This window comes from Pseudomonas cannabina, assembly GCF_900100365.1.
Classification (GTDB): Bacteria; Pseudomonadota; Gammaproteobacteria; order Pseudomonadales; family Pseudomonadaceae; genus Aquipseudomonas; species Aquipseudomonas cannabina.
Genome location: NZ_FNKU01000001.1, coordinates 285471 through 342331 on the forward strand (window position 1 = coordinate 285471; position 56861 = coordinate 342331).

At 58.8% G+C, this 56861-nt stretch carries 53 protein-coding genes and 2 pseudogenes (2 of these 55 cut by a window edge); 21 read left to right on the forward strand and 34 right to left on the reverse strand.

Features of this window, described 5'->3' with window-relative positions; translation table 11 throughout:
• Positions 1-813, reverse strand: the 5' portion of a protein-coding gene (locus BLT55_RS01360) for a chemotaxis protein (protein WP_054999617.1). Its footprint begins 84 nt before the window's first position; 813 of the gene's 897 nt are visible here — the first part of the coding sequence; the start codon lies at positions 811-813; its stop codon lies off the left edge, out of view.
• Positions 814-1423: 610 nt separating this feature from the next.
• Between BLT55_RS01360 and BLT55_RS01365 the strand changes: the two genes are divergently transcribed.
• From BLT55_RS01365 to BLT55_RS01400, 7 genes are all read left to right on the forward strand, one after another.
• A complete protein-coding gene (locus tag BLT55_RS01365; RefSeq protein ID WP_007248411.1) occupies positions 1424-1933 on the forward strand; it encodes a disulfide bond formation protein B in 510 nt (169 codons plus the stop codon).
• 464 nt (positions 1934-2397) lie between these two features.
• Entirely contained in the window at positions 2398-3339 is a 942-nt protein-coding gene (gene cyoA / locus BLT55_RS01375; protein WP_007248412.1) for a ubiquinol oxidase subunit II, read from the forward strand.
• 3 nt (positions 3340-3342) lie between these two features.
• Entirely contained in the window at positions 3343-5355 is a 2013-nt protein-coding gene (cyoB, locus tag BLT55_RS01380; protein ID WP_054999616.1) for a cytochrome o ubiquinol oxidase subunit I, read from the forward strand.
• A gap of 2 nt (positions 5356-5357) precedes the next feature.
• Complete coding sequence (locus tag BLT55_RS01385) at positions 5358-5990, forward strand: cytochrome o ubiquinol oxidase subunit III (RefSeq protein WP_024675373.1); 633 nt, start codon at positions 5358-5360, stop codon at positions 5988-5990.
• On the forward strand, positions 5990-6322 hold the full coding sequence (gene cyoD / locus BLT55_RS01390; RefSeq protein ID WP_003375849.1) for a cytochrome o ubiquinol oxidase subunit IV: 333 nt from the start codon (positions 5990-5992) through the stop codon (positions 6320-6322). Before BLT55_RS01385 ends, cyoD begins: the two co-directional genes overlap by 1 nt.
• Positions 6323-6332: 10 nt before the next feature.
• Positions 6333-7220, forward strand: coding sequence for a heme o synthase (gene cyoE / locus BLT55_RS01395; RefSeq protein ID WP_007248415.1), 888 nt, complete (start codon positions 6333-6335; stop codon positions 7218-7220).
• Between the two features lie 218 nt (positions 7221-7438).
• Positions 7439-8458: a branched-chain amino acid aminotransferase gene (locus BLT55_RS01400; RefSeq protein ID WP_054999615.1), complete on the forward strand. Its 1020-nt coding sequence runs from the start codon at positions 7439-7441 to the stop codon at positions 8456-8458.
• 58 nt (positions 8459-8516) lie between these two features.
• Here BLT55_RS01400 and BLT55_RS01405 read toward each other — a convergent pair whose 3' ends face one another.
• The 4 genes and pseudogenes from BLT55_RS01405 to BLT55_RS01415 all read right to left on the reverse strand — a co-directional run bounded on the left by BLT55_RS01405 (position 8517) and on the right by BLT55_RS01415 (position 12234).
• Positions 8517-9524, reverse strand: coding sequence for a hypothetical protein (locus BLT55_RS01405; protein WP_054999614.1), 1008 nt, complete (start codon positions 9522-9524; stop codon positions 8517-8519).
• A gap of 153 nt (positions 9525-9677) precedes the next feature.
• Complete coding sequence (locus tag BLT55_RS34620) at positions 9678-10745, reverse strand: methyl-accepting chemotaxis protein (RefSeq protein ID WP_412778950.1); 1068 nt, start codon at positions 10743-10745, stop codon at positions 9678-9680.
• A 36-nt stretch (positions 10746-10781) separates the two neighbouring features.
• Positions 10782-11330 (reverse strand): annotated as a pseudogene (locus BLT55_RS34625) (MCP four helix bundle domain-containing protein); the annotation flags it as partial.
• A 106-nt stretch (positions 11331-11436) separates the two neighbouring features.
• The gene (locus BLT55_RS01415) at positions 11437-12234 is read right to left on the reverse strand and encodes a transporter substrate-binding domain-containing protein (RefSeq protein ID WP_054999613.1); all 798 of its coding nucleotides are present in this window, start codon (positions 12232-12234) and stop codon (positions 11437-11439) included.
• Positions 12235-12377: 143 nt separating this feature from the next.
• On the opposite strand from BLT55_RS01415, the gene BLT55_RS01420 reads away from it, so the two are divergent.
• The 3 genes from BLT55_RS01420 (at position 12378) to sodC (ending at position 14524) form a co-directional block, all read left to right on the forward strand.
• On the forward strand, positions 12378-12686 hold the full coding sequence (locus BLT55_RS01420) for an ArsR/SmtB family transcription factor (protein WP_074799869.1): 309 nt from the start codon (positions 12378-12380) through the stop codon (positions 12684-12686).
• Between the two features lie 56 nt (positions 12687-12742).
• The gene (locus tag BLT55_RS01425; protein WP_054999611.1) at positions 12743-13753 is read left to right on the forward strand and encodes a zinc-dependent alcohol dehydrogenase family protein; all 1011 of its coding nucleotides are present in this window, start codon (positions 12743-12745) and stop codon (positions 13751-13753) included.
• A 246-nt stretch (positions 13754-13999) separates the two neighbouring features.
• Entirely contained in the window at positions 14000-14524 is a 525-nt protein-coding gene (gene sodC / locus BLT55_RS01430; RefSeq protein WP_054999610.1) for a superoxide dismutase family protein, read from the forward strand.
• A 184-nt stretch (positions 14525-14708) separates the two neighbouring features.
• Here sodC and BLT55_RS01435 read toward each other — a convergent pair whose 3' ends face one another.
• Together BLT55_RS01435 and BLT55_RS01440 are read right to left on the reverse strand one after the other, a co-directional pair.
• On the reverse strand, positions 14709-15428 hold the full coding sequence (locus BLT55_RS01435; RefSeq protein WP_042912296.1) for a carbonic anhydrase: 720 nt from the start codon (positions 15426-15428) through the stop codon (positions 14709-14711).
• Between the two features lie 185 nt (positions 15429-15613).
• Entirely contained in the window at positions 15614-15823 is a 210-nt protein-coding gene (locus BLT55_RS01440) for a hypervirulence associated TUDOR domain-containing protein (RefSeq protein ID WP_007248424.1), read from the reverse strand.
• Between the two features lie 267 nt (positions 15824-16090).
• Between BLT55_RS01440 and BLT55_RS01445 the strand changes: the two genes are divergently transcribed.
• From BLT55_RS01445 to BLT55_RS01455, 3 genes are all read left to right on the forward strand, one after another.
• Positions 16091-17830 (forward strand): dipeptidase, encoded by a 1740-nt coding sequence (locus BLT55_RS01445; protein ID WP_054999609.1) that lies wholly within the window; start codon positions 16091-16093, stop codon positions 17828-17830.
• 106 nt (positions 17831-17936) lie between these two features.
• Positions 17937-18506: a cupin domain-containing protein gene (locus BLT55_RS01450; protein WP_054999608.1), complete on the forward strand. Its 570-nt coding sequence runs from the start codon at positions 17937-17939 to the stop codon at positions 18504-18506.
• Positions 18507-18521: 15 nt separating this feature from the next.
• Positions 18522-19538: an SMP-30/gluconolactonase/LRE family protein gene (locus BLT55_RS01455; protein WP_054999607.1), complete on the forward strand. Its 1017-nt coding sequence runs from the start codon at positions 18522-18524 to the stop codon at positions 19536-19538.
• 50 nt (positions 19539-19588) lie between these two features.
• On the opposite strand, the pseudogene BLT55_RS01460 reads toward BLT55_RS01455, so the two are convergent.
• A pseudogene (locus BLT55_RS01460) lies at positions 19589-20847 on the reverse strand (sensor domain-containing diguanylate cyclase).
• A 359-nt stretch (positions 20848-21206) separates the two neighbouring features.
• On the opposite strand from BLT55_RS01460, the gene BLT55_RS01465 reads away from it, so the two are divergent.
• Positions 21207-22577, forward strand: a complete 1371-nt coding sequence (locus BLT55_RS01465) for a GntT/GntP/DsdX family permease (protein WP_054999606.1) — start codon at positions 21207-21209, stop codon at positions 22575-22577.
• A gap of 15 nt (positions 22578-22592) precedes the next feature.
• Here the strand turns inward: BLT55_RS01465 and BLT55_RS01470 are convergent, their stop codons facing one another.
• The 13 genes from BLT55_RS01470 to BLT55_RS01530 all read right to left on the reverse strand — a co-directional run bounded on the left by BLT55_RS01470 (position 22593) and on the right by BLT55_RS01530 (position 36794).
• Positions 22593-24839 (reverse strand): putative bifunctional diguanylate cyclase/phosphodiesterase, encoded by a 2247-nt coding sequence (locus BLT55_RS01470; RefSeq protein ID WP_054999605.1) that lies wholly within the window; start codon positions 24837-24839, stop codon positions 22593-22595.
• Positions 24840-25644: 805 nt separating this feature from the next.
• Positions 25645-26331 (reverse strand): GntR family transcriptional regulator, encoded by a 687-nt coding sequence (locus BLT55_RS01475; RefSeq protein WP_054999489.1) that lies wholly within the window; start codon positions 26329-26331, stop codon positions 25645-25647.
• Positions 26328-26723 (reverse strand): oxalurate catabolism protein HpxZ, encoded by a 396-nt coding sequence (hpxZ, locus tag BLT55_RS01480; RefSeq protein WP_054087476.1) that lies wholly within the window; start codon positions 26721-26723, stop codon positions 26328-26330. The genes BLT55_RS01475 and hpxZ overlap by 4 nt, the downstream gene beginning before the upstream one ends.
• Positions 26723-27400, reverse strand: coding sequence for a cysteine hydrolase family protein (locus BLT55_RS01485; RefSeq protein ID WP_007248437.1), 678 nt, complete (start codon positions 27398-27400; stop codon positions 26723-26725). Before BLT55_RS01485 ends, hpxZ begins: the two co-directional genes overlap by 1 nt.
• The gene (locus tag BLT55_RS01490) at positions 27397-28932 is read right to left on the reverse strand and encodes an ABC transporter ATP-binding protein (protein ID WP_054999488.1); all 1536 of its coding nucleotides are present in this window, start codon (positions 28930-28932) and stop codon (positions 27397-27399) included. The genes BLT55_RS01485 and BLT55_RS01490 overlap by 4 nt, the downstream gene beginning before the upstream one ends.
• Before the next feature lie 2 nt (positions 28933-28934).
• Positions 28935-29621 (reverse strand): biuret amidohydrolase, encoded by a 687-nt coding sequence (gene biuH, locus BLT55_RS01495; RefSeq protein ID WP_054999487.1) that lies wholly within the window; start codon positions 29619-29621, stop codon positions 28935-28937.
• A gap of 5 nt (positions 29622-29626) precedes the next feature.
• Positions 29627-30643 carry a formamidase gene (locus BLT55_RS01500; protein WP_054999486.1) on the reverse strand — a complete coding sequence of 339 codons (1017 nt, stop codon included), beginning with the start codon at positions 30641-30643 and terminating at the stop codon, positions 29627-29629.
• 25 nt (positions 30644-30668) lie between these two features.
• The gene (locus BLT55_RS01505) at positions 30669-31589 is read right to left on the reverse strand and encodes an ABC transporter permease (RefSeq protein ID WP_054999485.1); all 921 of its coding nucleotides are present in this window, start codon (positions 31587-31589) and stop codon (positions 30669-30671) included.
• Positions 31582-32694 (reverse strand): ABC transporter permease, encoded by a 1113-nt coding sequence (locus BLT55_RS01510; RefSeq protein WP_054999484.1) that lies wholly within the window; start codon positions 32692-32694, stop codon positions 31582-31584. The genes BLT55_RS01505 and BLT55_RS01510 overlap by 8 nt, the downstream gene beginning before the upstream one ends.
• Before the next feature lie 9 nt (positions 32695-32703).
• Positions 32704-33813, reverse strand: coding sequence for a BMP family ABC transporter substrate-binding protein (locus BLT55_RS01515; protein ID WP_054999483.1), 1110 nt, complete (start codon positions 33811-33813; stop codon positions 32704-32706).
• Positions 33814-33827: 14 nt separating this feature from the next.
• A complete protein-coding gene (gene atzF / locus BLT55_RS01520) occupies positions 33828-35633 on the reverse strand; it encodes an allophanate hydrolase (RefSeq protein WP_054999482.1) in 1806 nt (601 codons plus the stop codon).
• Between the two features lie 250 nt (positions 35634-35883).
• Entirely contained in the window at positions 35884-36264 is a 381-nt protein-coding gene (locus BLT55_RS01525; protein WP_054999481.1) for a glyoxalase superfamily protein, read from the reverse strand.
• 47 nt (positions 36265-36311) lie between these two features.
• Entirely contained in the window at positions 36312-36794 is a 483-nt protein-coding gene (locus tag BLT55_RS01530; RefSeq protein ID WP_054999480.1) for an Lrp/AsnC family transcriptional regulator, read from the reverse strand.
• Positions 36795-36972: 178 nt separating this feature from the next.
• Here BLT55_RS01530 and BLT55_RS01535 point away from each other — a divergent pair, with 178 nt between their 5' ends.
• Positions 36973-37593, forward strand: a complete 621-nt coding sequence (locus BLT55_RS01535) for a LysE family translocator (protein ID WP_054999479.1) — start codon at positions 36973-36975, stop codon at positions 37591-37593.
• A gap of 49 nt (positions 37594-37642) precedes the next feature.
• On the opposite strand, the gene BLT55_RS01540 is transcribed toward BLT55_RS01535, so the two are convergent.
• Complete coding sequence (locus tag BLT55_RS01540; RefSeq protein ID WP_054999490.1) at positions 37643-39064, reverse strand: sugar porter family MFS transporter; 1422 nt, start codon at positions 39062-39064, stop codon at positions 37643-37645.
• A 417-nt stretch (positions 39065-39481) separates the two neighbouring features.
• On the opposite strand from BLT55_RS01540, the gene hmpA reads away from it, so the two are divergent.
• The 3 genes from hmpA (at position 39482) to BLT55_RS01555 (ending at position 42237) form a co-directional block, all read left to right on the forward strand.
• Complete coding sequence (gene hmpA / locus BLT55_RS01545; protein WP_054998907.1) at positions 39482-40675, forward strand: NO-inducible flavohemoprotein; 1194 nt, start codon at positions 39482-39484, stop codon at positions 40673-40675.
• A gap of 209 nt (positions 40676-40884) precedes the next feature.
• Entirely contained in the window at positions 40885-41511 is a 627-nt protein-coding gene (locus BLT55_RS01550) for a glutathione S-transferase family protein (protein ID WP_054998908.1), read from the forward strand.
• Between the two features lie 279 nt (positions 41512-41790).
• Entirely contained in the window at positions 41791-42237 is a 447-nt protein-coding gene (locus BLT55_RS01555; RefSeq protein ID WP_054998909.1) for a GNAT family N-acetyltransferase, read from the forward strand.
• Positions 42238-42253: 16 nt separating this feature from the next.
• Here the strand turns inward: BLT55_RS01555 and BLT55_RS01560 are convergent, their stop codons facing one another.
• On the reverse strand, positions 42254-43357 hold the full coding sequence (locus BLT55_RS01560) for an IS5-like element ISPsy19 family transposase (RefSeq protein ID WP_004663854.1): 1104 nt from the start codon (positions 43355-43357) through the stop codon (positions 42254-42256).
• 330 nt (positions 43358-43687) lie between these two features.
• Here BLT55_RS01560 and BLT55_RS33350 point away from each other — a divergent pair, with 330 nt between their 5' ends.
• Positions 43688-43930: a hypothetical protein gene (locus BLT55_RS33350; RefSeq protein WP_055001426.1), complete on the forward strand. Its 243-nt coding sequence runs from the start codon at positions 43688-43690 to the stop codon at positions 43928-43930.
• 154 nt (positions 43931-44084) lie between these two features.
• On the opposite strand, the gene BLT55_RS01570 is transcribed toward BLT55_RS33350, so the two are convergent.
• The 9 genes from BLT55_RS01570 to BLT55_RS01610 form a co-directional block, all read right to left on the reverse strand.
• Complete coding sequence (locus BLT55_RS01570; RefSeq protein WP_074799877.1) at positions 44085-44249, reverse strand: DUF2986 domain-containing protein; 165 nt, start codon at positions 44247-44249, stop codon at positions 44085-44087.
• A 159-nt stretch (positions 44250-44408) separates the two neighbouring features.
• Positions 44409-45467 (reverse strand): sensor histidine kinase, encoded by a 1059-nt coding sequence (locus BLT55_RS01575; RefSeq protein WP_054999373.1) that lies wholly within the window; start codon positions 45465-45467, stop codon positions 44409-44411.
• On the reverse strand, positions 45464-46951 hold the full coding sequence (locus tag BLT55_RS01580) for an ATPase domain-containing protein (protein WP_054999374.1): 1488 nt from the start codon (positions 46949-46951) through the stop codon (positions 45464-45466). The genes BLT55_RS01575 and BLT55_RS01580 overlap by 4 nt, the downstream gene beginning before the upstream one ends.
• Entirely contained in the window at positions 46948-47379 is a 432-nt protein-coding gene (locus tag BLT55_RS01585; RefSeq protein ID WP_054999375.1) for a hypothetical protein, read from the reverse strand. Before BLT55_RS01585 ends, BLT55_RS01580 begins: the two co-directional genes overlap by 4 nt.
• Before the next feature lie 183 nt (positions 47380-47562).
• A complete protein-coding gene (locus BLT55_RS01590) occupies positions 47563-48513 on the reverse strand; it encodes an alpha/beta hydrolase (RefSeq protein WP_054999376.1) in 951 nt (316 codons plus the stop codon).
• Positions 48514-48561: 48 nt separating this feature from the next.
• A complete protein-coding gene (locus BLT55_RS01595; protein ID WP_054999377.1) occupies positions 48562-49584 on the reverse strand; it encodes a transketolase family protein in 1023 nt (340 codons plus the stop codon).
• On the reverse strand, positions 49581-50429 hold the full coding sequence (locus BLT55_RS01600) for a transketolase (protein ID WP_054999378.1): 849 nt from the start codon (positions 50427-50429) through the stop codon (positions 49581-49583). Before BLT55_RS01600 ends, BLT55_RS01595 begins: the two co-directional genes overlap by 4 nt.
• Positions 50430-50447: 18 nt before the next feature.
• Positions 50448-51749: an MFS transporter gene (locus tag BLT55_RS01605; RefSeq protein ID WP_007248458.1), complete on the reverse strand. Its 1302-nt coding sequence runs from the start codon at positions 51747-51749 to the stop codon at positions 50448-50450.
• A gap of 100 nt (positions 51750-51849) precedes the next feature.
• Positions 51850-52599: an SDR family NAD(P)-dependent oxidoreductase gene (locus BLT55_RS01610; RefSeq protein ID WP_007248459.1), complete on the reverse strand. Its 750-nt coding sequence runs from the start codon at positions 52597-52599 to the stop codon at positions 51850-51852.
• Between the two features lie 186 nt (positions 52600-52785).
• Here BLT55_RS01610 and BLT55_RS01615 point away from each other — a divergent pair, with 186 nt between their 5' ends.
• Complete coding sequence (locus tag BLT55_RS01615; protein ID WP_054999418.1) at positions 52786-53703, forward strand: LysR substrate-binding domain-containing protein; 918 nt, start codon at positions 52786-52788, stop codon at positions 53701-53703.
• A gap of 46 nt (positions 53704-53749) precedes the next feature.
• Here the strand turns inward: BLT55_RS01615 and BLT55_RS01620 are convergent, their stop codons facing one another.
• Positions 53750-54697: a bestrophin family protein gene (locus BLT55_RS01620; RefSeq protein ID WP_054999379.1), complete on the reverse strand. Its 948-nt coding sequence runs from the start codon at positions 54695-54697 to the stop codon at positions 53750-53752.
• 374 nt (positions 54698-55071) lie between these two features.
• On the opposite strand from BLT55_RS01620, the gene BLT55_RS01625 reads away from it, so the two are divergent.
• The gene (locus BLT55_RS01625; RefSeq protein WP_054999380.1) at positions 55072-56526 is read left to right on the forward strand and encodes a hypothetical protein; all 1455 of its coding nucleotides are present in this window, start codon (positions 55072-55074) and stop codon (positions 56524-56526) included.
• A 100-nt stretch (positions 56527-56626) separates the two neighbouring features.
• Here BLT55_RS01625 and BLT55_RS01630 read toward each other — a convergent pair whose 3' ends face one another.
• On the reverse strand, positions 56627-56861 hold the end of the coding sequence (locus tag BLT55_RS01630; RefSeq protein WP_054999381.1) for a pectate lyase. 1052 nt of this gene lie beyond the right edge of the window; only the last 235 of its 1287 coding nucleotides appear in the window; the start codon falls outside the window, past its right edge; the stop codon is at positions 56627-56629.

A 56861-nucleotide genomic window follows, 5' to 3' on the forward strand; every position in this document is an offset into this window, starting at 1 on the left:
GTCGGCCCCGGCGATCTGGGACTTCTCACTGTTCATCGCGCTGTCGAGCGAAGTATGCAGCAGGATATACAAGTCCTGGAAGTCAGGCGTGTCGCGAAGCGTCCGGGTCAGCGCGTAGCCGTCCATCTCGGACATCTCGATGTCTGAAACCACCACGTTGATCTGTCTCGCCGTGCCCTGCAAATCCAGCAGTACATCGATGGCTTCCTTGGCGCTGCGAGCCGTATGGCATTCGATGCCCAGGTTACGCAGGGTGATGATCGACTGCTGAAGCGCGACCTGGCTGTCGTCGACTACCAGAATGCGAGCCTTGCTCAGCACCTCCGCGTCTTCCTTGGCCAGCTCTGTCGATTGCACGGTAATCCTCGCCGGGGCAATGCCGTGAATCACTTTCTCGATATCCAGCACCTGCACCAGTACGCCATCGACCTGGGTCACCCCGGTGATGAACGACTTGCTGCTGGAGCCGTAGGGCGGTGGACGAATGTCTGTGGTCAGGCAGTGCACAATCTTGCTGACCGCCTGAACGTGCAGGCCCTGCTTGGAGCGACTGACGTCGGTGACGATCAGGCAGCCACCATCGGGGTCGGCCAGTGGACGCTCGCCAATGGCGCGGCTGAGGTCGATGACCGACAGCGATGAACCGCGCAGTGTGGCGATCCCTTTCACGTGCGGGTGCGACTCCGGCAAATGGGTGAGGGGAGGGCAGGGAATAATCTCGCTGACCTTCAACAGGTTGATCGCCATCAGCTTGCCGCTGCGCAACGTGAAGAGGAGCAGCGAGAGAGAATCTGCTCGGACGTTCTTGGACATATTAACCTTCTGGCTTTAGGTGTTTCGTCGCCTGTAGGCGGCAAACAGCTTTCGATGACAGGGTATCGACCTGCGGCGGACAGGCTTGAGGATTTTTAACGTGACGTTATGCGCGTTGCACACGGCTCGAATGCAGGGGCGGCAGTCGGTCGATGCATCACCGGTCGCTCACATGCATTGCCAAGACAGATCAGGATGATGGCATTGTGATTTCTTTACGGTCAAATGGTTCTGCGTGCGATAAAAGGGGTGCGGCCAATCGTCGCAGGTGGTGCAGGTGTTACGGATCTGTTTGAGGCCGGATATTGACCAATGTGCAGGCTGGGTCAAAATGCCGCAGCTATATATAAAGGAAGCGCTGCGGCAAATTGACGCAGCCTTCTATATATAGAAGGATTCTGATCCGGCATTTTTGCGAGGTGGTCTTGTGGAACGCAGGACCATCCGGCTGCCAAATGTGCCCGTATGGCTGTCGGGCGCTTGAGTTGCCGAGGCGGGCAGATGATCATGCCGCACGCTGAGCGACGCAGGCCAGACGCCGCGGCCTGAGCCCTTTGAGCCCGCCGTGTAACGCCGGTAAATCACCCGACCATTTCGATAAGGCCTGTAAATGAGTGACAACACGTTGTACCTAAGACGCGAAAAGCGCTTTCTGGTTCTGCTGGGGATAATCTGTCTGTCCCTGATCGGCGGCGCCTTGTACATGCAGATCGTGCTGGGCGAGGCACCTTGTCCGCTGTGCATCCTGCAGCGATATGCCTTGCTGTTCATCGCCATCTTCGCGTTCCTTGGCGCTGCAATGCCGGGACGCCGCAGCATCACGGCATTCGAGGCGTTGGTTACCCTGAGCGCACTGGGTGGTATCGTGGCTGCAGGGCGTCATGTCTGGATCCTGGCCAATCCGTCCGCCAGCTGCGGTATCGATACCTTGCAACCCATTGTCGACGGTCTGCCATTGGCTACACTGTTTCCTATGGGCTTTCAGGTCAGCGGATTCTGCACAACGCCATATCCGCCAGTTCTTGGATTGTCACTCGCCCAATGGGCATTGGTGGCATTCGTCCTGACGGCAGTACTGGTTCCGGCGTGCATCATTCGCAATCGCCGCAAACCTTACTAAAAACAGGGGCTTTTGAAAAAAATGCCTCGTGATTACGGGGCTTTTTTTCGACTGGATCACGTCTTTCGAGAGCGATTGTTGCAGTCTAAGAGATTAACTGTTACAAAATTAGGCATAGTCATTAAAAATTTACATATCTACAATCCCCAGCACTTGTCGTCCAGCCTGGCTGAACGATCAGAATTTTGAGGCTAGGAGCGTCCCCTGTGCACTCTGAACAGGCAGCGCAACGCTTGCCTCCGAGGGCGTATAATGGCCGCGCTGAAAGCGTCTGTCCTGAACTCTGGGCAGTTCCAGCAACTCAAAAAACAAGAATCCATCGCTAAACCCGGATTTGTCGATATGCCGAAACGCGTACTGGCAGGCCCTTGTTCAATTCAAAAAAATTAGCCGGCACTGGCAGGGCGAAGTGTTGGCGGTCGAAACCCAACTGCACCGCGCAAGCTGCTTTTAGAGGTCGTGAAATGAGTAAAAAAAGGTACCCCAGGTTTTTTGGCTTCTTGGCCCTTTTCTGTATGCTTTTGCTCAGTGGATGCGATGGCGTACCTCTGCTCGATCCGAAAGGGCAGGTGGGTATCGAGCAGCGTAACCTGATCATCATTGCTACATTGCTGATGCTGATTGTGGTGATCCCGGTCATTCTGATGACCCTGATCTTCGCCTGGAAATATCGCGCTTCGAACAAGGCTGCCAAGTACACTCCGGACTGGTCGCACTCCACCAAGATCGAGATCGCAGTCTGGGGCGTACCCATGCTGCTGCTGGTCTTTCTGGGCTACATCACCTACGTCTCGACTCACGAGCTGGACCCTTACCGTCCGCTGGAATCCGACGTCAAGCCGGTCACCATTCAGGCGATCTCGGTCGACTGGAAGTGGGTATTCATCTACCCGGACTACGGCATCGCCACGGTCAACAAAATCGTTTTCCCGGCCAAGACACCGATCAATTTCCAGGTCACGTCGGACAGTGTGATGAACTCGTTCTTCATCCCGGGTCTGGGTGGTCAGATCTACGCGATGGCAGGCATGCACACCAAGTTGCACCTGATTGCCAACGAGAATCACGAATTCAACGGTATTTCGGCCAACTACAGCGGCGCGGGCTTTACCGGTATGAAGTTCAAGGCTATCGCTACCAGTCAGGCTGATTTCGACGCCTGGGTCAGCGAAGTGAAGAGCTCGCCTAAAAAGCTTGGCAAAGACGAGTATGCCGAACTGATCAAGCCGAGCGAACGTAACCCTGTCGAACTCTTTTCCTCGGTCACTCCGAACCTGTTCCAGATCGTCATCGACAAGTATGAAGGTATGAATCCAGGCAAGAAGCACGTCGCTGGTGAGAAGGAAGTGGCCGGTAACGCCGATGCGGAAAAAGGCAAAAATTCAGCTGCTGGGGCAGAGGAGTAAACGATGTTTGGCAAATTAAGTCTGGAAGCGGTACCGTTCCACGAGCCGATAGTCATGGTGACACTTGCCATGATCGCGCTCGGCGGTATTGCGATTGTCGGGTTGATCACCTATTTCCGCAAGTGGACGTACTTGTGGTCTGAGTGGCTGACCTCTGTCGACCACAAGAAAATCGGTGTGATGTACATCATCGTTGCCATGGTCATGCTGCTGCGCGGCTTTGCCGACGCCATCATGATGCGTACCCAACTGGCAATGGCCCAGAACGGTTCCGAAGGGTTCCTTCCGCCTGAGCACTATGACCAGATCTTCACCGCGCACGGTGTGATCATGATCATCTTCATGGCGATGCCGTTCTTCACGGGTCTGATGAACATCGTTCTGCCTCTGCAGATCGGCGCTCGCGACGTGGCGTTCCCGTTCCTGAACTCCCTGAGCTTCTGGCTGCTGGTCGCAGGCATGCTGCTGATCAACCTGTCTCTGGGTGTCGGCGAGTTCGCCAAAACCGGCTGGGTCGCGTATCCGCCTCTTTCCGGGCTGCAATACAGTCCTGGCGTGGGGGTCGACTACTACATCTGGGCGCTACAGCTATCCGGGTTAGGTACGACGCTGACGGGGGTCAACTTCCTCGTGACCGTGCTGAAAATGCGTACCCCTGGCATGAAGCTGATGGACATGCCGATCTTCACCTGGACCTGCACCTGGGCAAACATCCTGATCGTGGCTTCGTTCCCGATCCTGACCGCTACCTTGGCGCTGCTGACCCTTGACCGCTACATGGACTTCCACATTTTCACGAACGAAATGGGCGGTAACCCCATGATGTACGTGAACCTGTTCTGGGCGTGGGGTCACCCTGAGGTGTACATCCTGATCCTGCCGGCCTTCGGTGTGTTCTCGGAAGTCATCTCGACGTTCTCCGGCAAGCGTCTGTTCGGCCACAAGTCGATGATCTTCGCTTCCGGAGCGATCTGTATCCTGGGCTTCATGGTCTGGCTGCACCACTTCTTCACCATGGGTGCGGGTGCCAACGTCAACGCCTTCTTCGGTCTGGCGACGATGCTTATTGCGATCCCGACGGGTGTGAAGCTGTTCAACTGGCTGTTCACCATGTATCAGGGCCGTCTGCGCTTCACCGCGCCAGTGCTCTGGACTCTCGGCTTCATGGTCACCTTCTCGATCGGCGGCATGACCGGCGTTCTGTTGGCGATCCCGGGTGCCGACTTCGTACTGCACAACAGCCTGTTCGTAATCGCTCACTTCCACAACGTCATCATCGGCGGTGCGGTATTCGGTTACATCGCCGGCTTCGCGTTCTGGTTCCCTAAAGCGTTCGGTTTCACCCTGAACGAGAAGTGGGGCAAGGCAGCGTTCTGGTTCTGGATCGTCGGTTTCTTCGTCGCATTCATGCCGCTTTACGCGCTGGGCTTCCTGGGCATGACCCGTCGCCTGAACGCAACCGACATGCCGGAGTGGAACATCTACCTGAACGTCGCGCTGTTCGGTGCCGTGCTGATTGCCATGGGTATCGCTTCGCAGCTGATCCAGTTGTTCGTCAGTATCCGTGACCGCGACAGCAACCGCGATCTGACCGGTGACCCATGGAATGGCCATACCCTGGAATGGTCCACTTCTTCGCCACCACCGTTCTACAACTTTGCCGAGCTGCCAAAGGCTGACGACGTAGACCCGTTCACCGACGCAAAACGTGCGGGCACCGCTTATCAGGTTCCTGCTCGCTACACGTCGATCCACATGCCTAACAACACGCCTACCGGCTTGTACATGGGCCTGCTGTTGACGGTGTTCGGCTTCGCATTCATCTGGCACATCTGGTGGCTGGTTGGCGCAAGCCTGGTGGCAACCATCGCGGTCTTCGTCGCTCACGCTGTGCGTGATGATCAGGGCTACATGGTGCCGGCTGAAGAAGTAGCGCGTATTGAAGGTGAGCATCACAAGGTCCTGGCGGCCAACGGTGCATACACTCCTGTCAAGTCCTCGCTGGAACAGGTTTAAACATGTCGAATATTGCTATCAACTCCGGAGCCCACGATCACGGTCACGACCATGATCACGGGCATGACGATCACCACGACAGCGGTGGCATGACGGTTTACGGCTTCTGGCTGTACCTGATGACCGACTGCGTGCTGTTCGCCTCGTTCTTCGCGGTGTACGCCGTGATGGTCAACAGTGTCGCGGGCGGCCCGTCGGGCCAGGACATTTTCCTGCTGCCATTCGTGGCCGTGGAAACCGCGTTCCTGTTGGTCAGTAGTATCACTTACGGCTTTGCCATGCTGGCGCTGTACAAGGGCAAGAAAAGCCAGGTACTGGGCTGGCTGGCACTGACCTTCCTGTGCGGTGCTGCCTTTATCGGCATGGAAATCTATGAGTTCCATCACCTGATCGAAGAGGGCTTCGGCCCTAGCCGCAGCGGCTTCCTGTCGGCGTTCTTTGCACTGGTCGGCCTGCACGGCGTCCACGTGACAAGCGGCCTGATCTGGATGGCGATCATGATGTTCCAGGTTCAGAAAAAGGGCCTTACCAACACTAACAAGACGCGCCTGAGCTGCCTGAGCCTGTTCTGGCACTTCCTGGACGTTGTCTGGATCGGCGTGTTCACCGTTGTCTATCTGATGGGAGCTTTGTAATGTCAAATTCGCATCACTCCGCTGAAGACAATAGTCACGGCTCCGTCAAGTCGTACATCATCGGCTTCGTACTGTCGGTCATTCTGACCGCCATTCCGTTTGCCTTGGTGATGTCGCCCATGCTGCCGAAAGACATGACGATTGCGATCGTTCTGGTCTTCGCGATCATCCAGATCCTGGTGCACTTGCATTACTTCCTGCACCTGGACTTCACGAGCGTGCAGCGCAACAACGTGATGGCCTTCGCCTTTACCACGATGGTTATCGTTCTGCTGGTCGGCCTGTCGCTGTGGATCATTTTCAGCGTCCACCGCGAAATGATGGCGCATTGAGGAATACCAGATGTCACTGAAGCACTTTATCCAAATCACCAAGCCGGGGATCATTTTCGGTAACGTGCTTTCGGTGGCAGGTGGCTTTTTTCTGGCTTCCAAGGGGAATATCGACTTCGGCGTGTTTCTGGCCGCAATCATCGGTACTTCCCTGGTCGTTGCGTCGGGTTGTGTGTTCAATAACTGCATCGATCGTGATATCGATCAGCGAATGGAAAGGACCCGTAACCGGGTTCTGGTGCAGGGCCTTGTCTCGTTGAGGCTGGCCCTGTTCTACGCAACCATTCTGGGTGTTGCAGGCGTTGCCTTGCTGTACACCGAGGCCAATCCACTGGCGGCATTGTTTGCAGTGATCGGGTTCGTTATCTACGTCGGCTTCTACAGCCTGTACCTGAAACGCAGATCCGTTCACGGCACGCTGGTTGGTAGTCTGTCGGGGGCCATGCCTCCGGTCATTGGCTACTGCGCAGTGAGCAACAGCTTCGATTTTGCGGCCCTGACGCTGCTGGTGATGTTCAGCCTGTGGCAGATGCCGCATTCGTATGCCATCGCGATTTTCCGTTTCAACGACTACAGTGCGGCGAAGATCCCGGTTCTGCCGGTCAAGCGCGGCATTCTGGTTACCAAACGCCACATCCTGCTCTACATCCTGGCCTTCCTCGTGGCGACCCTGATGTTGACGGTAGGCGGTTACGCGGGCCTGAATTATCTCGCTGTCGCGGCGGGCATGGGCATGTACTGGCTGTACATGGCCTGGAAAGGCTACAAGGCCGTTGACGATACGGTCTGGGCTCGCAAGCTGTTCGTGTTCTCCATCTTCACCATCACCGCATTGAGCGTGATGATGTCGGTGGACTTTCAGGTGACCAAAGAGCTGCTGGTAACCTACGCGTTCTGACCGCACCTGAGTTGAAACACCCCAACCCCGTTCCGCAAGGAACGGGGTTTTTTATTACTGCGCTGGCAACGAGGCGTGGACAGAAGTCTGCCGGTAGGCCTGCTTCAGAAACGCCATGTCAGTTTGCAATTATTTCAAGCCTCAGGCCCCGAATGATCTGGCAGAATAAGGCATTGGCCTGACTCGTCCAGGCAGTCGCTAAAATGATAGAGGGCGTTATGAGTCAAGAAAGCATCAACTGGGACACTCTGGGTTTCGACTACATCAAGACCGACAAGCGTTACCTCTCTCACTGGCGCGACGGTGCCTGGGATCAGGGTTCGCTGACCGAAGACAACACGCTGCACATCAGCGAGGGGTCTACCGCGTTGCATTACGGTCAGCAGTGCTTCGAGGGCCTGAAAGCCTATCGCTGCAAAGATGGCTCGATCAACCTGTTCCGTCCTGATCAGAATGCCCTGCGCATGCAGCGCAGCTGTTCTCGCCTGTTGATGCCGCATGTGCCCACTGACGTGTTCATCGAGGCCTGCAAGCAGGTCGTCAAGGCCAATGAACGCTTCATCCCGCCGTATGGCTCCGGCGGTGCGCTTTACCTGCGTCCGTTCGTGATCGGTGTCGGCGATAATATCGGTGTGCGGACCGCGCCCGAGTTTATCTTCTCGATCTTCTGCATTCCGGTCGGTGCCTATTTCAAAGGCGGCCTGAAGCCGAACAACTTCGTGATTTCCGGTTATGACCGTGCTGCACCAAATGGCACGGGCGCCGCCAAGGTCGGTGGCAACTACGCTGCCAGCCTGATGCCGGGTTCCGAGGCCAAGAAACACAGCTTCGCGGATTGCATCTACCTTGATCCGCAAACCCATTCGAAGATCGAGGAAGTGGGTTCAGCCAACTTCTTTGCCATCACCCATGACGATGTGTTCCTGACGCCCAAGTCGCCCTCCGTGCTGCCGGGCATCACCCGTCTGTCGTTGATCGAGCTGGCAAAATCCCGTCTGGGCCTGACGGTCGAAGAGGGCGACGTGTTCATCGACCAGCTCGACACATTCAAGGAAGCGGGCGCTTGCGGCACTGCGGCCGTGATTACTCCGATTGGCGGGATTTCCTACAAGGATAACCTGCATGTGTTCTACAGCCAGACCGAAGTCGGCCCGGTGACTCAGCGCCTGTACAAGGAACTGACCGGTGTCCAGGCCGGTGATATCGAGCCGCCAGCCGGGTGGATCGTCAAGGTCTGACCGGCTGAGTACCTGACAAGAAGTAACGCGCGTGCCAATACTCGCATTGGTACGCCGCTCAGGACGCAGTCGCCGTCTCTTCCTCAACCGGCTCTTTCGCTGGGCCCAGCACGATTGCCAAGTGCCGCAAGTCGTCGACTTCCAGGCTGTAGCTCTTGCCCGACGGGCTTTGAGTGAGGTTGCCCAGTGCATAAACGGTGAAAAACTTCACCGCGTCGGCGTGGCTCAACAGTTCACTGATGTAACGGCTGGAACGATAAGCCTGCATGTGTGCAGGTGATACATAGAGCGTCACCAGCTTGCCTTCCAGGCGGTCGAAGAACTTGAATTTGAATCCGGGCCCGTAGCGCTGCTCGACCAGCCCTCCGCCATACAGGACGCGGCCGTTGTCACCCGGTTTTGCGTATTTCATGTGACGAAAGTACGAACGCAGGGAAATTTCACCCTGGCCGGGCACCTTGAGTTTCAGCAGCTTGAAATCTTCCAGCGACAGTTCGGCTTTGGCCTGGCGATAGCTGTCCACCAGCCGCTCGAGATTGTTGGTCCGCGTCTCGCTGTAACGGGGTGACTTCGGTGCAGCAGGTTCTGTTGGCGGGTCGGCGACGGGCGGACGTTGCTCCGTAGCGCCAGCCTTTTCCGGGCCGGACGCATCTTTGGCTGGCTGCTTGATGGCTGGCTGTTTCAAGGTCGGGTCGAAAACGTCGATGTAGTCATCCAGCTTGCGTTTCGCCTTGCGCACGCGCGTCTGTGCATCGGTCTCCTCATTCGGCTCCTCAGCCTCCTCCTCAGCGTTCGCGTCCACCCATTCACAGCCCGGATGGTGATCGTAGTGCGGATTGGCCCGAAAATGTGCGGCGACGAAGGTCGGGTTGTCTTGGGGTTTTACGTCGTAGCGTACCCCGGTCACCTTGGCCCCCAGCGTCCGGCAGGCTTCGTTCGAGCAGAGAAACTCGAATCGCGCGCGGGGTGGCTCCTGGGAGAAGTATTCGCGTCGGGCAGCAGCAATCGACAGCTCCTGCTGCAATTCGACGCAAAATGCGCGGGTGATGGGCTTGCTGGGCTTCATGCGAATCGTCCGTGTTCATCCAGGACAACACGCTATTTCAGGCGCAAAGCGCTTGCAACAAAATATGTGCAATGCGCTGAAAAGCGGCGGGCAGGGTGGGACCCGTTACTCGGCTGTACCCCTCGCGCTGTGACGCAAGGGGTACGAATGGCATCAGGACAGGCGGAAACGTCCCACGATGTTGTTCAGGTCCAGCGCCAGCGTCGACAGCTCGCGGCTTGCGCTGGCGGTCTGTTGTGCGCCCGATGATGACTGTGCCGAGAGGTCGCGGATGTTCATGAGGTTGCGGTCCACTTCGCGAGCTACGTGGGCCTGCTGCTGGGCAGCGCTGGCGATCACCAGATTCAGATCGTTGATCTCGCTCACCGCAGCGCTGATGACGGTCAGCGATTCATTGGCGCCTTCGGCAATGCCAAGCGTTTCGCTGGCCAGCTCGGTATTACCGCGCATGGAGCCTACGGCGCGTTCGGTGCCGTTCTGGATATTGGTCACCAGACGTTCGATTTCGCTGGTCGATTGCTGAGTGCGATGAGCCAGGGCACGGACCTCATCCGCCACGACCGCGAACCCGCGCCCGGCCTCGCCCGCGCGCGCAGCTTCGATCGCGGCGTTGAGCGCGAGCAGATTGGTCTGCTCGGCAAGGCCTCGAATAACATCCAGCACCTTGCCGATGTCGCGCGACTGACCGGCCAGTTCGCCGATCAGGGTCGCGGTTTTCTGCACATCCGTGCTCATGGTATTGATTGAGGTCACGGTCTTTTTGACCAACCCCAGACCGTCTTGCGCAGCGCTGGTCGCATTGCTCGACGAGCGCGCCGTATGCTCGGCGTTGCGCGCCACTTCTTCCACTGCGCTGGTCATTTCATTGACCGCAGTGGCGGCTTGATCGATCTCGTTGTTCTGACGCTGGATACCCTGCACACCGTCTTCAGTGATGGCCGTCATCTCTTCGGCAGCGGCGGCCAGCTGGGTCGCAGAGCTTGAAATCTGTTGCAGAGTTTCGCGCAGCTGGGTCTGCATCGCGAACACCGCAGCCGCGACGCTGGACGTGTCATTGGCGCTGATAGTGATCGGGCTGCTCAAGTCGCCGCGGGCGATGGTGCGGGTGAGCGTCGCGACGTTGCTTGGCTCGCCATCAATCGCTGAAAGGATGCTGCGTATGGTCATGAGGGTCACGATCACGCCCAATATCGCAATCGCCAGCGTAGCGCCGATGGACAGGTTGGTGGCCTGGGTGGCGCTGGATTCCTGATCGGCGAAACGTTCGCCTGCGTGTTGCTTGCCTTGTTCGCGCAGCGTTTGCAGGGTCTTGAACACCTGCTCGGCAAAAGGTTTGACCTCGGTCCGGTTAATAGTGGTCGCCGCGGCGATATCACCCGTCTGGATCACGGTGGTCTGGTGTCGCATGCCGTCACGTAACTTGACGTAGTCGCGCTGCAACTGTTGGGTCAGGTTCACATCGAGGGTTTCTGCGGTGTTCTTGCTCAGCTGGACGGTCAGCTCGTCGAGTCTGGCGAAAGCAGCCTCGTTTTCATTCTTCCAGCCCGCCGTCTGTTCCGGGTTGCCGATGGCGATCATGCGCAAGATATTGATGTCCACCCGGGTGAGCGCACCGTCGATATTGTTAACCGCTTCGGTGGCCAGAAAATCCTTGCTGTAGAGCGCATCGACATTTTCAGTGGATGTCTTGAGCGTGTGGATCATGAACACCGACAGCGCGATAAACGCAGCGATGATGGCGAATGTAGATGCCATCAATCGCTGTTTTACGGTCAGGCCGTCAGCAGGCGTTTGAGTCTGGATCATGGGATTTCCCTATGAAAGCTATCGAGGGCCTGGTCATTTGCACCGGGGATCAAGTAGCTATCGGCGTCGAAAATCCCGACTTTAGGTAATGGCTAAATAATATCTATCAGGGGGTGGCGGGTACCGCCAGCCACTCACTCAGCGCTTGTTGATACTCGCCGGTGGCCTTGCTCAGGTGCAGCCACTGGTCGACATAGGCTTTCCAGGCAACATCGTCGCGTGGCAACAGATAGGCTTTTTCGCCGTATTGCAGGGAGCGGGTCGGATTCACGGCGCACAGGCCCGGCATGCGTTTCTGTTGATAAAGCGCTTCGGAGGCATCGGTGATCATCACGTCGGCCTTCTTGTCCAGCAACTCCTGAAAGATGGTCTTGTTGTCGTGAAAGGCCAGCGAGGCCTTCGGCAGATGGGCACGGGCGAATGCCTCGTTGGTGCCACCGGCAGGCTCGATCAGGCGCACTGAAGGCTGATTGAGCTGTTCGACGGTCTGGTACAACGCCTGATCCTCGCAACGCACCAGCGGGATCTTGCCGTCGATATCCAGGGTGTTGCTGAAGAAGGCTTTCTTCTGCCGTTCCAGGCTGACCGAAATGCCGCCCATGCCGATGTCGCATTTTCCACCGACTATGTCAGGCATCAGGTTTTTCCAGGTCGTTGGTACCCACTGCACCGTGACGCCCAGACTCTTGGCCAGCGAGCGGGCCAGGGTGATGTCGATGCCCTCGTATTCGCCGTCTTCGCGCAACAGGGTATAGGGCTTGTAATCGCCCGTGGTGCAGACCGCCAGCTGGCCCGTCTGAATGACCTTGTCCAGATGCGAGTTTGATTCCTGAGCCTGTGCCGGAGCCATAGCTGTCATGCCCGACAACAGAACGGTCAGTGCGCTGTATTTCAGATTGATCATGGGGCGGGGTGCTCGCGACTGTGCGTTTGATTATATAAATGTGACAGAGTGCTTTATTTGGCATGCCGATGTGAAGCAGCAATCAGGTTATGCATTCTCTGCATTTTTCAAATCAGGGGTTGAACATTTCGTAAAAAAGCGTAATGTTGCGCCCCATGATTCTTGAGCAAATCAAAGCGGTCGGTAACGACACTCGCATGTTGATCATGGAGTGGCTGAAAGACCCGCGAGCCCATTTCCCTCCCCAGGACCACGGTGATCCGGCGATAGGCGTGTGCGTGTCGCACATTCAGGCCAAGGCCAATCTGTCGGCGTCCACGGCGTCTGCGCACCTGGCTATCCTGCAACGTGCCGGACTGGTTCAGGCCACGCGGATTGGCAAATGGACTTACTTCCGCCGTGACGAACTGGCCATCGACCGGTTTGCCGATCGGCTCAAGAAAGAACTTTAAGTTTTGTTTATACATTTCGTCATTTTGCGTAATGTTGAATTGATAGGAGATTGACCATGAGTAACACCACTATCTACGTGCAGGCCGGCGGCGGCTACGATCAGGTCAGCGTTGGCGACAGCGAAGTGCTGGCACCGAAAGCCGGTGAAATCACCGTGCGTCTGCACGCCAACTCGCTCAACTATCACGATTTCGCCGTCGTCACCGGCATGTGGGCGCCGACTGAAAAGCGTATTCCCATGGCCGATGGCGCGGGTGTGGTCACAGCGGTAGGCGAGGGCGTCAGCGAGTTCAAGGTTGGCGATTCAGTCGTCAGCACGTTCTTCCCGGAGTGGATCAGCGGCGAGCCTCTGGTTGAAGGGTTTGTCACGGTGCCGGGCGATGGCGTCGACGGCTACGCTCGCCACCAGGTCACGGCCCGTGCCACCTCGTTCACGCGCGCGCCGTTGGGCTACAGCCATGCTGAAGCTTCAACGCTGACCACTGCCGGCCTCACCGCCTGGCGTGCGCTGATGGTCGATGATTCGCTGAAAGCCGGTGATACCGTGCTGGTGCAAGGCACTGGCGGCGTGTCGATCTTCGCCTTGCAGTTTGCCAAGATGGTCGGTGCAACGGTGATCGCGACGTCTTCCAGCGATGAAAAACTGGAGCGTTTGCAGGCCATGGGCGCCGACCACCTGATCAACTATCGCAAAGACAGCAACTGGGGCGAGACGGCCCGCAAGCTGACCGGTGGGCGCGGTGTAGACCACATTATCGACGTCGGCGGGCCATCGACTCTGCAGCACTCGATGAACGCTGCGCGAGTGGGCGGCCATATTTCGGTCATCGGCATTCTGAGCGGTGTCGCCGGTCAGCTGGAATTCGTTCCGGCGCTGGTCAAACAACTGCGCATGCAGGGCGTGCTGGTCGGCAGCCGCACCCAGCAACAGGACATGATTCGCGCCATCGACGCCAACGGCATGCGTCCGGTCATGGACCGTTCGTTCCCGCTGACCGACATTGTCGAAGCGTTCAAGTATCAGGAAACCAACCAGCATTTCGGCAAGATCTGCCTGGATATCTGATTCTCTGCTCTGCGTAGATTCTGATGCGCAGGCCCTTGCTGCCGGGAGGTCGACAGGCACGTCGACCTGCTGGCAGTGACGTTTTGCATCAATTCCTCCGGCGACCCGTTCGCATTCTTTTGCATCAAACTCCGCCTGGCTGTGGTCACAGCTTCTGTGACATCACGGACGTTGTGCGGCATGCACAAGCACGCTGCTCAGGACGACGTCCAATCTGATTACCAGAACAGGGATGCATTGAAACCTATGAAAACTCATCTATGGCTGGGCCTGCTTGGCGCTTTTTCCCTCAGTGCCCAGGCGGCATCGCTGGACGTTCCGATCAATATGGTCAGTGCCGACGGCGCGCCCAAACCCATCGGCAGCGTGACGGTCAGCGAAACCGACTACGGTTTGCTGTTCACCCCGAAACTCACCGGTCTGCCTGCGGGCATCCACGGTTTTCACGTGCATGAAAACGCTAGCTGCGAGGCGGGTACCAAAGACGGTGCCAAGGTAGCAGCGCTGGCAGCAGGCGGGCACTTTGACCCGGCCAAGACCGGCAAGCACCTTGGCCCTTACGCTGACGGTCATCTCGGTGACCTGCCTGCGTTGTACGTGACAGCCGACGGCAAAGCGGATTACCCGGTACTGGCGCCGCGCTTGAAGAAATTGTCTGAAATCAAAGGTCACGCGTTGATGGTCCACGCGGGCGGCGACAACCATGCCGATATGCCCAAACCATTGGGCGGTGGCGGTGATCGGGCTGCTTGTGGTGTGATCGTGGGGTGATTATGTGCCTTGTGCCTGTGCCCGATGGGGTGCAGGCACGCCCTGAACAGGTTTCTGCTCAAGGCAGGCTGAACCGCATCGATAGAGTTTTATTAGCTGGCGACAGTGCCGCACAAAAGGTCTGTTGTGCGCAACGATCAGCGCAGTCCGTGCGCTGAATGAGGTGCGTTAAAACCCGCGTGGCTCAGACGTCGAAGAAATCGACCTTGCCGTTTTCCAGGCTGTAGTAAGCGCCAACCACCTTGACCTTGCCGTCCTTGATCGGATTCATCAGGGTCGGCTCGGACGCCGTGCGCAAGCGTGCAACGGTGCGCTGAACGTTGGCCTTGACCGAGTCTTCCAGCAGGCTTGCACCTTTTCTGGCCTTGGCAGTCAACACCGCTGGCAGAATAGGTTCGATCATCTGGCCTATCGCGCCCGGATAAACCGTGCTGTCTTCGACCACTGATACGGCAGCAGCCACCGCGCCGCACTTCTCGTGACCCATTACCACCACCAGCGGCACACCCAGTTGGCTGACACCGTATTCAATCGAGCCCAGTGCTGCGGTATCCACGGTGTTGCCTGCGTTGCGCACGATGAACAGTTCACCCAGGCCACGGCCAAACAGCAGTTCCGGCGGTACGCGTGAGTCCGAGCAGGAGATCAGGATGCAGAACGGCGTCTGACCTTTGGCAATTTCCAGACGCCGGTCACGGTCGCTCTCGACCTTGATGACCTTGTCCGTCATGAACGCATTATTACCATCACGCAGCGCTTTGAGCGCCTGGTCGGCGGTCATGACGGTACGTGGAGACGTCGGCGCAGCAGCCTGGGCCATAGACGGGAATTCCATCAGCGCTGCGGCGACAGGAAGACAACACGCACACTGAAGAACTTTGCGGCGGGACAGGGACGAATTCATAAGAAGCCTCGGGCTTGTTAACTGTCAAAGAGCGATTGGATCCCGCCCAGGCGGCGCTGGATGCGGGACCTGTCCACTTCATACAGCCACTGGAATTTCATTTCCAATTGTATTTATTTCGATACGTGTCGCGGATGCCGAGATGACCAGCTCACTCGACGTGCCTGACCGCGCACACTGCACAATCAAGCAGGTTTTAGCGCGTCTTCATGATGCAACGCCGAGTGGCCGGTCTTGTCGCTTTTCACCTCATACTGCGGCGCATCTTTCGAGGCCGGCCGGTGCTTACCCATGAACTCCACATCCTTGACATGCACTTTAGTGATCTTGCCCTGTATTTCACCTGCTTCTGAATTCCAGCGCACAGCGTCGCCAACCTTGAATGAAGTGCTCATGGGCTTTCCTCTCTCGGTAATTTTTCTGGCGTTTTGCCAGTCACTAATGGGAGTCGGCGGCGGCGGGGGAATTCCATTGGCGTGGATAGATGACAGTGCTCGTTCTCGGCTCAACAGGTCCAGTTGAATGCGTAACCAAGAGAGAGCACCCCGCCCTCCATATTTCAACCCGGGGTTCCCGCATCATTGTGTCGTGGTGTAACGTTGAAAGCTTTCTGATCGAGCGATCAGGATTTTCAGAACTTTCGCCACGGAATGCCCACGACAATGAACTTTGCCCTTAAAAAACTGGCTGCTGCGACGCTGATGCTGGCCAGTCTTTCAATGTTTGCCAGCGCTGCACACGCCAACATCACCGAGCAACAGAGCGCGGCCATTCTCAAGACGTCCAGTGAGGCATCGCTGACCGATTTCAGGCAGTTCCTGTCAGGCCTGAGTAAAAGCGATGTCGCCAGGAGCGCCAATCTGGAACCGGCCATCAGTGCGTTTCTCGCTAACGGTAAACTGTCCGAAACGCAGCAGAACGATGTCTATCGTTTGCTCGGTCTTTACACCCGTTTGAAATACGGCAGTGCAGCCACCGAAACCCTGCGCGAATTGGTAGCGATTCCCACTGTTCGGGTCGACGGCGTTGCGCAGCATGACAACCCGGCATTCATCAAGATCGCCGACACGATCAAGCGCCTTGCCGAAAGCTTCAACCTGAAGTTTCGCAACGTCGATAACCGTGTCTACGAAATCTCGCTCGATGGCGCCGGTGATGAGGTCGTCGGCATTCATGTTCATGCCGATGTGGTGCCGGTCACGCCGGAAAACTGGGTGCTGCCGGACGGTACCAGGCTGGACCCGTTCAACGTCACGCTGATCGGTGATCGCATGTACGGGCGCGGCACCGAGGATGACAAGAATGGCATCGTGGTGTCGTTGTATGCCATGAAGGTGATCAAGGAAGAGAAGCTGCCGCTGACCAGAAACTTCAAGTTGTTGATCGACACGACTGAAGAAACGACTGGCGACGCCATCCCTTATTACTTTGAACGCAACCCGACGCCTGATTACAACCTGGCGCTGGATGGCAGCTATCCGGTGGTCATTGCCGAAAAAGGCTACGGCACGGTCATGGCCGGTTTTACCCGCAGAGCGGCGCAAGGCGAGGGCGCGGAAATTACCTCGGTGACCGGCGGCATGGCCACTAACCAGATTCCGTCGAAGTCGGTCGCCACATTGACAACTGACACGCCTGCGGAGCTTGCAGCCAGCCTGCAACAGGCGGGCGCTGATTACATCAAGCGCAACGGCGGCAACTTCGAAGTGGCCGCGAAGGTCGAGGGCAAAGACGTCAAGCTGACGATCACCGGCGTATCCGCACACTCATCCGACCCTGAGTCCGGCGTCAATCCGGTTGCACGGATGCTGGACTTCATCAACAGCCTGGAAGGTAACGTTGCGCTCAAGCACAACCACATCACGGACGCTGCGCGATATGCGGCTGACAATTGGGGGCTGGATTATCTGGGCAACAAGCTGGGCATCGGTTTCTCCGATGAGTTCATGGGCCCGCTGACCGCTTCTCTGACCTATGTTGCGATGGATGAAAAGGTCTTCAAACTCGCAGTCAACCTGCGCGTGCCCAAGGGCAAGTCTGCGGACGTGCTCAAGGCAGAAATCGCCGACAAGCTTGCGGCCTGGAGCAAGAAAACCGATATCAAACCTGCGTTCGATTATTCGATTGCCAAGCCGATGTATCGCAACCCGGAGGGTGAATGGGTCAAGACACTGTTGGCCGTCGCCAGCGAGAATCTGGGGATGGAGCATAAGTTCGGTACGTCTGCCGGTGCGACATCGGTCCATGATTTGCCGAACGGTGTGCAATTCGGCCTGGCCAGGCCCGACGTCAAGTACACCGGCCACACGGACAGCGAGTTCAAGACCACCGGGCAGTTCCTGCTGGACCTGCAAATAGTGACCGAAATGATGAGTCGTCTCGGTCAGTTGCCGAAGCTGTAATGCCATACGTGGGTCTGTCTCGCGGCGGGCCCTTTTCTCTGAAACATCCAAGCCAGGAAGAAACCGACGCTTTACCATTCGGTTTCGTGTGCATAAGGATTTACCTGTGAAAACACTCTTCACCCTCGCACTCGTCAGTCTTGTCGCCTGCACGGCAAGCAGCGCCATAGCCGCAGTCACCGCCGTGCCAGGCAACTCATCGGACAGCACCACCAGCAATGGCAAGCTTCAGCCGCCTGTCAAATACGCCACCGTGTGGGCGGACGAAAAGGGCGCGACTCATGTCGATCATTGCCGGATCGAGGGGCTTGAATTCAAAAGCTATGCGCCGCCGGCCGAGCCTCAATGGATTGGCGTATCGCCCGATGAGGTCGAGAGCATTGCCTACGCCGTTCTGCCGCCAGGTTACGTCGGCAGTTGGCATCACGCCCCCGGCCCGCAGTGGGTCATTACCCTGCAGGGTCAATGGTCGGTGGAAACGACCGATGGCACGGTGTTGGTTCAGGGGCCGGGCGAGATGCAGTTCAATGCCGACAGCACCGCCAAAGCGCGTCCTGATGACGATCGGGTCGGGCATCTGAGCCGCACTGTGGGTGATCAGCCCAACGTGCAGTTGATCGTGAAACTCAAGCCTAAAGCTGCTGCCAAACGTACTCGTGGCGCATGCGCGTATTGATATCAGGACATCTGTATGAATCGAGTCTTTGGCCGACCAGGCAAAAAAACCTTCGCTCTGCTGCTGGGTAGCGCATTTCTGATGGCCAATGCAGCGCTGGCGTCAGACCCGGCCTCGCCGATATCGGTGGTGGACAACGATGCCCGCTTCACCCGGCTGATTGCACCCGGTGCCAAAGCGCAGGTACTTACCGCCGATGCACAGTGGGCGGAAGGTCCACTCTGTCTCGCTGACGGGCGACTGATCTGGAGCGATGTAAAGGCGAACAAGGTCATGAGCTGGAAAGAGGGTGAGGGCGTTACCCCCTGGCTCGACCCTGCCCATTACCAGAATGGTCATGCACGGGATGCCGAAGGGCGCGTCATTGCCGCGTCCCATGGCGAACGGGCAATTGTGCGTCGGGAGGCAGACGGTCAGTGGCGCACGCTGGTCGACACGTACCAGGGCAAGCGCCTGAACAGTCCGAACGATGTTGTCGTCGATGACAGCGGCAACATCTGGTTCAGTGATCCGACCTTCGGCGTGCTGAACAAGGCGGAGAGTTACGGAGGCAAGCCAGAGCAGGGCGGTGAGTACCTTTATCGCTACGACCCGAAGCGTAACGAACTGACCAGGCTCGAGACGCCCAGGCTTCATTCTCCGAATGGCCTGGCCTTTTCGCCCGATCAGCGTCTGTTGTACGTCGCCGATTCGCAACTGGCCCATGACTTCAAGAACCCCAAGCTGGCGCATCGCATCATGGTCTATCAGGTGAACAATGGCGCGTTGAGCAACGGGCGGACGTTTGTCGAGGTCTCGCCGGGCATCGCAGATGGCGTCAAGGTCGATGAGCAGGGCAATGTCTGGAGCAGCAGCAAAGAGGGCATTCAGGTGTTTTCTGCCAAGGGTGAGCTGTTGGGCAAGCTGCTGATTGCTGCGAAAGACACCGGCAACCTGACGTTCTGTTCGACAGGTTCGCAGCCGTGGGTGTACATCACGGCGGCGAACAAAGTGCTGAGAATACCGGCACTGGTCAAAGGCGCCCGGCCCTGATCACGGCACGCGGGAGGTTGGCGAGGCGATGCGGCGCGCCAGCCGGGTGATCAGCTCGCACGTTCTACCCGGTTGCGCCCCAGGCGCTTGGCTTGATAAAGCGCCTTGTCCGCGCGCTGAATGAGGCTGGCGGCGGTCTCCCCTGACTCAAGTTCCGCGACGCCCAGAGAGATGGTGATGGAGCCGGTTTCGGTCAGTTCCAGACTGGCAACACCCCTGCGCAAACGTTCGGCCAGTTCGGCAGCCTGATTCAACGAGCTGTCGGCCACCAGTACCAGAAACTCTTCGCCTCCCCAGCGGGCTGGGACATCGAACATTCGGACCTGGTGTTTAAGGATGTCGGCGACGCTTTTCAACACGCTGTCGCCGGCGGGGTGTCCGTAGAGGTCATTGACCTGCTTGAAATGGTCGATGTCGCAAATGATCAGGCTGAAGGGCGTCCCGACACCCGCGTCGTGTTGATCAGACGCTCCAGCGTATGTTCGGCCGCGCGGCGATTGTCCAGGCCGGTCAGCGGGTCGCTGTGGGCAAACTCCAGCAGTTGCTGTTCGCGTCCCATGCGGGTGGTGACGTCCGGGCTGATGCTCACGTAATGAGTGATTTTCCCTTCCAGATCACGGAGCGGAGAGATGCTGTGTTCTGCGTAGAAAAGAGAGCCGTCCTTGCGCTTGTTGATGAACGTGGTGCGAAACGGCTCGCCGCTCGCCAGCGTCTCGTTGAACTGCGCGTAGAAGGCCTCATCGTGTTTGCCCGAGCGCAGCATCCCCGGGTTTTGGCCGACAATCTCGGTCGCGCTGTACCCGGTAATGTTCTGGAAGGCTTCGTTGACAAATACGGTGACGGAATTGCGGTCGGTGATGATGATCGGATCGAGCGCCGCGTTCAGTGCCTGGGCCAGCAGGTACTGTTCGCGTTCGGCGCGAATGCGCGGGCTGATGTTCTGCTGGACGGAAACGAAATTGCACACGACGCCCGCTTCATCGCGCACTGGGGAAATCTTCCACTCGACGACATACGGGCTTCCGTCTGCGCGGTAATTGATCGTCGACCCTTCGAAGAAAAGACGTTCGCTCAGGCAGCGGCGCATTCGCTCGATGATCTGCGGGTCGGTCTCCGGCCCCTGCAGAATCCTTGGCGATACGCCAATCAGATCCTCTGCGGCATAACCGGTCATCGCGCAAAACGCCGGATTGACGTAGACAATGAACGGCCCGCCCCCGGTCATTTCGGCATCGGTGATCAATACGGCATTGAATGACTGCTCGACAACTGCTTCAAGCAAGGCCAGACGCTGACTGGATGAGGTCATCTGATTTCCCGTCGAGTGATCCTGTGATTGACCGCAGCTCTGATCAGACAGTGTATGACGCAATGCCTTGATAATAGCGGGGGCTGCCGTTTGGACCGCGTGCCCTGAACACTCGTTGCCTTCGCACTATACCCACATAGCCTATGCGGTGCATCTTCACCGAACGGGCCGTGATTGCGGCCTGAACGGGCGTTTCAGTTTGAAAATCCGGGCGGCAAAACCTGCGTTGAATCCATATTTATTCGCGACGTCATGGCGCATTCCGGTATCGTCTGAAAATATTGAAACCAATTATTTCTATTTCCAGGCCGGTGCTCGCGATGGGCGCCCGCACTTAACCATACGACAGGGGACCTGAATTGGATTTATCGTCTGCTGCCTGGGTGTTTCACGACACCCGGCTGATCATCTGCTGCCTGATTGCCATTGCCACGATCATCGTGTTGATCAGCGCGACCAGGCTTCCGCCTTTTCTGTCGATTCTGGTCGGTACGTTCATTGCCGGGATAGGCGCAGGTTTGCCGGCAGAGTCGGTTGCAAAAGCCTTCAGCAAAGGCGCCGGGAGCATTCTCGGTGAAGCGGGGATCATTATTGCGCTGGGCGCGATGCTCGGAGCGTTGATGGCGGAGTCCGGCGCTGCGGATCGCATTGCGTCTACCTTGCTCAAACTGGGCAAAGGCAAGAGTCTGCCGTGGATCATGGCGCTGGTCGCGATGGTCATCGGCCTGCCGCTGTTCTTCGAAGTCGGTCTGGTGCTGATGGTGCCGATTATCTTCGTCATGGCGCGTCAGTCCGGGCAGCCGCTGCTGAAAATCGCCATTCCGGCACTGGCGGGCATGACCACCCTGCACGCGCTGATGCCGCCCCATCCCGGACCGCTGATCGCCGTCAGTGCGCTGCACGCGGATCTGGGGCTGACCATGCTGCTGGGGCTGTGCATCGCAGTGCCCGCGGTGATTCTCGCCGGCCCCCTGTATGGCAACTGGTTGTCCGGGCGCATGCACATCGAACAGCCTGCCGAACTGGGCGAGTTGTTCAGCGCCAAGCCTGAAGCCAGCCGTCAGCCAGGGTTCGGCGTATCGTTGCTGATCATCCTGCTGCCGGTGATTCTCATGCTCGGCAGCACCCTGGCCAAGGTCGCCCTGGAAACCGAAAGCAGTGTTGCGCTGACTTTGAAGTTTCTCGGCGAGCCGCTGGTGGCCCTGGGCATCGCAGTATTGGCGGCAACCGTTTGCCTGGGCTGGGCCAATGGCTTGTCTCGCGAGCATGTTGGCGCAATGCTGCGTAAAAGCCTGGCACCGATTGCCGTGCTGTTGCTGACCATCGGCGCAGGTGGCGGTCTGAAACAGACGCTGCTGGATGCCGGGGTCAGCCAGACCATCAGCAAAGTGGCGGAAGGCGCGCACATGCCTTATCTGTTGCTCGCCTGGCTGATTGCCGTGGCCCTGCGCCAGGCCACCGGTTCAGCCACCGTGGCGACGACTACGACGGCGGGTATTCTCGCGCCCATGATGGCCGGTCTGGCGCCGGTGCAAGCGTCGCTGATTGCGCTGGTGATCGGTGCCGGCTCGGTGTTCTTCTGCCACGTCAACGACGCCGGCTTCTGGATGGTCCGCGAATACTTCGGTCTGCAGCTGAAACAGACGCTCTGGGTGTGGTCGGTGTTGCAGACCATCGTCTCGCTGGTCGGGCTGATCGGCACATCACTGTTGTGGCACTGGTTGACGTGAAATGCAGCGGGTCACTCAGACACTGCATTCGGCAGCCGATCTGATAATGCGCAACAGCGCCTCTGATCGCATCGGCCTGTTCAACAGATAACCCTGAAAATAGGGGCAGCCCATTTTCCGCAGGCGATTGTATTGTTCTGCCGTTTCGACGCCTTCTGCCGTTATGTCCAGATTGAGTGCTCGCCCCAGGGACAGGATGCTGCTGACAATGGCTTCGCTGCGTTCATACGTCATCATTCTGGACACGAACGATCGATCGATCTTCACCGCATCGATCGGGTAGCGGTCGATGTAGCCGAGCGAGCTGTAACCGGTGCCGAAGTCATCGAGTGCCACGCGCACGCCAAGCTGTCTGATCTGGCGGAGAATCTCGGCGATCGCATCGGGCTGATAGAGAAAAACCGATTCGGTGACTTCGATCTGAAGTTGCGTCGCAGGCAGACAGGTGGATGCAATTATCCGGGTCACCTGTTCGACGAAGCCGGGGTGACTCAGCTCTTTTCCGGACACGTTGACACTGAGCCTCAGGTCCAGATGAGAGAACGCCTTTCGCCACGCCTGCACTTCACTGCAGGACCTGTGCATGACCCAGGCACCCAGCTCATGAATGATCCCCAGGTCTTCGGCAATCGGGATGAACGCCTCGGGGGAAATAATGCCCATGGATGCATGGTCCCAGCGCACCAGCGCCTCGACCCCGACCAGATGTTCACTGGAGCCGCTGTAGATCGGCTGATAAAAGACCAGGAAGTCTTTGTCTTCCAGTGCCTGACGCAACGCGTTCTGAATGACCAGCGTATCGATCGCTGCTTCGCGCATCGACGCATTGAAGATGCTCCAGCGTCCTCGGCCCTGTTTTTTTGCGGAGTACATCGCAACATCCGCATCACGCAGCAGCTCTTCGGGTTTTGTATGGCTTTCCCCCGCAGTAACGATGCCGATGCTGCACGAGATGAAAATATCCTGCCCTTCAATCTGCAATGCCGTGTGTAATTGACTGACGATGCGTTCAGCCATCTTTACCGCAGTGTCCGGTTGATCCTTGCCCATCAACAGTATCGCAAACTCGTCACCACCGATTCGCGCCAGCACGTCATTCGAACGGACGCACATCTGCAATCTGTTCGCCACGCCCTTGAGCAGTTGGTCGCCAGCCAGATGACCCATGCTGTCATTGACGACCTTGAACCCGTCCAGATCCAGAAACAGCACCGTTGCCCGCTCGTACCGAGGGTCAAGGGTCTCGAATGCCCTGGTCAGTTCGTTCATGAGATACGCACGATTGTGCAGCGACGTCAGCTCATCGTGAAAAGCAACATAGGCCAGTTCTTCGGAAATGCGCTCGCGCTCTTCCAGCCGGCTCTGTAGCGCGAGTTTTTCTTCCCTCTCCTGACGCGCCCGCTGGGTCAACTGCTGAGACTCTTTGCGCTCGGTAATATCGCGCTGCACGGACACCCAATGGGTAAACCAGCCTTTTTCGTTGGCCACCGGCACGATGCTCAATTCGACCCAGAACTGGCTGCCGTCCTTGCGGGTGTTGAGCAGCTCGACTTCAACCGGTCTCCAGTGCGTGAGCGCCTCGCGAATGACATCCAGCGTTTCGCGGCTGGTGTCCTCGCATTGAAGTATTCGCGGTGTACGGCCAATGACTTCGTCTTCAGTGAAGCCGGTGATCGCCAGAAACGCCGGGTTGCAATAAACGATGCGCGGGCCCGGCAGATCGATCGGCTCCGCGTCAGTGATAAGAATCGCGTCATTGGCATTGATGACAACCGACTCGAGCAAGCGCAGGCGTTCGAACGAGCCCACCAGCGGGTTACTCGCTTCGTGCTCACGCTCGGGCTGCAAATGAGTGCGCATTAGGGCGGCCTGGGCCTGCAACGCGTATCGTTGCGCAGGGCTCAACCCGCTCTGGGGACTGCTGTTGCTCAGCAACATGGCGCCGAGCAATTCATGCCGGAAGCCGCGAATGGCGACGTAGATCAACGTGCGCCCACCGGCGCTCTTGTCGATTGCACTCGCCGGGCTGTCCTGACCGACAAGCACCACATCGCCGTAGGATGAAACCATCCTCAACCATGTTTCATCCGCTTCAGGGCAACTCGAACCGAAGCGGGCAATCGGCTCCCAGGCGGTCGCGCTGTAGACCATCAGCACACCGGCGGTACACGAGGCAGAACGACCAGCGGCCTGCAATACCTTGGTAACTTCTTCATTATTCGTCGGTATGACGTGGTCGTGCTCATAGCCCTGAGGGGTCATCAATCGCTGTTCCTGAATGGTGTGCATGAAAGGTCTGGCTCGTGTGCAGCAGAGCGTCAGTCGTGGACCCGTTCCGTGGACCTCTTCCAACTGCGCGGAGAGATGGTCTGATTGATTCAGCTGTTTGCTGTGTGCTTTTCCTGCGGGCCTGACGCTTTACTCGACATCTCGTCGATGCAAAGACTTGCCCACGTCGCCTGGCGGTCAATCGTTCGCGGCGTTTGCAGTCATGGTTTGCGGTGTTATGAGCTGAAAGCGAGTTGATAACTAAGTGCCATTACGCGCTAATGGTTACGACAGGGTGGGTTTGGAAAGGTTGCATGGGATCAAATCTATCCAGACGAGTTGGCGGCATGGGTCTCGACTGATGCGTTACTGGATAAGATTCTTGGTTTTCTTCTCCTTACGAGTGGCCGGGGTGAGGGAAAGAATGGAGCTTCTGCTGTAGGGCGTGGGAGTTCAGGAGGTTACGACGGCTGCGATGGGCTGCGAAGCGGCCCTGAAACAGGAACCTTGGTTTTGCCTGATGTACCGCATATACCATTTTGCTGCCGGTTCCCGGCAGTTCGCGGACAAGTCCGCTCCCACACAAGCGAAGCGACGCCCGGTCCGCTCCTGCCGCCACCCGGGTTTTCGGACAAGCCCACAGAGCGGCTTCTGCCGTAGGCGTAGGAGCTTCAGGAAGTTACGACGGCTGCGATGGGCTGCGAAGCGGCCCTGAGATTTGCCCGGCCCGGCCGCGTGTAGACTTGCGCTCACGCATTGGTCTGTCCTCCGTGAAGTTGAACTGTGGAGCGTCAAACCTTCAAGCCTCATGCCGCCGTCGCGCATCGGTGAGCATGGAGATCGTCAGTTTGCGCACTTCCAGTTTGCTGATTTCCACGTGTGAGCGTAACAGCAATAACGCCTCATCCCGTTTGCGCGCCTGCAGCGCGTTGAGGATGGCGGCGTGTTCGAGGTAGGTGTGTTCGATGCGGGCGCTTTTGAAGAAGTCCAGCCTGCGTACAATGCGGATGCGTTCGGTGACTTCCTGGTGAACCCGGGCCATTTCCAGGTTGCCTGAGGCCGCCACCAATTGCGTGTGAAACTGTTCATCGAGGTCGGCAACGATTTGCATGTCGACCTGCCTGCGCTCGGGAGCAATCAGCCAGTGTTCGCGCAGGATATCGAGTTCCGGATGCACGTCGGAGGAGGCGCAGATGCGTTCGATCGCTGCGCATTCAAGCACGATGCGCAGGTCGTAGAGTTGATCGATCTGGTTGAAATCCAGCGGTCTGACTGACCAGCCGCGCCGGAACTCTACATCCAGATAGCCTTCGCGTTGCAGGCGATAGAGCGCATCACGTATCGGGGTTCGCGAGACTTGATAACGATCTGCCAGCTGGGTTTCGGTAAACCGGTCGTAAGGCAGCAGATAAAAGTCGAAAATCTCCTGCTTGAGCCGGCGATAGACGTCTTCTGCCAGCGCGTTGGTGGTGTTCGGGGGATTCAAGGGCGTGGCTCCAGGCTGCTCAGGTCAATGCTGACATGTGCGGCAACGACTTTCCAGCCGCCCTCGAGGCGAGCCCAGGTCTGCATTTGTCGTCCCAGACGTTGAGTCACGCCATCGTGGAATTCGGTACTGACGGTGGCGAAGTCTTCGCCAAAGGTGCTGATCACGGTACGCAACAACGTGCGGCCCGGTCCGACCGGCTGACACTGGCGTCGATAGCGCGCAATGGTGTCGGCGCCGTGCAGGTTCTCCGCGACGCCGTAGCGAACGGTCTGTTCGGAATTCCAGAAGTAGGCGTCCAGCGTGGCCAGTTCATTGGCCAGCAGGGCGCGTTCGTAGTCGTTGAAGGCGTGGGTCACTTCGGCGACCACATGCGGCAGGTTGATGTCCATCAGTGTGTGCTCCTGGTTTGCAACGCTTGCTCCAGATCCGCCAGTGCAGCAACCCGCCCGACAATCGCACCTTGCGCGGTGATCATGTCCAGCGTGGCCTGTTTGAATGCGGGGAAATAGCTTTCGGTGGCGTCTTCGAGCAGCAGGCAGCGATAACCCCGGTCATTGGCCTCGCGCATGCTGGTCTGCACGCAGACTTCAGTGGTGACGCCAGCAAAAATCAGGTGAATGATGCCCGCTTCGGCAAGCAGGGCGTGCAGATCGGTGGCGAAAAACATACCTTTGCCGGGCTTGTCGATGATCCATTCGCCGGCAATGGGCGTCAGCGCATCGATGATCTGATTGCCGGGCTCGCCGCGAACCAGAATGCGCCCCATCGGCCCCGGATCGCCGATGCGCAGCCCCGGTGAACCGTGCTCAAGTTTGGCTTGCGGGCAATCGGACAGGTCCGGGTGGTGGGATTCCCGGGTGTGGATCACGGTGATGCCCTGATCGCGCACCAGCGTCAGCAACCGGTGTACGACGGGCACGATGGCTTGCAGCGGCGCGACATCGTTGCCCAGCGCGGCGCCGAACCCGCCGGGTTCCAGAAAATCGCGCTGCATGTCGATGATCACCACCGCTGTGCGCGAGGGCTCGAAGAGGAAAGGGGAAGGGCGCGCCGGCAGGCTGATCATGCCAACACCTCGGAATACTGTTCGGCACCGGCCATGTGCCGACCCAGCTCGGTGCGGTCGGCGGTCGCAGCGGGGGTTGCAAAAACCAGCTCGCCGTCGTGAATGACCACAATGCGATCCGCCAGGCTCAGCAGTTCGTCGAGGTCTTCACTGAGCAGCAGAACCGCTGTGCCGTTGTTGCGCGCGTCGATCAGACGTTGGTGGATCAGCGCCACACTGGCGAAGTCCAGGCCGAACACCGGGTTGGCGACAATCAGTACGGCGACGTCACGAGTCAGTTCGCGGGCCAGCACGGCGCGCTGCACGTTGCCGCCCGACAAGGTGCCGATCGGCCGGTTCGGATCGTTGGGCGAAACCTGAAACTGCTCGATCAGTGTTTTGGCCTGCGCGCCGATGGCACGACGATCAAGGCGCCAGCCCTGACGGCACAAGGGCGGCTGGTCGAAGTTGCGCAGGGCCAGGTTGTCAGCGACGCTGAAACCGCCAATACAGGCATTGCGCAAGGGTTCTTCCGGCAGACTGAACACCCGCAAGCGCTGCATCTGTTCGCGCCGGGCGTGGTAAGGCTGGCCGTCGACCGCGATTTTTCCCGCACTGAACGGTCGCTGGCCGAGCAGCGCTTCGGTGATTTCGCGTTGTCCGTTGCCGGAGATGCCCGCAATCCCGACAATTTCCCCCGGTTGCACCGCCAGCGAAAGGTTTTTTACCGCCAGCGTGCCCTTGTCGCCCGGCACGCCCAGGTTTTCTACCTGCAATTGCGGCGCGCTGGCCGCCGATAGCGGGCGCTCAGTGCTCACGCTACGCAGCTGCGCTTCGCCCATCATCCAGGCGGCCATTTGCTGAGTGCTGGTGTCAGCCACGGCTGCGCTGCCGACCCAGCGGCCTTTGCGCAACACCGTGACGTCGTCGGCGTAGGTGCTGACCTCGCGAAATTTGTGGGTGATCATCAGCACGGTCAATTCGCCACGGTGCGCCATGGCCTGCATCAGGCCCAGCACTTCATCGGCTTCTTGCGGCGTGAGCACCGAGGTGGGTTCGTCGAGAATGACCAGCCGACGCTGCAGATACAGCTGTTTGAGGATTTCCAGTTTTTGCTTTTCACCGGCGGCCAGGCTGCTGACCGGCCGGTGGATGTCGAGCCGTAAGGGCATGTTTGCCATGAACGCTTCGAGGCGCTCGTGCTCGGCAGCCCAGTTGATCCGCCACGGCAGATCACCTCGCGACAGCACCAGGTTTTCCGCGACACTCAGGCCCGGCGCGACGGTGAAGTGCTGATAGACCATGCCGATCTGCAACTGATGCGAATCGCGTGGGGTGCGAATCGCACGCTCGCGGTTGTCGATCAGAATGCTGCCTGATTGCAGCGGGCTGTAGCCAATGATGCCTTTGATCAGCGTGCTTTTACCCGCGCCGTTTTCGCCGAGCAGGGCGTGGACGGTGCCAGCGCGCACCTTGAACGACACTTCATCCAGCGCGCGAAACGCACCGAAATGTTTGCTGACACCAATGGTTTCCAGGCTCGAGGCGCGCATGTTCATGCCTCCAGCAGATCGCGAAGCAGCGAAGAATGGCTGACAGCGCCGAACACGCCGCCCTGCATCTTGACCATGCTCAGCGCCGCTGCGTGATTGCCTGGATCGGTTGCGCCGCAGCAGTCTTCTAGCAGCAGGCACTCAAAGCCGCGGTCGTTGGCTTCGCGCATTGTGGTGTGCACACAGACGTCGGTGGTGATGCCGGTCAGGATCAGGTTATCGATGCCGCGCGTGCGCAGGATCAGCTCCAGATCGGTGGCGCAGAACGAGCCTTTGCCGGGTTTGTCGATGATGATTTCGCCGGGCAGCGGGGCCAGCTCGTCGATGATTTCCCAGCCCGGTTCGCCGCGCACCAGAATCTTGCCGCACGGGCCGGGATCGCCGATCCCCGCGCCGATGCGCTGCGAGCGCCAGCGTTTGTTGGCCGGCAGGTCGCTGAGGTCCGGGCGATGGCCCTCGCGGGTATGAATGATGGTAAAGCCGAGCGGGCGCATAACGGCCAGCAGCGCCTTGATCGGTTCGATGGGCGCGCGGGTCAGCGCCAGGTCGTAGCCCATGCTGTCCACATAGCCGCCGACGCCGCAAAAGTCGGTCTGCATGTCGATCACGATCAACGCCGTGTTGTGTGCATGCAACTGGCCGTTCCAGGGCCAGGGGTAGGGCGCCGAATCAACGTGGCGTTCGCTCATGGCGTTTACTCCTTCCAACTGCTGGGCGTGGGCTTGAATTCGCGCTCGGGCGCGGCGAAACCGCATGAGCTGCCGTCGGTGTGCAGCACGTCCTTCTCCCAGGGCAGACGGTACTGGCCAGCGGTCAGGTCGTGCATGTACGTGTAAGGGCAATCGCGCGCGCCGCCCTTGACCGCCACATAACCGCGATGGCCGAACTGATAGATGTTGTTCTCGACACCCCAGTGCACACGTGCTTCGCGGACCAGATCGGGGCGCAGTTCGCAGCAGACGATTTCGTCGGCGCGGCCACCGCCTTCGGCCATGATCGTGCCGTCGAAATCGACGAACATGGCTTCGCCCATGGAATCGAACGTGCCATCGGAGCCGCACATGCACACGCTGGCGGTCTGCATCAGGTTGGTGAAGGCGTTGCTCTGGTTGGTGATTTTCCACGAATGGCGGATCGGCGCGGTGTAACCGGCGGTGCGCAGCATGATGTCGGCACCTTTGTAGGCGCACTCGCGGGCCATTTCCGGAAACATGCCATCGTGGCAGATGATCAGCGCCAGCTTGCTGCCGCGCGGCCCGTCGCACACCGGAATGCCCAGATCGCCAGGCTCCCAGGGCTCGACCGGCACCCACGGATGCAGCTTGCGGTAGTACAGACGAATCTCGCCGAGGTCATCGACGATCAGGCCGCTGTTGAACGGGTTGCCGTGCGGGTTGGCTTCCATGATCGAGAAGCAGCCCCAGATACGGTGCTCCTTGCACGCCTCGCGTAGCGCCACGACTTCCGGCCCGTCCAGACTGCACATGATCTCCGGTGCGGTGCTCATCGACAGGCCATGCAGGGAGTATTCGGGAAACACGATCAGGTCCATGCCCGGATTGCTGCGCCGCGCCTTGGCGACCATGCCGACCACTTTCTGCGTTTGCGCCCACAACGCCTCGCGGGTGTGGGGATCGGGCAGCGCCAGTTGCGCCAGGCCGATCACCACGCCGTTGGGCGACTTGTTCAAACCACCAATACCACTGGCCATGTCATGCCTCCTCGAAAAGATCAGTTCATCGCGTCAGGCTGAGTTCGCCCGGCGCGCCGTTCAACGTGCGGCCACGGCGGCAAGTGGCGTACATCACCACCAGCGTCAGGGCATAGGGCGCGGCTGCAAACAGGTAGTAACCGGCGCTGATGCCCACCGCCTGAAGCGCCGGGCCGATGGCGCCAGCGGCACCGAACAGCAGCGAGGCCCAGAGACAGGTCAACGGGCGCCAGCGGGCGAAAATCACCAGTGCAACGGCCATCAGGCCCTGGCCGCTGGACAAGCCTTCATTCCAGCTGCCGGGGTAATAAAGCGACAGGTAGGCCCCGCCGATCCCCGCCAGCCCGCCGCCGACAGCGGTGGTCACGATGCGCACCGTCAGGGGTTTATAGCCCAGCGCCTGGGCGGTTTCGGCATGGTCGCCGACCAGCCGCAGCATCAGCCCCCAACGGGTGGTGCGCAGCCCCCAATGCAGGACGAACGCCAGGGCTGCGCCGACGAAGAACAGCACGTTGATGTTCAGCGCCGAACGCACGCGTTCCTCGTCGCTCCAGGCTCCCAGGGCCAGCGAAGGCAGCATCGGTGCTTGCGGCTGGATAAAGGCCTTACCGAGAAAAAACGCCAGCCCGGTGCCAAGCAGAATCAGCGCGATGCCGAACGCGATGTCGTTGACCCGCGGCAGCGAGCAGGCCAGGCCGTGCAACAGACCGAGCAGAATTCCGACCCCGGCGGCCGCGCCGACGCCCAGCCAGGCTGAGCCACTCAGGCACGCCACGGCATAGCCGGACATCGCCCCGGCAACCAGAATGCCTTCCAGCCCGAGGTTGATGCGCCCGCTTTTCTCGGTCAGGCACTCGCCTAGACTGACGAACAGAAACGGCGTGCCGACGCGGATCGCGCCGGCCAGCAGCGCGAGCAGAAAGGTGCCCAGGTCGATATCAGCCATGGTGTATCGCTCCTTTATCATCGACTGGCGCAAGCGGCGTCGTCAGCCTGATTTTCCAGGCGGCGATGCGTCCGCCCAAGGCCTCCCAGAGCAGCAGGTTAGTGAACAGCAGTCCTTCCAGAATCAGCGTGGTCGCATCTGGCAGACCGAGCCGCCGTTGCAGCAGTCCGCCGCTGGCTTCCAGCCCGCCAAGCAAAATGGCGCAGACGATAATCGCCAGCGGATGATGGCGAGCGGCGAAGGCAACGAGAATGCCGCTGGTGCCGTAGCCCGCTATCAGTGCGGCATTTGCGCTGCCTTGCACCGCCGTGACCTCGAACATGCCGGCCAGACCTGCCGCCGCGCCGCCGAGCAGGCAACTGAGCAGGATCAGGCGGTCCACCGGCAAGCCGATCATCAGGGCGGTGCGCACATTGCCGCCGACCACCGCGAGGGCAAAGCCCTTGACGCTGTGGCGCACCAGCACATACGCCAGCAGACAGGCGACGACGCCCGCCACCAGCCCCCAATGCACTTCAAAACCGTCACTGAGGGTGCCGACCAGATAGGCATCGTCCAGCGGCGGAGTAGAGGGTTTGTTCAGGCTGGCCGGATCGCGCAACGGCCCTTCCACCAGTTGCCTGAACAGCGCCAGCGCGATGTAGGAAAGCAGCAGGCTGCTGATGGTCTCGTTGACCCCACGGCGCTGGCGCATCCAGCCGCTCAGGCCGATCCACAGTGCGCCCACGGTCATGGCCGCCAGCGCCATACCGCCCAGCATCACTGCGGCAGGCAGGTGGCCCAGCCATAACGGCGTCACGGCCGCCGCCAGCCCGCCGAGCACCAGCGCACCTTCGCCGCCGATGATGATCAGCCCGGCGCGAGCAGGCAGGGCCACGCACAGCGCGGTCAACATCAGTGGTGCGGCGCGTTGCAAGGTGTTTTCCAGCGCGAACCACGAGCCGAACGCGCCTTCGCCGACCAGTTGCAGCGCCTGCCAGGCGGGCTTGCCCTGAACCGCCAGAAACAGCCCGAACAGCACGCACGAGGAAAACACCGCCAGCAGCGTAGGCAGCCCCGGCAATAGTGCGCTGGCGAAACGGCGCAGACCCATGGATGAACTCATGAACGTTCCTCAGAGCTGGCCAAGCACGCCTTCGACCAGATAATTCATGCTCTCCAGGGCAATGTCGGTCTGGGTTTGCGCCACGCCATCGGCAATCACCACAGCGCCTTTATTGTCCTTGAGCGGGCCTTTGAAAATCACGAACTGACCTGCGAGCATCCGGGCTTTGATGGCATCCGCCTGTTGCTTCGCGGCTGCGGTGACGGCGGGGCCGTAGGCAGACGTCTTGACGAAGCCTTCCTTGAGCCCGCCGCGCAGGAAGTTGATCATCGGCGCGCCGCTCTGGGCTGCCGCGACGTGCGCGCGATACGGTGTTTCCCAATTCCATTCGGCCCCGGTCAGGTAGCCTTTGGGCGCCAGCGCCGCCTGGCTGGCGTGATAGCCGCAGGTCATGACGCCGCGCTTCTCGGCAGTCTCGACAATCACTTTCGGCCCATCGACATGGCAGGTCAGCACATCACAGCCTTGATCGATCAGGCCGTTGGCGGCTTCGGCTTCCTTGACCGGCAACGACCAGTCGCCAGTGAAAATCACCGTGGTGACGATGCTCGGGTCTACCGAGCGCGCACCCATGGCAAAGGCATTGAGGTTGCGTAGCACTTGCGGCACGGGTTTGGCGGCCACAAACCCGAGTTTTTTGCTCTTGCTCATGTGCCCGGCGATCACGCCGTTGAGGTATTGCGCCTCGTCGATGTAACCGAAAAAGCTGCCTGCGTTCATCGGGTCCTTACCTTGCTGCCAGAGGCCGCCGCAGTGCGCGAAACGCACGTCCGGGTACTTCTTGGCGACCTTGACTACATGCGGTTCGAAGTAGCCGAACGAGGTCGGGAAAATCAGTGTGGCGCCGTCCTGACGGATCATGGCTTCCATGGTCTTCTGCACGGCAACGGTTTCCGGGACGTTTTCTTCTTCGATGACTTTGACGTTGGGCAGCGTCTTGATGATGGCGGCAGCCTGGGCGTGGGCCTGGTTGTAACCAAAGTCGTCGCGAGCCCCGACGTAGATAAAACCCACCACCAGCGGTGCGTCGGCCGAGTAGGCGCGACCAAAAGGCAGCGCCGCGCTCAGGCCGATAATGCCCGCCAACTTGATGAAACTGCGACGATCAACGTTCGACATGGTGCTACCCCTGATCAATGAGCGATGGAAGATGTGTGCGCGGCGCGGTAGGCGCGCCAGCCTTTGTACCGGGTGATGTCCAGCGCGCCGTCAAGGCCGCCATGCTCACAGATGAAACCCTTGACCCACTGGCCGTCGGCCAATTGCAGGGAGCCGATGCCCAGTGGCGCGGGAATCGCGGCGACGAAGGCCCCGAACTGGCTCAACGGCATTTCCCAGACCTCGATTTCGATATTCGTGCCGTCGGCAGGCACGCGCACCAGTCCCGGTTTTGGCGGAGAGGTTTCTGCCAGGGCATATAAACGGTAGTCCGCGCTGGTGGTCGTGGTGCGCAGCAAGCGAGCGCCGCCTTCGAGCAGTTGCCAATTGAGCGGCTGACCGACCAGGTGCGCGCCGACCACCGCAACCTGGACGGTCGGGCTGTCGCAGGGCAGGGGCGTCATCGCAATGGCGTCACGCTGGTCTGGCTGGCCGAACAGCGGTTGCCAGGCGGCGGCGATTTCTGCCAGTCGCTGGTCGGCACCCGCCGGCCCGATCAGCGTAATGCCCGCAGGCAGCCCGTCAGCCCGCGCGATTGCCGGGATGGCGATGGCGCACAGGTTCATCAGGTTGACGAAGTTGGTGTAATAACCGAGTTGCGAATTGAGTTCGATCGGATTTTTCAGCACCGCATCGATGGTCGGCATGCATGGCGCGGTCGGCACCACCAGCACATCGACGTCCGCCAGCAATTGCTGCGCTGCGCGGGTCAGTTCTGCCAGGCGGTAACGGGCGTTGAAGGTGTCCACGGCATCGAAAGACGCCGCACTCTGTACGATGCCCCGCACTACAGAGTGGATATCGCCGGCGTTGGTGTCGAAGAACCTGCCAATCGCCGCCCGGCGTTCTGCGACCCACGGCCCTTGGTACAGCAACGCTGCCGCCTCGGCGAAGACCTCGAAGTCGATAGATGTGAGGGTCACCAGAGGATCGCTTTGCAGGGCCTCCAGTGCTTTTACATAGGCCGCCTGCGCCTGCTTGTCACCGAAGAATTCGCAGCGCTTCGCCACCGCGACACGCCGCGCCCGTCGCTGCACCGGCAGCGCTGCTACCGCCACACTGGCAGGGTCCAGCGCGTCATAATCCGCCATGACGTGCGTGATTTGCCAGGCTTGCTTCACGTCCCTGGCGAATATCGACGGGCAGTCCAGCGTGCGGCAGGCGGGCAAAACGCCTCGGTTGCTGAACAGCCCGAGGCTGGGCTTGAGCCCGACGATACCGTTGAAACCGGCCGGCACTCTTCCCGAACCTGCCGTGTCGGTGCCCAATGCAAAACTGACGTAACCGCGCGCCACCGCCACAGCCGATCCCGAACTGGAGCCGCCGCTGACATAAGCCGGATCATGGGCATTGCGCACCGCGCCATAGGGCGAGCGAACGCCCACCAGACCGGTCGCAAACTGATCGAGATTGGTTTTGCCGATCAGCAGCGCGCCGCTGTCGAGCAGTCGTTGCACCACATGAGCGTGTTCGTCGGCCACATAGGCGAAGGCCGGGCACGCTGCGGTGGTCGGCATCCCCGCCACGTCGAAATTGTCCTTGACCGCAAACGGTACGCCGAACAGCGGCAGGTGCGCGTAAACCGCGTCGCCCAGCTCTGCGGCGATGCGTTCCAGCACCGCGACTCGTTCAAGCAGGTCCGCCACGGGCACACGATGAATCCAGACTTCCGGCCGATCATCCGCATCTATGTGCGCCGTCAGGGTGTGGACCAACGCTGTCAGGGTCAGTTGACCCGAGCGTAGAGCCGACTGTAATTCGCAAATATCGAGTGCGGTCATGGTGGTGTTCATTCATGTATACAAGATGAATCAGCACCAGTGCACTTAATGGGCCAATGTTGCCTCGACCCGCATTTACAAGGGATGAGAGGCAATTCGCCTGGTTCTTGCCGACAGGGGATGCGTCATCTCCGCGCCTGGCGTCGCCAGCTTGCCCAACAATGGGTCACGCAAGGTCTGTCATCGGGAAGGGCAGCGTCGGCCGGATTGCCGGGTTCATCGGTATCCGGCTGGCGCTTGGGCCCGCTTTTCAGCTCTGGCAGAACCTGATCCGGTTGCCGAACGGGTCACAGACTTCCAGAACGTGTCCCCAGCCTTGCTGAACGATGCCAGGTCGCGCATAGCCGTATTGCTTGCCGATCAGCTCATCGCGCAATTGCTCGATGTTCTGAGTGGGAATAAACACCGCCGCCCCCGGACATGCATCGCCGTGGTGCTCGGACAGATGCACATGCAGCCCGTTGCGGCTGATCCCCAGGTACAACGGCAAATCAGCCTCGAAGCGGTGCTCGAACTCCACGCTGAAGCCGAGAAAGTCCAGATAGAACTCACGCGCTTTGCGTTCATCGAACATCCGCAGGATCGGGATGGCGCTGCTGAAAGTGACGGGGGCTGGTTCGGTTGCGGACATTGCTATTCCTTTATTGATTGAGGGGCATCATTGCAGAAACCCGGCCATCACAGCGCTGGCTGTTTTACCGGGAATGAAACGAAAGGCTTTATTTCTTTCAAGACGAACATGCTCTGCATTTCCTTGATGCCGGGTAATCGTCTGACCACCGTCATCGCAAAATCGGCGAACGAATCCAGATCGCGTGCCACGACCTGAAGCAAAAAATCGGCATCGCCACCGATGCTGTAGCACGCCACGACATCTTCCAGTTGCATGACCTCTTGCTCGAACTTTCTGGCTTCGGCCTCGCTGTGACGATCAATGCTGACGCGGATAAACACCATGACACCCAGACCAATCTTTCGCCGGTCCAGCACCGCTTTGTAGCTCTGGATATAACGGTGTTCTTCCAGCTGCTTCACCCGTCGCCAGCAAGGCGAAGCAGACATGCCTATCTGGTCGGCCAGTGTCTGATTGGTGATCCGGCCGTCCTGCTGCAATGCCGTGAGGATCTTTATATCAACAGGGTTCAATGTTTGCGTGGTCATAAATACCCTTGATCGATAGCCTGGGGGAAAATTCTACCGGCTTTGCCTGCACTGCCGGCCATAGTAGGTGATTTTTTCCTGATGGAAGGGCGTAGCATTTTTTAGGCAGCAGCTTGGAAAACAGCTCTGTCTTAACCACTTCCAGCTGTTGTAATCGTTGTATTTCAAGGAGCGAGACATGCTTGACCTGACCCAGGTTCTTACTTATTCGGCAGCCCTTGGCATTGCCGCAGCCATTCCAGGCCCCGGTATGGCGGCACTGGTGGCACGAAGTGTCAGCGGTGGTGCACTGTCAGGCTTTTGCCTGCTGTCCGGGCTGATTCTGGGTGACCTGACCTACTTGTCATTTGCTGTCTTCGGGCTGGCGATGATCGCCGAGCACTTCAACGCATTGTTTCAGGTGGTGCGTTGGGGGGCTGCTATTTATCTGTGTTATCTGGCGTGGCAGTTCTGGTTCGCAGATCACCAGGCTATAGAGGTGGGCAAACCGGCGAAGAGAAAGGAATTACTGTCAGCGGCCGCATCCGGACTGACCATTACATTGGGCAACCCCAAGACCATCGCCTTTTATCTGGCACTTTTACCCTTGGTCATTAATCTGGAAACGGTCTCTTTGCAGACCTGGGGGCTGGTTCTGGTGCCGCTGACTGTCATCGTGTTACTGGCCGTGGGCGCAGTGTTTATCTTCGCTGCTTTGCGCATCAGGCATTTTTTGTCGAGTGAGAGCGCGCAAAGAAAACTGTTTCGCGGTGCGGCGGCGATCATGGTCGCGGCGGCAGCGTCCATGCTGGTTCGCTGAGCTGGAGGGGCGGATGAGGCCGTCAGTGGCCTCATCCTGTTGCTGTAAGTTACAGCTCTTTCTTCAGATGCTTCTCGATCTGTTCAAGCGACTTGCCTTTGGTTTCCGGCAGGCACAAGAACACGAAGATCAGTGAGCCAACGTTGATGGCCGCGAAGATGAAGAACGTCGGGTTGCCGATGGTATCGACTGCAATCGGGAAGGTGAACGCCACCGATGCGTTGAACAGCCACTGCATCGACACGGCGGTCCCGGTCAGCAATCCGCGCACTTGCATCGGAAACAGCTCCGACATCAGCAGCCAGTACACCGGCGAGATGCACATCTGCATGAACAGCAGGAATACTAGAATGCAGGCCAGGGCGGTGTAGCTCTGGGTCAGGTTCTGCGGCATGAACTGCAGCACGCCCCCGAGCGCTGCCTGCATCAGAATCACGATCACCAGACCGGTCATCAGCAAATGCCGACGCCCGTAACGGCCAATGGCCCAGATCCCCAGCAGGGTTGCGATGACCGACACCACGCCGTTGCCGATGGTGGCGGTCAGCGCAGCGTTGGTGCCCATGCCGGTGCTTTTGAGGATGATCGGCGTGTAATACATGAACGCGTTCACACCCGTGAGCTGCGCGGTAAAGCCCAGACCGATGCCGATCAGCAATAACTTGATGACCCAGCGCTGGCGCAGCAAATCCTTCGCCTTCGGACGATGGCGAGCCTGTTCGTCCTGAGCTTTCATCTCGTCGACTTCACGCTGCGCGTCGTCCTTGTTGGTGCGCAGTTGCTCCAGCACATCCTGCGCCTCGTCAAAGCGTCCTTTGGACGCCAACCAGCGTGGCGAAGGCGGTACGAAGAAGGTGCCGATCAGCAGCAACACGCCAGGCACCATCGCGATGGCCAACATGTAACGCCAGATGCCCGGTGTGTGCAACAACGCAGCCATGACCGCGCTGAGCACGTAGGCAAGCAGCTGGCCACTGACGATCATCAGCTCGTTACGGCTCACCAGCCGCGCTCGACGCGACGGCCCGGCGATCTCTGCGATGAACACTGGCACCGTTGCCGAGCCGCCGCCCACTGCGATACCCAGCAGGAAGCGCGCAGCGACCATGAACGGAATGGAAGGAGCAATGGCCGTGCCCAGCGCACCGACGATGAACAATACCGACAGCAGACGCAGGGTCAGACGCCGCCCGAACCGGTCGGAGATATAGCCGCTGGCCAGCGAGCCGAAGGCTGCGCCGACGATCAGTGACGCTGTGATCATCCCTTCGCTGTAGGCATTCAGCCCCAGGCCGCCCTGATCGGCAGGCAGCGTCATGAACGGCAGTGCGCCCGCGATAATCCCGGTGTCATAACCGAACGCGAGCGCGCCCATGGTCGCCACAAGTACGGAGATAAAGATAAGTCGATTCGCTGAAACAGTTTGCCGGCCTTGTTGGCCAGCCGCCGATGGGGTGCTACTTGAAGACATGAATCTGAAGTCCTTCGCTTGAAACCAGCGTCGTGCCAGTACATAGATGTGAGGCTTAGGGAGACGCTGATTTATTCTAAAACCCAGCTGTTGCCCCCAGATAAATCAAGGCCTCCAGAGCGTTGCAGGGACGAAAAATCGAATAAATCAGCGCCTCCCTAGGGCGATGTCAGCCGCGCTAGTTCCCTGCAACCGGGGTCGGAATTGGAAATATCCGGCAGTTTCGTGCTGAGTCCGGATGGCGAATGACCACGCCTGCTTGATGAGGTCGTAATGACTCGAATGCTGGGATAAGAGTCATTATGACTGGGTCTTTTTGACTGTTATTAAATATTAGTCTTTGTTTTATAAGGGTTTTTATCTGGCACGCGCGTTGCTATGACTCCAGCAGTGAAATCATCATTTCTGGAGTAGACCATGCTGACTGCAGCTGAACATGCCATTATCAAAGCGACGGTGCCTGTGCTTGAAACGGGTGGCGAAGCGCTGACCACGCATTTTTACCGGATCATGCTCAATGAGTATCCAGACGTACGTCCGTTGTTCAATCAGGCAAATCAGGCAAATCAGGCCAATGGCGCGCAGCCGCGAGCGCTGGCCAACGCGGTGCTGATGTACGCGCGCAACATCGATCGTCTGGAAAACCTCGGCCCGCTGGCCTCTCGGATCGTCAATAAACACGTCGCGCTGCAAATTCTTCCCGAGCACTACCCGATTGTCGGCACTTGCCTGTTGCGGGCCATCCGTGAGGTGTTGGGTGAAGAGGTTGCGACTGATGAGGTGATCAATGCCTGGGCTGCGGCCTATCAGCAACTGGCGGACATTCTGATCAACGCCGAGCGCGACGCCTACGACAGCATCGAGGCTGCGCCGGGCGGCTGGCGAGGCGGGCGTCTGTTTCGGGTGGTGCGCAAGGTTGCAGAAAGCGCTGAAATCACCTCGTTTTATCTGGAGCCTGTCGATGGCCGGCCGGTCATTGCGCACAAGGCCGGTCAGTACATCGGGCTGAAGCTGGAAACCCCTGAAGGGGAAATTCGCAGAAATTACTCGCTGTCTGCGCCTGCCAACGGGACGAGCTACCGCATCAGCGTCAAGCGTCAGCCAGGCGGCGTCGCCTCTGCTTACTTGCATGATCAGGTCGCGGTGGGCTCTACCGTCGAGCTGTTCCCGCCTTCCGGTGAATTCACCCTGATCGAGGGCAACAAACCACTGGTCCTGATCAGCGGTGGTGTGGGGATCACGGCGACGCTGGCCATGGCTGAAGCAGCTTTGGAACAGGGTGACCGGCACGTGGTGTTCATCCACTACGCACGCAATGCCAGCGTGCAGGCGTTTCAGAACACACTGGATGAATGGCATGAACGTTATCCGCAATTTGCCGCGCATGTGATCTACAGCGAAGCAGCCGCCGGTGCACCGGCGCCGCTTGTGGCAGGGCGTCCATCGGTTGAGCACCTGCAACAATGGCTGCCGGTGGACCGTAATGTCGAAGCTTACTTTCTGGGGCCGAAACCGTTCATGGCGTTCATGAAACGTGCGCTTGATGATCTGGGTGTACCCAAGGATCAGAGTCATTATGAGTTCTTTGGACCGGCGGAGGCGCTGGGCTAAGTCCTCCTTGTAGAACGGTTTCAAGTGCTGCAGGCGGCGGTCTGCAGCACATCCCCAGGTTTAGCGGCGATCCAGCAGCTGCAGCGACACAAGCCCATGAAGCCCTGATTTTTTCAGGACGCTCATCGAATGGCATTCATTTCAGGGCACTCCCCGGCAGCAGGGCAGTCTTTTTCTTAGACTCTCACTCATGACCAGCGGAGCCCTACATGATCACTGTTCACCACCTCAACAACTCTCGCTCGCAGCGCATTCTCTGGCTTCTTGAAGAACTCGACATTCCCTACGAGATCAAGCGTTACCAGCGCGATCCGCAAACCAACCTTGCGCCACCCGAACTCAAAGCCATCCATCCACTGGGCAAATCGCCGGTCATCGAAGACGGCCCTCACGTGCTGATCGAGTCCGGCGCCATTGTCGACTATTTGATTCGCCGCCACGGCGAAGGCCGCCTGCAACCGGAGCCGGCCAGTGCTACTTATGACGAATACGTGCAATGGCTGCACTTCGCTGAAGGTTCGGCCATCCTGCCACTGATGCTCAACCTGTATGTCGGACGCCTGGGTGACGCTGGCGCGCCGCTGCATCCGCGTATCGAATCCGAACTGGCGAACTACCTGAGTTATCTGAACGACGCCTTGGGCCTGACACCCTACCTGCTCGGAGAAGAGCTGAGTGGCGCGGATATCCAGATGAGCTTTATCGGCGAATTCGCCAAAGCCCAAGGAATGCTCCAGCCCTACCCGAACCTCTCCGCCTGGGTACAAAGACTTCAGGACAGACCTGCATATCGCAAGGCGCTGGAGCAGGGTGGCGAGTATTCGTTTGCGAGGTAACCTGGCGAAGTGTTGATCATGGCTGCCGAGGGGCTTGGTACCGGAGGCTTGCAGTCAGGTCAGGCTTGAGGGGATGTTTTTCTCTTGTTGCCTGACCTTACACTTCATCAATCGAGGTGGCCGGTTTTGGGGCTCCTTCGCAGCCCATCGTAGCCGTCGTAACCTCCTGAAACTCCCACGCCCTCCGGGCAGAAGCGAGTGACTTCGTACACGTGATCATTTCTTGCGAGTGCCCTACATCGCTATTTGAGCTCGATCCGTTCAGCTAAAGGTCATCAGATTAAGAACGTTGAGATCCGTAAAGTCACTGATCTGCCACCGCTGATTCTGATACTGGAAAAAGAGGCTGCGGCTGAGGGTTTCAGGTTTCTTTCGCGACTGGTTGACGAGTGGGAGTCCGGGAAAAACCGGTTTGATGCGAAAGGTGAATGCCTGATGGCCGCATTTCTGAACGGATGTCTGGTGGGTATCGGCGGTCTTTCACGCGATCCGTTTGCGGAGGGTGAGGTAGGCAGGTTACGCAGGCTTTACGTAGCCAGCGCCTTCAGAGGGCAGGCTATTGGAAAGGCTCTGGTCAATCATCTGGTTAAGCACGCAGCTGAACAGTTTCGTGTCGTGCGGCTTCTCACTGATACGTCAAGCGGAGCCGAGTTCTACTTACGTTGCGGATTTCAACTTACGAACGATAAACACGCGACTTACATTAAGTTTCTCGAATATGCCTAGGAGGGTGTAGACAAAATCATGTAGTGAGTCGGCGCGCGAGTATTCGAGCCTCGGCCAACCAAACCCATGCCTCGCTTACCGCAAAAAGGCGATCATGATGCATGATCAGTCGCCGAGCTCTCTCATTCCAGGCATGAGTTCGCTCCACTACCCATCGCTTGGGCATGACCACAAATCCAGTCTGAACAGGCTCCACGGAAAATAGATCGCCTTGTTCAGAGTGCCATTGCCCTGTTCTTCTGTTATTCGGGCCACGGATCACTTGAACATCGATAGCGTGCAGTTGATGGGTGCGCTGTGCCCATTTTCCTGCGTACGCACTATCAACAAAAAGCGTGCTCAGTGACGGATATTTTTCCTTCGAGTACGCCACCGCATCATCCGCCGCGTCACGATCCTGCACGCTTGCAGCACTGATACTGACAGCCAGCAGCAGGCCCAATGTATCGACAATCAGACTTCGTTTACGCCCCTTCACTTTTTTGCCTGCGTCGTAGCCGCTGTCACCGCCTTGAGGAGAACTGCGGGTCGACTGTGAATCCAGGATCGCTGCTGACGGGCTGTCAGCGCGTTCTTCCCGCTCACGCCATTGAGCTCGCAAGCGATCATGCATTTGCTCGAACTTGCCTTGAGCGCTCCACCGGCGGAACGTTTTGTAGACATTGTCCCAATGAGGAAAATCGCGGGGTAGCATTCGCCATGAGCACCCCGTGCGTACGACATAGCAACAGGCTTCCAGCAACGTGCGCCGAGAGTGAAGCGGTGGCACTCCTCGTCCGCCCTGGCTTTCAAACAGGTCGGCGACCAGTGCCCACTCGGTATCTGTCAAGCAACTCGGATATAGCTGCTCCGGCAGTTGGCGGCGGTGGGTTTCATTGTAGCCATAGGCTTTATTAGGTTCAGGTGACTGAAAACTTCCCTTGGCCCGCTGCTTTACACGCGTAATCCCTGCCATTTTCAACGCTTTTGCAAAGGTGTCGGGATGCGCAGTGATACCGGTTTCGGCGAAGAATACGAGCGCCAATTCGGCCTGGCTGGAATAGGGCTGTGCATGAGCGAGTTTCACCAGCACGGGATAGTGCTCGGCGGCAATCGAGCGAGGACGTCCGGTTTTAGGCATGGCTTGAGGGCTATTCAGACAAGGGAGTGAAAGTTTAATTTATTTTGTCTACACCCTCTAGGGAAACTCTGAAAAATACACGACAACGCAACGCACTAGCCGGGACGAAAGGCTGCAAATCAGCAGGTTGCGGCCACGCCGTGATGGGCTTGCGCAGACAATACTATGTGCCTGTGGAGGTCACGGCGCTGTGTGCTCGACTTTCTTTGGAACTGGAGGCCCTATAAAAACCACGCATGCACACAAGGAGCGCAAAAAAAGCAATGGATGCCCTTAGCCACTGTGTATGGCAAACGCTTAAGTGCCATTCATAACCTCAAGGTGACCTGAATGAAAAAAATCAAACGCTTCAATCGCGCTGTCTGCATTGCTTTGTTTCCGTTGGCCGCATTGGCTGGCAATGCTTTCGCGGACTCAGGATCGATCTCATCCCCGGGCACAGGTTCAGCCTCGGCAGGGACTGGCAGTGCACAGAGCTCGGCTGACGACCGTGAAGCCGCAGCGGCGGCCGCCGCCGCTGCTGCCAATCCGCCATGCAGTTTCATCGTTGGAAGAGGTCTGGTCTGCGGTTAAATCGATTGGCTGGCCAGTGATAAAAAAGACCTTGAAATTCAAGGTCTTTTTTCCTGTACAGAAAAAGCCATGATTCAACTGCGATCTAATAGCCTCGCTCACTATCAGCTGCGGATTGTCCACAACTGTCTTGCTGCACGGAGCATTCTGTCGTTTAGCTTTCAGTTAAAACAACCGAGTCTTGACCGGAGAGCTCCGCCGCCTGCTTCAACCGGTCAGCCTTGCTTACATACTTTGATTTGCTCGCCGGTGCCAGTTTGGCGCTGGCTTTTTTGGCGTGAGCTTTTAACAACTGCTGTATTTTTTTGCGGCGATTCATAGCAGGCTACCCGGCTTGCAGTTTTAGCGATGATATCAGCTTGAATATCGTCCAGTCGCCCACGCGGCCTCTCATTCCGATCTCGGTTGTGCGGCGCAGAGCGTCAACGACATGAATATCCGCTGAGCCCGGAGCGCAGGCACGAAAGTCAGAGCAGTTTCAGTCTTGTTTTTCAGGCTTGTCAGGGCTTGTTTCCGGCAATGGTGATAACGGTAATGTCACCAGAAACTCACTGCCCATGCCGTTACCCTGGCTGGCGGCCGTGACCTTGCCGCCATGTGCTTCGACCAGTTCGCGAACCACGGTCAGGCCGATCCCCAGGCCGGTGCCATTGAAGCCGATGGCGTGTTCGTCCTGAACGTAGGGATTGAAGATGAACGGCAGGACGCTGGGCGAAATGCCGATGCCATCGTCGGAAATACGTATTTCCAAGACGTCCGAATCAATGCTGGCCGACAGTGTGATGGTCCCGTCGATCGGCGTGTATTTGGTCGCGTTGGCCAGCAAGTTGTTGAGTATCTGGGCAAGGCGCACCGGGTCGCCATTGAGGATCAACGTGCCGTCTGGAATGTGCGTCTCCAAGTGCTGTTTTTTCCTGGAGATCACCGGGCGGCAAACCTCAATGGCTTCTCTCAGGGTGAGGATCATGTCGAGGTCACAGCGATCTATTCGCAATTTGCCGGTGCTGGCACGGGAAACATCGAGCAGGTCTTCGACCAGTTGCGAGATATGCCGCACCTGATTCTCGATCAGCTCACGCATCCGCGGCAGTTGGTCGCTTGGCAGCCGGACCATTCGTTCGGCAATCAGGCTGATCGGGGTCAACGGGTTGCGCAGTTCGTGAGCGACCATGGCAAGGACGCTTTTCTGCTGGATCAATGCCTGCTCGGCGCTGGCCTGCAGGTCCTGGGCGCTCAGCGCAGCCATGACCAGTTGGGCATTGGCTTCGCGAAGCTCCTCATACAGGCGCTGCTCCTTCAGACAAGGCTCGCTTGCCGCGTGTGATTGCGCCAGAAGTACCGCGAGGACCAGTTGCTGGTTGGCCTCTATGACATGTTCGACCTGCTGGGTATCCACCAGCCGGTTGCTGGCTTCACTCAGCTGGTTTTGCAACGCAGCCAATACGGCACGCGCTTCAACGGTTTTTTGGCCAAGCAGGAAGAGTTCGTGGGCAGCATTGGCTATCTCACGTTCTTTCTTGCCACTGGCTTCGCTCATGAGCCGGACTCAGACGTCTTGTCGCCCGTGATGACTGCATCAGAATTCTGTCGGGTAGGACGCCCGCCCAGCAAACCTTCCTGATTGGATAGCCGGTCGCCGATGTGTATGCCGTGATCGTCGATGCAGTACTGACGCAGTTCATCGGAGTGGGCACTGGCTCTGATCTTGACCACAGCCATGATGCGCAGCAGACGACTTTCCACTTCGATGTAGCGCTGGACGATGATGGCATCGGTGAGGAACGCCGTGCCGTAGGGGCTGAAGCGCAGGTCGGTGTAGCGGTCTTCCAGTTCCGAGGTGAGCAGCACGCTGACGCCCACGCTGGTGAGCGCCGTGACCATGCGCGACAGCGACTCGCGAAAGTCTTCGCGAAACGTCGGTGCCAGCGCCAGTTCGAACCCGGACAGTGAGTCGATCACCACGCGGGTGGCGTTCAGCCGGGTGATCTCGCCCAGGATCAGTTGCACGATTTCGTCGATGGACAGGTCCGGGGCGCGGTTGTCGATCAGGCCGACCTGGCCTTGCTGGATCAGGCTGGCGAGGGCGGTGTTCTGAAAGTGATTGGGGCGTTGCTCGAACACCGCGATCACGTCGGTTTCACCGTTGCGTGCACCTTCTGCAAGAAAGCTCGCCGCCAGAATGCTTTTGCCCGAGCCCGACTGCCCTGCGACCAATAGCGAGTAGCCATGAGGCAAGCCGCCGCCGAGCATTTCGTCGAGGCGTGGCACGCCCATTTTCAGGCGTTTGACCGGAAACTCCGGGGGCCTTTCAACGGCGTTGAGCCTTGCTGGTGCAAAGACCTTGATGCCTGAGGTTGCGATGCGGAAGGTGTGCAGGCCGGGCAGCGTCGGCTGGCCGCGCATTTTCATTATTTCCATCTTGCGCACCATGGAGTTGCGCTGAACGCTCTGGCGCAGCCAGATCAGGCCATCGGCCACAGTGAAGACCGGATTGCTGTCGGTTTCGTTGAAATACTCGCCAATCAGAAAGGTGGTCGCCTGCCAGGTGGTCATCAACATGCCCAACTGCTGCACGAACTGCGGCAAGTTGTTGTTGGGGTTTTCCCGGGTCTGGCTGGCCAGCACCACCGAACGGAACGAGTCGACGAACACCAGCGCCGGGGAGTGCGTCTCCACCTCGCTGACGATACGTCGCAGCACTTCGTCCAGATCCCCGGCCAGCGTATCGTCGGCGAGGTTTACATAACGAATCGACTGGTTGATCGCGTCGTTGTCGAAGAAATCGAATTGCTGCTGATAGCGCAGCATTTTCAGCGGCGGTTCACCCAACACTGTGAAAAACAGCGCCGGGCGCTCCGGCGTCGCCAGGGCAAACATCATCTGATGGGCGAGGGTGGTCTTGCCACAGCCGGGCGGACCGGCGATCAGGTTGAACGAAAACTCCGGCAAGCCACCGCCGAGGACCTCGTCCAATCCTGGCACACCGGTGGCCAAGCGGTTGATAGTCACTTTGGTGCTCATTGGGGATTTTCCTGCAGAGGGGTGTCGCTCAGGGACGGTTCCCATACGCTACGCAGCAAGCGCGCGGTGAGCGACGGCCCGATCAGCGTGGTCAGAAGCTCGTAAAGCGTAGTCAGTAATGTTTCACCGAAAAACAATGCATCGGCTTCGTTTTGCTCGACGAGTGCAGAGGTGAGGGCGACCGGGTCCATCGCAGCGTGAACGTTGACGTAAGTATTGGCCAGGCGCGGATGAGCGGCGACGCACAGGTGGAAACTGCGGCGATAAAGCGCGACTACCCCTTGATGGCCAATGATTGGCGTCAGGGCTGCGTCGACATCCTGCAACACCGAGACAATAGTCTCTGCGATCCTTGCAGTATCGGCAGTGGGGCCAATACGTAGCGCCAGAGAGGCTACGATGTGGCGGCTCTCTTCTAGCGTGGACATGGCTGACTAATGTGTGATGAGCAGACTGTGATGGTACACCCTATGACCGACGATAGAGTCCCCTTCGGCGGAAAGGTGGTGCACGCCCGGAAAGGCTTTCATCCGGGACGTCAAGAATGTTGTCATTTGAGTGGCTTGCTTTTCTGAAATCGTACAAAAGTCGCATGATGCCTGGAAAAAACGTCAGTCAGTTCTACTGGCGATCATCCTGCAAACGGCGTGTAAGACATTCTGTGCGGCCTGATCACTCTGCCACCCGGTCAGTTGGTCGAACATGTGTGGCACACCCGGGTAGACGTGCATTTCCACAGGCACTCCCGAGCGTGACAGCGTCAGGCCGAATGCGAGGTCTTCTTCCAGAAACAGATCCAGTGCGCCGACGCAGATAAAAGCGGGCGGCAGACCACTTAAATCAGTGGCCAGCGCGGGCGAGAACAATGCCCGCCGGTCATCGTCCAGCGCATAGCAACCGCGCAGGCATTCCCAGCAAAAGTGGTTGGCCTGACGTGACCAACTGAAGGTGCCGGTGGTCGGGTTGGGAGGTGGTGAATCGGTCAAGCCTGTTCGATGATCCAGCATCGGATAGATCAACACCAGACCTGCGACTTTATGAGCTCCTCGGTCTCTCGCAAGAATCGCAACGGCAGCAGCCAGTCCGCCGCCCGCGCTATGGCCCATGATCACGACGTTGCGGGTGTCCATGCCCAGCATCCGTCCTGTGTGGAATATCCATTCCAGAGCCGCGTAACAGTCCTCTAGCGGAATCGGGAAGGGGTGCTCTGGGGCCAGCCGGTAATCGACTGCGACGATCAGTGCCTTGAGCTCGTTGGCCAGCGCTACGAGGTAATCATCAGCCATCTCCGGGCTGCCCAGAACAAAGCCGCCCCCGTGGATATAAAGGACGGCCGGGAGGCATGTAGAGTCCAGCGGCAGCTCCGGCCGGTAAAGACATAGCCTGATGCGGTGCGCTTGCTCTCCCGTGGTCCAGTGCTCCTCGCGTCGAGTTGTAGCTGCGGTTTTCCAGGTGGAGCTGACGCGGGTCCTGATCTCGGGAAGAGTTTGATGCGTCCAGCGAGTTGCCGGCTCGTCCAGAAACGAGCGGTAGGCCGGGTCGAGCAATTCGTTTGCGTCCAATGGTTACCCCCGATGCGCAGGGATAGACGTCCCTGCGCATCTCAATGCTTAGAGCCACGCCTTGATTTGCAGACAGACCGCAGGCGTGGAAATGCCATAGCGGTCATGCAGTGTAGGCAGCGCGCCGGCGTCCAGAAAGGCGTCCGGCAACGCGATTTGCCTGAAGGTAGGCGTCACGCCATTGCGCAGCAGCAGTGTGGCCACGGCTTCGCCCAGTCCGCCGATCATCGAGTGGTTTTCAGCGGTGATCACCAGCCGGCCCGGTTTTCGAGCTTCGGCCAGGATGGTCTGCTCATCCAGCGGTTTGATGGTCGGCACATGCAGCACCGCCACATCGACGCCGTCGGCCTGGAGTTCCTTGGCCGCTTCCAGCGCACGCATGGTCATCAGGCCGGTGGAAATAATCAGCACTTCATTGCCGGTGCGCAGGGTCTTGGCTTTGCCAATCTCGAATGTGTAGCCGTACTCATCCAGCACCAGTGGCACGTTGCCGCGCAACAAACGCATGTACACCGGGCCCTGATGCGCGGCGATAGCGGGCACGGCTTGTTCGATTTCCAGTGCGTCGCAGGGGTCGACAATCATCAGATTGGGCATGGCGCGAAAGATCGCCAGGTCATCAGTCGCCTGATGGCTGGGGCCGTAACCGGTAGTAAGGCCTGGCAGGCCGCAGACGATTTTGACGTTAAGGTTGTCCTCGGCAATCGCCATACAGATGAAGTCATACGCGCGCCGGGAAGCGAACACGGCATACGTGGTCGCGAACGGCACAAAGCCTTCCCGTGCCATGCCTGCCGCCGCACTCATCAACAATTGCTCGGCCATGCCCATCTGATAGAAGCGTTCAGGGTGCGCCTTGGCGAAGATGTGCAGGTCGGTGTATTTCGACAGGTCAGCCGACAGCCCGACGATGTCCTGGCGTTGTTCTGCCAGTGCAGCCAGCGCATGGCCGAACGGGGCTGAGCGCGTGGCCTGGCCTTCAGAAGCGATGGACGCAATCATTGCCGAGGTCGTGAGTTTTTTCTTCACGGCGCCCGAGGCTGGCGTCGAATGATTATTGGCAGAGCTCATACGGTTTTTCCCTCGTCGAGGTTGTTCAGCGCGACGTCCCATTCATGCTCGTCGACGCGGATGAAGTGGGTCTTCTCACGGGTTTCCAGAAACGCCACGCCCTTGCCCATTTTCGTGTCGCAAATGATCACCCTTGGCTGTGCGCCGTCGTGTTGGCGAGCGGCGTCGAAGGCCAAGACCAATGCGTTCAGGTCGTTGCCGTCGACCCGCTGGGTGAACCAGCCAAATGCCTGCCAGCGATCCACGATCGGTTCGAACGCCAGCACCTCACTGGAGTGGCCATCGGCCTGTTGATTGTTCACATCGATGATCGCGATCAGGTTATCCAGCTTCCAGTGGGAGGCCGACATGGCGGCCTCCCAGGTAGAGCCTTCGTTCAATTCGCCATCGGACAGCAGGTTGTAGACGAAGGCGCTGGAGGCTTTGCGTTTCAAACCCAGGCACGCGCCAACCGCAATGCCCAGGCCATGACCCAGCGAGCCACCGGTGATTTCCATGCCCGGGGTGTAAGTCGCCATGCCTGACATGGGCAGGCGGCTGTCATCCGAGCCGTAGGTTTCCAGCTCATCGAGCGGGATGATGTCGGCTTCGATCAGTGCTGCGTACAACGCAATGGCGTAGTGGCCGATAGACAGATAAAAACGGTCGCGCTGTTCCCATTCAGGGTCTTGCGGCTTGTAGGTCATGGCGTGGAAGTAGGACACAGCGAGCAGATCGGCCGCGCCCAATGCCTGCCCGACGTACCCTTGGCCCTGAACCTGGCCCATGCGTAACGCGTGTCGGCGGATGTTGTGAGCACGCTGCGCCAGCGAGGTGGAAGGTGCAGATAGCGTATTGGCTGTCATGGTGATGACTCCGTTGATTCAACGATTGACCGAGGCGGCAGGGATGCGCAGTACCAGAAAGGCGCCGACGAACAGCACTCCGGTGATCAGGTACATGCCGATGGCGCTTGAGCCGGTCAGGGTGGTGATCCAGCCGATCAGGTAAGGTGAGCAGAAGCCCGCGAGATTGGCGAAGCTGTTGATCCCGGCGATTCCGGCGGCAGCAGAAACGCCGCCCAGCAGGGTGGTGGGCAGCATCCAGAACATCGAGGACGCAGAAAGAATGCCCGCCGCCGCGAGGCACAGGCTCAGCACTGACAGCAGCAGATTGCCGCCGAACAGCGCTGCCAGGCTCAGGCCCAGCGCACCGGCGATCATCGGGCCGACCAGGTGCCATCTGCGTTCGCGATGCTTGTCGCCACTGCGTCCCATCAACAGCATCACGACGATTGCGCAGAGGTAGGGAAGGCTGGTCATCAGGCCGATATGCAGCGGGTCCGAGACGCCCGCATTGCGAATCAGCGTCGGCAGCCAGAAGGTGATCGCATACTGGCCCATCACCACGCAGAAGTAGATGCATGCCAGCAACCACAGTCGACGATCGCGAACGAAAGCACCGACTGAAGCGTGCACGACCTTCTGACTGTTGTCTTCTTCCAGTTCCTTGTTGACCAGCGCTTTTTCATCCTCCGAAAGCCAGGTCGCCTGATGCACGCCGTCCTTCAGGTAGCTCAACACCAGCAACCCGACGATCACGGTGGGAATGGCTTCGAGAACGAACATCCATTGCCAGCCGGCCCAGCCATGAACTCCGGCAAAGCGGGTCATGATGTAGCCTGACAACGGGCCGCCGATCATGCCGGACAGCGGGATGGCGATGAACCACAGCACGGTCATGCGCGCGCGGCGATAGGAGGGGAACCAGTACGTCAGGTACAGCAGCAGACCCGGTGCCAGACCGGCTTCCGCGACCCCGAGCAGAAAGCGCAGGGCGTAGAACTGCCAGGCGGTTTCGACGAAGGCGAAGAGCGCGGAAATGATGCCCCAAGAGATCATGATGCGGGCGATCCAGCGTCGTGCGCCGACGCGATGAAGAATCAGGTTGCTGGGCACTTCACAGAGGAAATAGCCGATGAAGAACATGCCGGCACCGAGGCCATAGACGGTCTCACTGAAAGACAGGTCATTCATCATCTGTAACTTGGCGAAGCCGACGTTGACGCGGTCCAGGTACGCGCACAGATAGCACAGCATCAGGAACGGCATCAGTCGCCAGGCGGTCTTGCGGTAGGCGTTTGCGCGCGTGGTCGAAGCCGCGTCGAGCGTCATGGTGGTTATCATGATGGTCTGATCTCTTGTTTTTATAGACCGCCAGACAACTGCCTGGCGGACCTTCGATCCAGAACAAACACGGGCCGCTTGCCGACCCGCCCACGTGTGGTCAGTGAATCAGCATGCCGCCATTCACATCCAGCGTGACACCGGTGAGATAGGACGACAGGTCGCTGGCCAGAAACAGCGCGGCATTGGCCACGTCCTGCGCTGCGCCCAGCCGGCCCAGAGGGATGCCGTCGATGATTGCGTGGCGCCGCTCATCCTGCATCAGGCCGCCCGTGATATCGGTGTGGATCAGGCCGGGAGCGATGGAATTGACACGGACCTGATCGGGGCCGAACTCCCGCGCCATCGCCTTGCCCAGACCCAGAACGCCCGCTTTCGCCGCGCTGTAATGCGGGCCGCCGAAAATGCCCCCGCCACGCTGGGCGGAAACCGAGGACATGCACACGATACTGCCGCTGGATTGGGCGCGCATGGTCGGGATCACCGCTTGGGACATGAGCAAAGTGCCACGCAGGCTGACGTCGAGCACTTTGTCGTAATCGGAGGGCCGGATGTCGAGGGTCTTGATGGGCTGGGTGATGCCCGCGTTATTGACCAGAATATCAATGCGGCCAAAGTGCCCGATGACCTTGGCGACGGCTTCGTGAACCTGTTTTTCGTCGGCGACGTTGGCCGCCAGGCCCAGGTGACCTTCGCCCAGTGCAGCGGCGGCGTCGCGCGCGGCGGACTCGTCCAGATCAATGATCACCACTTGCGCACCGTGCTGAGCGAACGTGACTGCAGTCGCACGGCCGATGCCGCGCTCCGACGCTGCGCCTGTGATGATTGCGATTTTGCCTTGAAGCAGCATGAGGGATTCCTCTGATTATTTTTATGGGCTCGATTCATGTGATCGATGATTCAGAGTGTTCCCGGTGCAGGCCCTGAGCAATGCTGCAAAAATCACTGGATGCTGAAAAAAATTCACCTCTCGTCAATCTGGCAGGCGAGTGGTTGAATGCACGAAATTCAAATAAACGCTTACATCGGAGCGTCCATGCGACCTGATGACGATGCACCTCTTAGCCTGCCACCGCTGAAAGCGCTTCAAGCCTTCGAGCAGACAGCGCGCTTTGGCAACCTTGCCAGAGCAGCCGAAGTGCTGGATCTGACGCCTTCAGCCGTCAGTCATCAATTGGCCAGGCTGGAGGCATTGATCGGACGGCAGCTGTTCGTCCGGGCGGCGCGCGGGGTCACGCTCACGCCGATCGGCGAGCAGTATCTGAAGGACGTCTCGGGAGTGCTGCACAGCCTGGCTGTCGCCACCGAGCGTGCAACCAGTGACGTCAGCCTGGATTGCCTGCGTCTGCATTCCGCTCCCAGTTTCGGGCTGCTCTGGCTGATGCCAAGGCTGGAGGCATTTCGGGTCAGCCACCCGGATATCCAGATCAATCTGTCATGTTCTTATGAATCGCTGCATTTCAGCCGGGACAAGATCGACGTCGATATTCGTCATGGCAGGCCGAACTGGCCGAGCTATGAAGTTCGCACCTTGCGTGACGAGAAGTTCGCTGTACTGGCGTCCCCAAAATTGCTGGCCCGCCGCCCGGTGGATGGCGCCGCAGGCTTGCTCGACCGCGATTTGATTCTCTCCGAAGCCACCCTGCTGAAATGGCCCGAGTGGTTTGCCCGACATGGTCTGGCGCGCCCGGAAAAACCGTACGCGCTGAGTTTCGACCGTTCATACATGACGCTGGAAGCTGCCAGTCACGGTTTGGGATTTGCGTTGGAAAGTACCTTGCTGGCGCAAAAGTACCTGGCCAACGGAGAACTGGTCGAAGTCGCGCCCCAAGAGCTGACTGCCCCGGTTGCGGCGCATCATCTGGTGTTTCCCAAAGCCCATTCCAGCTTCCCCAGAGTCAGACGGTTTCTCGAATGGATGGAGAGCGAGCTGGGGCAGGGATTTGTGTTTTGAGCCGCCGTTCTTATCGTTTTGCAAGCGCGAGACAGCCAAGCGATCATCAAACGGCCAGTCGATGCATCTGCCACGCAGCCCCTTCCGGGCCTTGCGAGTCAATGACCAGTCTGTGCTTTTCTGGTGCATCTAACACCGAGCGCAGGTTCTTTTCGATGGTGTTGCACAGGTCTTCCATGCGAATCCGGTGCTGGCTGTTGCCGAAGGGCGCCTGCAAGTCGGTACCGATTCGGTCCATCGCCAGCAGCATGCAGCCGACCACGGTCGATATCGCCGGGGTGAACCAGCCCAAGGTGGTGACCATGCTCAGCGGCATGATGATGCAGAACAGGGTACTGAACAGCCTTGGGAAATAGACGTAAGGGTAGGGCAGCGGCGTGTTGGCGATTCGCTCCATGCCGCCCTGGCAGTTGGATAGCTCGACCATGGTCGATTCCAGCCGGGCGAGACGGATGCTGTCGATGCGCCCGGCGGCAAACTCTTGCGCAATGATGGCGGCGGAGCCGTTCAGAATGTCATTGGGGAAGTTGTTGCTTTGCGACGCTTGCTGGATCTCGGTTGGCGACAGCAGGCCATCGAGCTGCGCCGTGCCGACGTTGCCTTTCAGATGAGCGCGCAGCGCCCGTAAGTAGGCCACGTGACGTTTGAACAGCACGGCCTTGATCGGGTTGTCGCCGTCCTCACGCTCATTTTCGATCAGCGTCAACACCTGGCGGCCGAAGCTGCGCGAGCTGTTGACCATTGCACCCCACAAGGTGCGTGCTTCCCACCAGCGATTATAGGCGCTCGAGTTGCGAAAGCTGATCAGCACGATAAGTGCAGAACACAGCAGGGTCAGCGGCATCAGCGGAAGATCTATAAAACCCGTGCCTTGTATCAGCATGAAGTCGAGGGTCACGGCCACGTCCCAGAGCAATAGCCAGAACAACGACCAGCCAACGTAAGTAACCGTTCTGCTGATGCACCGCCATTTCTTTTCAAAAGGACCAGGCATTGCGGCACTCCTTTGCGGGTTGGGGAAAGAGTGGGCGCAGTCATTACTCACGCCACGCTGCAAAATTACTGATCCAAACTTAACGCTCGCTTAATTCTCCCAGTCATTGAACTAACATTCGAAGTACGCCGCATGCCATGGTTTTATTACAGTTGTGCTATCTCTCTGCTGTAAACGCCAAAAAAGGAACCCGCAACGGAGTCGCGACCACTCAGCCTTGTCGGTCCTGTTCACTGACGGGCATCCGGACGTTCGCAATCCCCATCGCTATTGGATCGACGCCTCATTGCTTTGCCTGTACGCAAGCAAGTCGTCCGGTTAAGCCCATCTCAGCGCGTTGCCAGCAAACACCCGCACATAGAGAGGGAATTTCCATGCACATCAACCGCTCCATCAGTTCTCAGTCCAGTATTGGCACGGAGAGCTTCCATTCTGCGCAGTCTGTTGCCTCCAGTTCGGTAAGGGTGCTCAGTGAGGCCGAGCAGACCAAACTGAATGACATCACCCATTACCTGACAGATCATGTATTCGCCGCACACAGGTTACCGGTAGACGATATCAACGCTGATCAGGATGTCGTTCATGCCCACAACGTCGAGATCGGCAAAATAATCAGCGCACGTGCCCTACGCTTGCTTGATGAGGGCGAAACCGCTCTCAGCATTGGCGAAACCTTTGCCAAGGCAGAGAAGTTCGACCGCATGGCAAGTGCGGCCTCGGGCGCTTTAAGGGCAACACCGTTCGCCGCGGCGTCCGTGCTGCAATACATGCAGCCTGCCATCAACAAGGGCGACTGGTTACCGACGCCGCTCAAGCCCTTGGCCCCGCTCGTATCCGGCGCCCTGTCGGGCGTCATGGACCAGGTCGGCACCGGCGTCATGAACCGCGCGACCGGCGACCTGCATTACCTGAGCACTGCGCCGGAAAAACTGCACGATGCGATGGCTGCCTCGGTAAAACGCCATAAGCCGGGTGTCATGCGTCAGGCTGCGGATCTGGGGATCGCCGTTCAGACCTACACGGCGCGAAATGCGCTGCGTACCGTGCTGGCTCCTGCACTGGCCTCCAGACCTGCAGTGCAGGGTGCGGTAGACATCAGCGTGTCGGCCGCGGGTGGCCTGGTTGCCAACGCAGGTTTTAGCGAGCGCATGCATACGGTGCAGGCGCGTGATCACCTGCGTGGCGGTGACTTTGTACTCGGCATCAAGGACAAACAACCCAAGGCAGACTTGAGTGAGGAAACCGACTGGCTCGATGCCTACAGGGCGATCAAATCCGCCAGCTACTCCGGTGCAGCGCTCAACGCTGGCAAGCGTGTCGCGGGTCTGCCGCTGGACGTTGCCACCGATGGTTTGAAAGCGGTGAGGAGTCTGGTGTCGGCCACCAGCCTGATGCAAAACGGTCTGGTAATGGCGGGTGGTTTCGCCGGTGTGGGTAAGTTGCAGGAAATGGCGACGAAAAATATCACCCACCCGGCAACCAAGGCAGCCGTCAGCCAACTGACCAATCTTGCAGGTTCAGCCCCGGTTTTTTCAGCCTGGACAACGGCAGCGGTGGCGACGGACCCAGCGGTGAAAAAGGCTGAGTCGTTCTTGCAGGACACGGTGAAAACGACGGTATCCAATGGGACCAGCGCGCTGGCCGACAAGACCGTCAAGCTGGCCAAAGCGGGCATTGACGCGAGCGCCGAAAGGATTGCCACTACCGGGGCGTCCTTGCGTGACACCTTGCGCCGTCGCACGGTGCGTGAGCCTGATATCGAGGAGGGTGGTGTTGCAGCGGGCACGGGTTCGTCTGGTGCAGTGCCGTTTGAGGCCATGCGCTCGTAAGCACTTCAGCACTTCAGCACTTCGCCAGATTGCCTGTAACAAAAAAAGGGGCGTACTCCAAAGACTACGCCCCCTTTCTTTTACCCGTATTTACCTCGCATCAAAGTTCGGTGTGCTGGGTGGACGCCTTGGTTTTATCGTAGGCATGTTTGACGTCGGTCATCGCGATGTCGCCCGTTGCCAGCTTCAGATCTTCACTGTCGCTTTTGACGAGCGCGAACTTGCCGTGGTTAGCGTCAATGCCATTCAGCTCAATGCTCATGTCATTAAACTGCTTGCCGCCATTGGTGCGAACCATCGTACCGAAGTCGGTGGCCTTGAAACCGTCGACGTTC

Coding starts and splice junctions, on each gene's coding strand:
- BLT55_RS01470 (WP_054999605.1), bottom strand. CDS start 24,839: ATGACCCCTCAGGGCTATGAGCACGACCACGTCATACCGACGAATAAT.
- BLT55_RS01455 (WP_054999607.1), top strand. CDS start 18,522: ATGAATCGAGTCTTTGGCCGACCAGGCAAAAAAACCTTCGCTCTGCTG.
- atzF (WP_054999482.1), bottom strand. CDS start 35,633: ATGACCGCACTCGATATTTGCGAATTACAGTCGGCTCTACGCTCGGGT.
- BLT55_RS01610 (WP_007248459.1), bottom strand. CDS start 52,599: ATGCTGCTTCAAGGCAAAATCGCAATCATCACAGGCGCAGCGTCGGAG.
- BLT55_RS01365 (WP_007248411.1), top strand. CDS start 1,424: ATGAGTGACAACACGTTGTACCTAAGACGCGAAAAGCGCTTTCTGGTT.
- cyoA (WP_007248412.1), top strand. CDS start 2,398: ATGAGTAAAAAAAGGTACCCCAGGTTTTTTGGCTTCTTGGCCCTTTTC.
- BLT55_RS01550 (WP_054998908.1), top strand. CDS start 40,885: ATGATCACTGTTCACCACCTCAACAACTCTCGCTCGCAGCGCATTCTC.
- BLT55_RS01440 (WP_007248424.1), bottom strand. CDS start 15,823: ATGAGCACTTCATTCAAGGTTGGCGACGCTGTGCGCTGGAATTCAGAA.
- BLT55_RS01485 (WP_007248437.1), bottom strand. CDS start 27,400: ATGATCAGCCTGCCGGCGCGCCCTTCCCCTTTCCTCTTCGAGCCCTCG.
- BLT55_RS01570 (WP_074799877.1), bottom strand. CDS start 44,249: ATGAATCGCCGCAAAAAAATACAGCAGTTGTTAAAAGCTCACGCCAAA.
- BLT55_RS01530 (WP_054999480.1), bottom strand. CDS start 36,794: ATGACCACGCAAACATTGAACCCTGTTGATATAAAGATCCTCACGGCA.
- BLT55_RS01575 (WP_054999373.1), bottom strand. CDS start 45,467: ATGAGCGAAGCCAGTGGCAAGAAAGAACGTGAGATAGCCAATGCTGCC.
- cyoB (WP_054999616.1), top strand. CDS start 3,343: ATGTTTGGCAAATTAAGTCTGGAAGCGGTACCGTTCCACGAGCCGATA.
- BLT55_RS01405 (WP_054999614.1), bottom strand. CDS start 9,524: ATGAAGCCCAGCAAGCCCATCACCCGCGCATTTTGCGTCGAATTGCAG.
- BLT55_RS01600 (WP_054999378.1), bottom strand. CDS start 50,429: ATGACAGCCAATACGCTATCTGCACCTTCCACCTCGCTGGCGCAGCGT.
- BLT55_RS01625 (WP_054999380.1), top strand. CDS start 55,072: ATGCACATCAACCGCTCCATCAGTTCTCAGTCCAGTATTGGCACGGAG.
- BLT55_RS01500 (WP_054999486.1), bottom strand. CDS start 30,643: ATGGCCAGTGGTATTGGTGGTTTGAACAAGTCGCCCAACGGCGTGGTG.
- BLT55_RS01560 (WP_004663854.1), bottom strand. CDS start 43,357: ATGCCTAAAACCGGACGTCCTCGCTCGATTGCCGCCGAGCACTATCCC.
- BLT55_RS01580 (WP_054999374.1), bottom strand. CDS start 46,951: ATGAGCACCAAAGTGACTATCAACCGCTTGGCCACCGGTGTGCCAGGA.
- cyoD (WP_003375849.1), top strand. CDS start 5,990: ATGTCAAATTCGCATCACTCCGCTGAAGACAATAGTCACGGCTCCGTC.
- BLT55_RS01620 (WP_054999379.1), bottom strand. CDS start 54,697: ATGCCTGGTCCTTTTGAAAAGAAATGGCGGTGCATCAGCAGAACGGTT.
- BLT55_RS01525 (WP_054999481.1), bottom strand. CDS start 36,264: ATGTCCGCAACCGAACCAGCCCCCGTCACTTTCAGCAGCGCCATCCCG.
- BLT55_RS01615 (WP_054999418.1), top strand. CDS start 52,786: ATGCGACCTGATGACGATGCACCTCTTAGCCTGCCACCGCTGAAAGCG.
- cyoE (WP_007248415.1), top strand. CDS start 6,333: ATGTCACTGAAGCACTTTATCCAAATCACCAAGCCGGGGATCATTTTC.
- BLT55_RS01535 (WP_054999479.1), top strand. CDS start 36,973: ATGCTTGACCTGACCCAGGTTCTTACTTATTCGGCAGCCCTTGGCATT.
- BLT55_RS01490 (WP_054999488.1), bottom strand. CDS start 28,932: ATGCGCGCCTCGAGCCTGGAAACCATTGGTGTCAGCAAACATTTCGGT.
- BLT55_RS01505 (WP_054999485.1), bottom strand. CDS start 31,589: ATGGCTGATATCGACCTGGGCACCTTTCTGCTCGCGCTGCTGGCCGGC.
- BLT55_RS01445 (WP_054999609.1), top strand. CDS start 16,091: ATGAACTTTGCCCTTAAAAAACTGGCTGCTGCGACGCTGATGCTGGCC.
- BLT55_RS01420 (WP_074799869.1), top strand. CDS start 12,378: ATGTTGCGCCCCATGATTCTTGAGCAAATCAAAGCGGTCGGTAACGAC.
- BLT55_RS01605 (WP_007248458.1), bottom strand. CDS start 51,749: ATGATAACCACCATGACGCTCGACGCGGCTTCGACCACGCGCGCAAAC.
- BLT55_RS01425 (WP_054999611.1), top strand. CDS start 12,743: ATGAGTAACACCACTATCTACGTGCAGGCCGGCGGCGGCTACGATCAG.
- BLT55_RS33350 (WP_055001426.1), top strand. CDS start 43,688: ATGAAAAAAATCAAACGCTTCAATCGCGCTGTCTGCATTGCTTTGTTT.
- BLT55_RS01540 (WP_054999490.1), bottom strand. CDS start 39,064: ATGTCTTCAAGTAGCACCCCATCGGCGGCTGGCCAACAAGGCCGGCAA.
- BLT55_RS01510 (WP_054999484.1), bottom strand. CDS start 32,694: ATGAGTTCATCCATGGGTCTGCGCCGTTTCGCCAGCGCACTATTGCCG.
- BLT55_RS01515 (WP_054999483.1), bottom strand. CDS start 33,813: ATGTCGAACGTTGATCGTCGCAGTTTCATCAAGTTGGCGGGCATTATC.
- biuH (WP_054999487.1), bottom strand. CDS start 29,621: ATGAGCGAACGCCACGTTGATTCGGCGCCCTACCCCTGGCCCTGGAAC.
- BLT55_RS01400 (WP_054999615.1), top strand. CDS start 7,439: ATGAGTCAAGAAAGCATCAACTGGGACACTCTGGGTTTCGACTACATC.
- hmpA (WP_054998907.1), top strand. CDS start 39,482: ATGCTGACTGCAGCTGAACATGCCATTATCAAAGCGACGGTGCCTGTG.
- BLT55_RS01585 (WP_054999375.1), bottom strand. CDS start 47,379: ATGTCCACGCTAGAAGAGAGCCGCCACATCGTAGCCTCTCTGGCGCTA.
- BLT55_RS01435 (WP_042912296.1), bottom strand. CDS start 15,428: ATGAATTCGTCCCTGTCCCGCCGCAAAGTTCTTCAGTGTGCGTGTTGT.
- BLT55_RS01595 (WP_054999377.1), bottom strand. CDS start 49,584: ATGAGCTCTGCCAATAATCATTCGACGCCAGCCTCGGGCGCCGTGAAG.
- BLT55_RS01385 (WP_024675373.1), top strand. CDS start 5,358: ATGTCGAATATTGCTATCAACTCCGGAGCCCACGATCACGGTCACGAC.
- sodC (WP_054999610.1), top strand. CDS start 14,000: ATGAAAACTCATCTATGGCTGGGCCTGCTTGGCGCTTTTTCCCTCAGT.
- BLT55_RS01415 (WP_054999613.1), bottom strand. CDS start 12,234: ATGATCAATCTGAAATACAGCGCACTGACCGTTCTGTTGTCGGGCATG.
- hpxZ (WP_054087476.1), bottom strand. CDS start 26,723: ATGGACATCAACCTGCCGCATGTGGTCGCCGAAGTGACCCACGCCTTC.